The organism is Streptomyces sp. NPDC059002 (genome assembly GCF_042740435.1).
Classification (GTDB): Bacteria; Actinomycetota; Actinomycetes; order Streptomycetales; family Streptomycetaceae; genus Streptomyces.
Genome location: NZ_JBHYJI010000020.1, coordinates 1 through 56,908 on the forward strand (window position 1 = coordinate 1; position 56,908 = coordinate 56,908).

The window sequence follows — 56,908 nt, forward strand, 5'->3', positions numbered from 1 at the left end:
ACGGTGAGCTCGGTGGTCGCCGTCGGAATACCGGCGGACATCGGCGTCGTACCGATGAACCAGTCGTCGACGGAGAAGAACGGGTGGTCGCCGCAGATGGCCACCCGCGGGCGCCCGGTGACGGCGCGGGCGAGGCGCACCGCGGCGGTGGTGACGTCGGAGCCGTTCTTCGCGAACTTCACCATCTCGGCGGTCGGCACCGTGGCCAGGAAGCGTTCCGCGGCGTCGACCTCCACGATGGACGGCCGCACGAAGTTGCTGCCCCGGTCGAGTTCGCGCCGCACCGCCTCGGTCACGCGGGGGTGGGCGTGGCCGAGGCTCACCGACCGCAGCCCCGAGCCGTACTCGATGTAGCGGTTGCCGTCGACGTCCCACACATGGGCGCCGCGGCCGTGGCTGATGACCGGGGCCAGGTTCTCTGGGTACTGGTCGTCGCCCTTGGCGTAGGTGTGCGCGCCCCCGGGGATCAGGGCGTGCAGCCGCTCGTTCGCCGCTCGCGACCGGGGCAGGGTGAACTCTTCGGTGTCCACGGTGGGTTCAGCTCTCTTTCTGCTTCAGGGCCTGGGCGAGGCTGGGTGCCTGCCGGTCCCGCTGGGACATCGAGGTGGCGGGGAGCGGCCAGGCGATGGCGAGCTCCGGGTCGTCGAAGGCGATCGTCACGTCCTCGGCCGGGTCGTGCGGACGGTCGATCCGGTACGAGGTGTCGGCGGTCTCGGTGAGCGCCTGGAAGCCGTGCGCGCACCCGGCCGGGACGTACAGGGTGGTCTGCGTCTCGCCGGACAGTTCGAAGGTGGCCACGTTGCGGTACGTCGGCGAGTCGGGCCTCAGGTCCACGACGACGTCGAAGATCCTCCCGTACGAGCACCGCACGAGCTTGGCCTCTCCGGCGCCGGAGCGCAGGTGCAGTCCGCGCAGCACGCCCCGCACCGAGCGGGACACGCTGTCCTGGACGAACGCGTTCGGGTCGAGGCCCACCGAGCGGACCACGTCGGCGTCGAACGTGCGGCAGAAGAAGCCGCGTTCGTCGGCGTACGGCGTCGGCTCGAACAGGTACGCGCCTGCGACAGCCGGTACTTCGGTGGCTTTCATGGTGTCTCCTGCCGGGCGTCCGTCTTGAACAGGGCCGTGGTCAAGGCGGTGAACTGGTGGGCTAGTCGCCGCGCGGCTTCCTGGTTCCGCTCGGCGAGGGTCTGGCGCAGCTCAGCCGACCGCTTCTCCAGCTCCCTGAACTGTTCGAGGAGTCGGTCGGCGTCGACCTCGCGGGCTGGATGGCAGTACGCGCCGAGGCCCATGCTCGCCATGAGCGCGTCGCTCTTGGCCGCGTAGCTGAGCGCGAGGGTGGGGGTGCCGACCTTCAGCGCGCAGATCAGGTTGTGGTAGCGGGTGGCCACCACGGCGCCGGCGGCCGCCGCCTCCTTCATCAGGTCGGCGAGGGAGGCCACTTCGGCGGCCGTGACCTGGGGCGAGTCCACCGCTTCGAGGATCGCGGCGACCACTGTCGCGTCGCAGTCGTCGCCGGTGAGCAGGCGGACCCGTCGGCCCTCGTCGACCAGCGCGCGCACGAACCGGGTCGTCCCTTCGAGGTAGCGGCGGTGGATCTCGTCGGCCCTCGCGCGGTCGTCGTTGCCTCCGTGGAAGTCCATGACGCCCACGCAGACCTGGCCGGTCGGTCCTGGCGGCGGGGTCGGCAGGGCGAAGGCGAGGTCCGGGTAGACCTCGTCGCGCGCGGTGTCCACGCCCATCTCCCGCATCGCGTCGCGGGACAGGGCGTCCCGGTACGACCGGTACGCGGCGAGCCGCGCAGACCAGCGGACCAGGGCCCGGGTCGGCCGGTCGCCGATCGGGGCGGCGCCGACGCCGACCAGCGCGACCCGGGTGCCGAAGAGGCGGCCGGTCGCGCAGAGCAGGAACAGGGAGTACGGGAAGCCCCACGGCCGCAGCGGCAGGGTGGCCTCAAGGACGCCCATGCCGGGCACGATCACCACGTCGTGGCGGCGCACCCAGGCGGCGGTGCGGAAGACGTCGACGAGTTTGCCGAGACCCTTGCCCGCGATCGCGCCCGCGCGCGACGCGGTCCGGTACTCGCCGCGGTACCAGTGCAGCCGCGTCGCGGGGATCCGGTACCGGGCCGCGACGACCTCGGGGCCGCCGCACAGCGCGTCCACGGCCGCGTCCGGGTGCTCGGCGCGGAGGTATCCGAGCACGGCTTCCAGCGACCCGTCGTTGCCGAGGTTGCCGGAGCCGAGCAGGCCGAACACCCCGACGCGCACGGGAGTTCTCATGGCTTCCGCCCCTCGCGGCCCGCCACCAGGTCGTCGACGGAGACGGTGAGCCGGGCCGGGTCGACCGGGGCGCGGTCCTCGACCCGCTCGCCCGCGCCGGGGCGGACCCGGCTGGTCATCCACGCGGCCAGGTGGCGGTAGCAGGCGCGCCGGTCGGCCGGCGACAGCGGCGCCCGCCGGACCGCCGAGGCGAAGCCCCAGACGTACTCGGCGAGCAGCCGGGGCGTCGGGTGCAGCGGGCCCGCCCTGCGCGGGTCGAGGTTGACGCACCGGGAGCGCTTGGAGGGGTTCGCCCGCTCGGCGCGGGTGGGGTGGTCGCGGCGGAAGTACAGCAGTTCGGGCACCTGGTGGAAGGGCCCTTGCAGGACGAGCTGGGCGACGAAGGTGCGGTCGGCGTGGTGGTAGCTGTCGTGCGGCTTCACCCGGCGCAGCATGTCGGCCCGCATCACGCCGTAGAAGTCGTCGCCCCCGGGCTCGAAGAGGAAACTGCGGAAGCGCTCGGGCGCGTGGGGCGAGCCGGTGGCGAGCGTGTAGTCGTAGGGGACCGTCACCTGTCCCGCGCCGTCGATGACCGCCTGGTCGGCGTGGGCGAGGACCACGCCGGGGCGCTCGTCGAGCGCCGTCACGCAGCGTTCCAGCAGGTCCCGGGCGTACAGGTCGTCGTGCGACGCCCATTTGAAGAGTTCGCCGCGGCACCGGGTGAACACGTAGTTGTGGTTGGGCGCGGCGCCGATGTTCTCGGCGAGGCGGATGTACCGGATGCGCGGGTCCTTCTCGGCGTACCGGCGGCAGATGTCCTGGGTCCCGTCGGTCGAGGCGTTGTCGGAGATGACCAGCTCGAAGTCCTCGTACGTCTGGCCGAGCAGGGCGTCGAGCGACTCGGCCAGATACTCCTCGCCGTTGTACACGGGCAGGCCGATGCTCAGCCGGGGTGGGGCGGTCATGATGTCCTCACTTCGGGGATGGGGTTCTGGTGGCGCTCGCGCAGGGCGGACCGCAGCTGGAGCCACCACACGGCGGAGGCGGTGACGGTCGCGGCGGCGACGCCCCAGGCCGAGCCGACCGTGCCGGCCGCGGCCGCGCCGCCGAGCCCGCCGCCGACATAGCAGGCGGAGGCGAAGAGTTGGCAGCGCAGGCTGCGCCGGGCCGCGGCGAGCGCGCGGAGTCCGGCCGCCGCGCCGACGCCGAGGCCGGAGCCCGCGACGCCGAGCACGGCCGGCACGATGAGCTCCGAGGCGGAGTGCCAGACGTCGCCGAGCACGAGCTCGCCGAGCCGGTCGGGCACGAGGAGCAGGGCCACGCCCCAGAGCAGCGCGGCGCCGGCGAGACCGGCGCCGAGCAGCAGGCAGAACCTGGCGAGGCGGTGCGGGGCCTGCCGCAGCACCCGTGCCGCCTCGGGGACGGTGACCAGCGAGAGCCCCATGAGCACCGCGAGGAACGGGCCGAGCAGGAGTTCGGCGCCGCGGATCACGCCCACCGCGCTGACCCCGACGATCAACCCGAGGCCGTACGCCCGCAGTTGGGACGCGCCGCTGACGCCGACATTCTCGACGAGGTACCGGTAGCCGAGGTCGCGCTGTTCGCGCAGCCAGGTGCGCGCCCCGGTCAGCTGGGGCCTGATGCCGGACTGGAGGCAGCCGTAGGCCGCGGCCACCGCTGCGGCCGCGCCCCAGGCGAGCACGAAGGCGGCCACGCTGCTCATGCGAGCCGCTGCCACCATGGCGGGGACGAGCGCGACGGTCGCGAGGACGTCGTTGGCGAACGCCTTGCGCCCGGTGCCCGCGGCGAAGAACGAGAACCGCCAGGCGTCCTGGAGCAGCAGCGTCGGCAGGACGACCCCGAGGCAGGCGAACGCGGGCCCGACATGGCCGCCGAGCGCGAGTCCGGCCACCAGGCAGACCGCGCCGATGGCGCCGCCGACGCCGAGCGCGGTGCCCGTGGACCGGGCCGTCGCCGTGCGCCAGGACGCGTCCGACACCCCGCTGAACCGCACCACGAGCGGGTCGGTGGCAAGGCCGCGGGAGACGCCGAGCACCACGCCGTACGTCACCCAGGCCAGGCTGAACACGCCGAACGCGGTGAGGCCGAGGGAGCGGGCCACGTAGATCCCCACCGCGAAGTTGTTCATGCTGCAGACCGCCTGGTCGGCGAGTCCCCAGGACAGCCGGCCCGCCATGGCCCGCCGGGCGTTCCCGGCCGGGGGCGCCGGTGCCGTGGTCTTCTCCCCCTCGGTGGTCATCGGCGTCACGCCTTGATCAGCCCGGCGGCGCCCAGGGCGTCGGCCGCGGCGGCGACGGTGTCGAAGGGCAGCCCCGACCGCTCGGCGACGTCGAGCAGCCCGTGCTCGCCGTCGGAGAGGCTGAGCACCCAGAGCATGGCCATCTGGGCCTGCTGGGTGTCGCTGCGCCCGCCGAGCGCGTCGTACAGGCCGCGCCGCCCCAACTGCGGTTCGCCGTACGGGCTGAGGCTGACGTAGCGCCGATTTCGGTCAAGGACGCCGAACGCCTCGCGGCAGACGGCGAGCGTGTCCGTCATCGCCTCCGGGGAGACGAAGTCCGGGTTGTCCGCCGACGTGTGGTACTCGGGATATCCGGCGTACGGCGTCCTGCTGAGCGAGCCCACGCCGAGGTTGAACCCGGGGGAGCAGTACTGCCGCTCGTCGTAGCCGTACGGAGTGAACTCCTTGATCTGGTGCGGGCGTTCGGAGGCGGCGAGGACGTGCCGCAGCACACGGTCGATCTCCGCGTCGCCGCGCCTGCTCCGCTTGTACGTCAGCTGGCCCGCGTCGCCCGCGCAGGCCAGCACGAGCCCGTGCTTGACCTGCTCGATCCGCTCCGCGTTGCGGGCCAGCCAGGTGATCGCCCCGATGGTGCCGGGCGCATAGATGAACCGGTAGGTGTAGTACGGGGTTTCGTGCGCCAGCGCGCGGGCCAGGAACGTCGCCACCGCGATGCCCGCCAGGTTGTCGTTGGCCAGCGACGGGTGGCAGACGTGGCAGGAGACGATCACCTCGTCGGGGACCTGGCCGGGGACCACGTGCTCGGCGTAGGTGAGGTGGCCGTCGGCGAGCGTGGAGTCGATGCGTACCTCGTACTCGCCGTCCGGCAGCGCGTCCAGAGTCTCCTGGGCCAGGCAGAAGCCCCATTCCGGCTTGTAGTAGCTCGTGCGGTACGGCACCCAACTCGGGTGGTCCGGAAGGGTGTGCAGATGTGCGCGCAGCTCGGACAGGGGCATGGTCGCCGCCACCGGGACGCTGTAGCCGAGCACGTGCAGGCTGGACGCGGCGAAGTCGACGACCCGCTTGCCGGTGGCGTCGGCGATGTACGCGTCCCGGATGTTCCACTCCTGCGGCACCGTCCAGTCGAGCACGTGTGTTCCGGTCGGCACCTCGTGCACCTGGAGCGGGATGTGTTCGCCGACGATGTCCAGGGTGGCGCGCACCCCGTCGCCCGTGATGCTCCGGCACAGCGGATACAGCCGCTCCACCAGAGCGTGCATCTCCTCGCCCGTCGTGGTCATCGGCGCCACCGCAGGGTGTCGTCGACGGCATCCGCGTCGGACGCCGCGCGCAGCACGGCGAGGCGGGTGAAGCGCTGCTCGAAGTCCTCGCGGGTGAGGCCGAACTTCCGGTAGGCGTCGGCGAGTTCGAGCGCGCCGCGCTTGACCGTCCACTCGCAGTCGAAGCCGGGGAGCGCGGCGCGGAACCGGGAGAAGTCCACCCGGTACGACCGCGGATCCGCGCCCGTCTCGCCGGTGATCACCACCTTCGCGCCGGAGACGGCCTCGGCGACCTGCTCGGCGATCTCGGCGACCGTGACGTTGTTGGTCTCGCTGCCGATGTTGAACGCCCGGTCGTGGACCGCCTCGCGCGGCGCGGTCAGCGCGGCCGTGAAGGCCCGCGCGATGTCGGCGGCGTGCACCAGTGGGCGCCAGGGGGTGCCGTCGGAGAGCACAAGGACCTCGCCGGACAGCAGCGCGTGACCCACCAGGTTGTTCAGGACGATGTCGGCGCGCAGCCGGGGCGAGTAGCCGAAGGCGGTGGCGTTGCGCATGTACACCGGGCTGAAGTCGCCGTCGGCCAGCGCGTGCAGATCGTCCTCCACCCGCACCTTGGACTCCGCGTACGGCGTCACCGGGCGCAACGGGGCGTCCTCGCCCACCAGCTCGCCCCCGCCCGCGGCGCCGTACACCGAGCAGGTCGACGCGTACAGGAAGCGCCGCACTCCGGCGTCGCGGGCGAGCCGGGCGAGGCGGACGGACGCGTGGTGGTTGATGTCGTAGGTGAGTTCGGGCGCGAGGGACCCCAGCGGGTCGTTGGAGAGCGCGGCCAGGTGGATCACGGCGTCCACCCCTGCCACGTGCTCGGCCGTGACGTCGCGCAGGTCCACCCGGTGCCCGGACGGGTCCGCGGGCGGCGGGCCGAGCACGCAGTCGGCGAACAGGCCGGAGTCGAGGCCGACGACGTCGTGCCCGGCGGCCGCGAGGACGGGAGCCATCACGGTGCCCAGGTAGCCCTGGTGCCCGGTCAGCAGTACGCGCACAGTTCAGTCCCCCAGCTTGGAAGTGCCCAGATCGAGCGTGAGTTTGGTGACGGCGAACGCCTCGGCGTAGCGCGCGTGGCATTCGATGCCGCGGATCCGGGCGAGGCCGATGAAGGCCTCCCGGTCGTACCACGGCCGGTGCCGCTGCGAGGAGTAGTGCTCCTGCAGCAGCCGTACCTTCTGTTCGGCGATCTCCGGCGACAGCGGCTGGTACGCCGCGAGGCGGCCGAGATCGCCGTCCCACTTGACGATCTCGTAGCCGAGTACGAGATGGTCGCGGAACGCGGTGGGGATCAGCTGCGCCAGGCCGCGGTGGTCCTGGTGCGCGTCGTCGGTGCGCGGGGCGAGGACGAGATCCGGTTCGGTCCGCGCGCGCAGCTCCTCGACCGCGGCCTTGGCCTCGTCCCAGTGCACGGGCATCCGGCCGTCCGGCAACTTGAGGACGGTCAGGTTCAGTTCGGCACCCGGGCAGAAGGCGGCGAGCGCGGCCCGCTCCTCCTGCTCCCGTTCGGTGCCGCCGCCGGAGAGCACCAGCGCGTCGACGCGGATGCCGGGCCGCGCGTGGCACAGCGCAAGGAGCGTGCCGCCCGCGCCGATGGCGATGTCGTCGCAGTGCGCGCCCACCGCGACGATCCGGTCCAGGCGACCGGAACCGAGCCCGATCACGCCCGCACCCCCGCGGCGTCCCGCTCCCACACGGCCCACGGGCGGTCACCGCGGGCGTAGGCGGCATCGAGTGCGGCCCGCTCCTTCACGGTGTCGGTCGGCTTCCAGAAGCCGCGGTGCTGGTGCGCCACCAGGCGGCCGCGCTTGGCGAGTTGGGCGCATCCGTCGGCGACCAGGTCACCGTTCTCCGGGATGTGGTCGAAGACCTCCTGGCGGAGCACGAAGTAGCCGCCGTTCTCCCACAGCGGCAGTTCGCTGACCGCGGTGATGCCGCCGACCAGGCCGTCCTCGCCCAGGTCCACGCAGTGGAACGAGGACTGCGGCGGCACCACCATCATCGACGCACCGGCGTCGCGCCGGGCGAAGGAGTCGATCATCTCCGGCAGCGGGGCATCGGTGAGCACGTCGGCGTAGTTGGCGAGGAACATCTCGTCGCCGTCCAGGTGGTGGCGCACCCGGCGCAGGCGTTCCCCGATCGGCGACTCGACACCGGTCTGCGCGAACGTGATCGTCCAGTCCGAGATGTCGGTGGAGAGCAGCTCGGTCCGCCCGCCCCGCAGCACGAAGTCGTTGGACGTCGTCTCCTCGTAGTTGAGGAAGAAGTTCTTGATGTGGTGCGCCCCGTAGCCGAGGCACAGGATGAACTCCGTGTGGCCGAAGTGCGCGTAGTAGCGCATGACATGCCAGATCAGCGGCCGCGGGCCGACCATCGCCATCGGCTTGGGCATGTCGTCCGCGGCGCCGCTGCGCATCCGCATCCCGTAACCGCCGCAGAACAGTACGACCTTCATGCTGTGCCCTCTTCCAAAGACGTGACCTCGACCATGCTCAGTTCAGGGATGGGGAAGACGAGACGGCCGCCCCAGTCGTGGACGAACGACAGCTGCTCGGTCAGTTCGGCCCGCAGGTTCCACGGCAGGACGAGGACGTAGTCCGGCTTGTCCGCGGCGATCTGCTCGGGCGGCAGGATCGGGATGCGGGTGCCCGGCGTGAACCTGCCGTGCTTGTAGGGGTTGCGGTCGACCGTGTACGCGAGCAGGTCGGGCCGGATGCCGCAGTGGTTGAGCAGGGTGTTGCCCTTGCCGGGTGCGCCGTAGCCGACGACCGTCTCGCCGCGCTCGGCCGCTGTGATGAGGAACTTGAGGAGATCCCTGCGCACCTTGGCGACCCGGGCGGAGAACTCGGTGTACCCGGACAGCTCCTGGAGCCCGGCGGCCTTCTCCCGGGCCAGTACGTCGGCCACCTGCCGGGACGGCTCGCCCGCCACCTCGACCGGCCGGGCCCACAGCCGGATGGAGCCGCCGTGCGTGGGCAGCAACTCGACGTCCACGAGCGCGAGTCCGCCGCTGGCGAGCGCCCGGATCGCGGAGGCGACCGTGTAGTACTGGAAGTGCTCGTGGTAGATCGTGTCGTACTGGTTCTCCTCGATCAGGGTCAGCAGATGCTGCACCTCGATGGAGACCCAGCCGTCGTCGGCGACCAGGGCGCGCAGGCCCTGCGTGAATCCGACGACGTCGGGGATGTGCGCGTACACGTTGTTGGCCACGACCAGGTCGGCCGGGCCGTGCTCGGCGCGGACGTTCGCGCCGGTGTCCGGGCTCAGGAACTCCGTGAGCGTGGGCACGCCCGCGTCGCGCGCCGCTGCGCCGACGTTCACCGACGGTTCGATGCCCAGGCAGCGGATCCCCCGGTCCACCACGTGCTTCAGCAGATACCCGTCGTTGCTGGCCACCTCGACCACGAAGGCGTCGGGGCCGAGCCCCACCCGCTCCACGGCGTCGGCGACGTACGTCCGCGCATGCTCCACCCAGGACGTCGAGAAGGAGGAGAAGTACGCGTACTCGCTGAACGTCTCCTCCGGCGTGATCAGCGGCGGGATCTGCGCGAGCCAGCAGTCGGTGCAGACCCGCAGGTGCAGCGGGTACGCGGGCTCCGGCGCGTCCAGTTGGTCCGCGGCGAGAAAGCTCTCGCACGGCGGGGTCGCCCCCAGATCGACGACGCTCCCCAACGCCGCCGAGCCGCAGAGTCGGCATCGTGTCATTTACTGCCCCCCAACAATTCCGTCCGCACCGCGATCGCGGTGCGGTACCCCTCCACCAGGCGGTCGAGGCCGACGGCCGGGCTGAAGCCCCGCTCGTACCGGCGCCGGGCCGCCCGGCCCATCTCCCGGTTGCGGTCCTTCTCGACCGCGATCCGGCGTATGCAGGACGCGAGCGAGGCCGCCTCGCCCGGCCGGTGGAGCAGCCCGGTCACGCCGTCCTCGACGAGTTCGACGAAGGCGCCGTGACCGGCGGCGACGGCCGGGACCCCGGCCGCCATCGCCTCCACGACCACCAGGCCGAACGCTTCGAGCCACGTCGAGGGAGCCACCACGGCGACCGATCGCGCGACGGCGTCCCTGCACTGCTCCGTGTCGTACAGGCCGACGTACCGCACGTCGTCCCGGCCCGCCGCCCAGGCGGTCACCTCGCGCTCCAGCGGCCCCGACCCCGCGATCACCAGCGGCACGCCCACACCGCCGCCCGCCGCGATCTCGTCCCACGCGGCCATCAGGAGCCGTACGCCCTTGGCCTCCGCGAGCCGGCCGAGATAGAGCAGATGCTCGCCGGAGCCCGTGCGGCAGGTGCCCGGATCGGGCACGAAGTTGTGCTTCACCGCCAGGCGTTCGGCGGGCATCCCGGCCCGCACCAGGACGTCGCGCTGCGCCGCGGAGATGCAGAAGAACCGCTCCACTCCGGACCACCAGCGCCGCCGGTTGACCGAAAGGCTGACCGCGAGCGGCACCGTCGCGAGGCGGGAGCCCCGGTAGCAGCCGTGCCGGACGGCAGGCAGCGGCGCCTTCGCCCCGACGCACTCGGTGCACGGCCTGCCGTCCCGTTGCAGCGTGCCGGGCGGGCAGACCTGGGTGTAGTTGTGCAGCGTGGCGACGGCGGGCACCCCGGCGTCGGCGCAGGCGGCGAGCACCGCGGGCGACAGGAGCGGGAAGACGTTGTGGACGTGCACCACGTCGGGGCGTGCGGTGCGAAGGCGGGCGGCGAGTTCCGAGCGGACCGCCGGGTTCCAGGGCACGAGCAGCGGCACCGCGACCTTGCCCGGCAGGGACCTGTCGGCGATGGAGTCGCTGCGCCGCTCGAACACCTCGACCCGGTGACCTGCCGACCGCAGCAGCCCCACCTCCTGGTCGACGACTTTGTTCTCCCCGCTCGGCTGCGCCGAGTTGTAGCGGTTGTGCACCACGAGAACGTGCATGGTCAGGTCACCTCCGATCTGCGGGCCCATCGCGGGATGTGCCGTCGGGGAACGTCGGGCGCGGGCGGCAGCGCGGGCTCGGCCGGTGCCGCGAGGAGCGAGGCGGCCAGGGCCAGATGCAGCAGATACGGCGAGGCGTCGCCGAGCCCCGCCTCGGTGTACGAGGCGATCGCGCAGTAGCTGATCAGGAAGATCGCGCAGGCCCTCGACAGCGAAGGCGGCCGCAGCAGCGCGACACCGCCGAGGACGAGCAGGGCCGTCGCCACCAACGCGATGCCGATCAGGCCCTGTTCGTGGTAGACGGCCAGCCAGCTGTTGTCGATCGGCAGGCCGCCGAACGACTTGTCGCCGAGCCCCATGCCGAACAGCTGCTCCGCCATGGACCGGGGGGCCGCGAGCAGGGCGTCCCAGACCTTGGCCCGGCCGGTGAGGTTGGAGAAGTTCTCCTTGTCCTGGCCGCGCAGGAACCACGTCTGCAGCGCGGAGGCGAACGCCACCGCGGCCACCACGGCGCACACCACCGTCCAGCTGAAGAACCTGCGGGCGGCGGCGCTGGTCAGCAGGAGCGAGCCGATCGCCAGCACCAGGCCGATGAGCAGGCCGAGCGTGGCCGTACGGGTATGGGTCAGCGCGAGCAGGACGAACGAGGGCACGATGACGACGACCGCGCTGGTCCTGTCGATCCTGCGGCCGAGCACGAGCAGCACGGTGAGCCCGATGATCACCGCCGCGTACTGGCCGATCTGCGGCGGGGTGAGCGGCCACAACGCGCCGACGAGGCGTCCGCCGTACAGGTCGGGCATGGCGGCGCCCGGCGAGATGACCAGGCCCGCGGCGACCACGCCGAGCACCACGAAGTACATCCGGATGTGATGCCTGACGAACGTCAGGCCGCCGTCCCACCAGCGGCTGAGCAGCCACAGCGTGCCGACGAAGAGGGCGAGGCGCGCGCAGCGGAACAGCGCGCCGAACCCCGAGTCCAGGTTCGCGCTGGAGATCACGCTCGGCACGAGCAGCAGGCTGAGCAGGAACAGGAAGGCGCTGGACCGGATGCGCAGCCGCAGATTGACCGCGAGCGCAAGGGCGAACGCGGCGACCAGGGCGCCCATGGTGACCATCTGGATCAGGGAGCGGGGCAGCGGCACGATGGTCTTCGCCCCCGCGGAGCCGAGCGTATTGAGGATCAGCAGCCCCCAGACCGCCCCGACGGTCTTCTTCGACGTGTGGTCGGTGTCGTGCGGTCTCATCTCAGCCACCGTCCCGTGCGCGGAAGGTGCTGCCCTCGTCCTGCCGGTACGGCGTGTTCTGCCACTGCCCGAAGTCGAGCACCTGGCTCGGGTCGTGGGCCACGAACTTCCACGGCCCGACGTAGACGTTGTCGCGCCAGCGGTTGTGCTGCTTGCGGGTGATCGCCTCGGCCACCCGCTCGCCCTTGTACGGCGACCAGTCCGGGTAGGTGCCGTAGTTGGCGAGCACCGCCATGCGGTCGCACTTGACCGTGCACTCGACGACGGACTTGTCCAGGACGAAGCGGTTGTCGTGGATGTCCACCCGCTGGGTCTTCCAGCGGCAGTCGGCGTAGAGCGGCGCGGTGGCGATGCCCGGCTTCGCGCAGCGGTCGGTCTTCTTCACAAGCAGCGTGCAGTCACCGGAGGAGGTGTTGGCCGGGCTGTTGCAGAACCGGTCGGCGTTCTCCCACAGGGTGATTCCCGACCAGTTGTTCTCCAGCAGGTTCCGGGAGACGTCGATCTTGTCCGTGCGGGCCTTGATCCGTGGTTCGCCGCCGGACTCGGACAGATAGAGAGTCGCGAACGGGAAGGTGTCGCCGCGGTCGGCGTATCTGCGGCCCTCGACCCAGTTGTTCCGCCGGATGATGTTCTTCCGGATGACCGCGTTGTAGCTGGTCTCATAGATCAGCGCGGCACCGTCGTTGGCCTCGATGACGTTGCCCTCGATGCGGAAGTCGTTGTTGTTGGTGTCCGCCCACAGCCCCGTGCCGCGGTTGTCGTGCACCCAGTTGCCGCGCACGTCGGCGCCGTCGACGGCCCAGAACTTGATGCCTCCGGTGCAGCCGCAGCCCTTCCGCTTGCGCTCCCAGTCGCCGGTGTTGTTGCCCACGATCTCGTTGTCCTCGACCACCAGGCCGGTGATCCGGCCCTTGGCCTTGTACGCGTTCATGCCGTACTGGCCGTTGTCGCGCAGGCAGTTGGCGCGGACCTGCTGACGGGAACCGGCCATCAGCCCGGCGGCGGAGTTCCGCTGGATCGTCGTGTGCTCGATCACCCATCCGTCGGCCGAGTCGTGGTTGACCACGCCCTCGTCGTGCGGCGCGACGAAACGCTGCACGGTCAGGTGGCGGATGGTGACGTCGCGGGCGGAACCGCCGAACGCGTACTGGTTCTTCTTCCCGCCGTCGAGGACCGCGCCCGGCGCGCCGACGTAGCGGTTCCCCTTCTTGGGGATGACCTGCGAGTAGCGGTCGGGGTCGAGCCTGTGCCTGCCGGGGCGGAGCCAGAACGTGGTGTTCGGGGGGCTGCTCCTGGTCTTCGCGGCCAGGTCACCGACCACCGCCGGGTCGACCGTCACCGCGCCCGCCGGTGCCTTCGCGGGACCGGGCGCGGGCTTGGCGCACACCCGGGCCACGGAGCGGGCCGCGGACGTGGCGGGCCCTGCCTTCGGCTCCGACCCCGCGTCCGACGTGCCGACGCAGCCGGTCGCCAGCAGTGCGAGCGCCAGCGGTGCCGTCGGCAGCGCCCAGTTCCGCCACTTGATCCCCACACGTCCTCCTAGCCGCGGAACCTGAGTAACGTCGTGAACCCCTCCACACCGTCGGCGAAGCCGGTGCCGACCAGCGTGGTGGCGGGTTCCTTGCGCCCGAATCCCGCGGAGTACCAGCCCAGTGGCGGGTCGGTCTCGCCGCGGTGCGCCCGCCAGGACAGCTGCCCCGGCAGGTCCAGGACCGCGGAGCGGTCGTCGCCGTCCCTGGTCCAGGTGAGCACCGCCCGGTTCTCCACCAGGTCCGCGGTGATCGTGGGGCCGAGGTGGAACGCCAGCTGTACGGCCCTGCGCGGGCCGCGCACCTCGTCCACCACCCGCAACTCCCGCCGCGCCGCGGTCAGTTCCACCCGGCGGCGGTGCACGGAGTCCGGGTAGCCGTCGTGCTCGGCGCACCAGCGGGCCGTCCCCGCGCCGTCGGCGGCGTCCGCGGCCAGGACGCGGGTGCGGGCGTGCCGGGTCCACAGGAACGGGCCGCCGGAGACCGACTGGTCGGCGCCGTCGAGGCGCAGGGTGTTGTGGCCGAGCGTCGACCGGAAGTACTGCCGCCACGCGGGCTGCCCGTGGTAGCAGTACGTCCCCGGGTCGGCGAGCACGTCGACCCCGTCGTGCCGGACCTCCACGGACAGCGCGTCCGCGTGGGCGTGCGCCGCGATGGACAGGAAGCCGTGCGGACCGCCGTCGCAGCGGCACCAGATCTCTCCCGGGCCGTCCGGACCGCGCAGGACGGTCAGGCCCGCGTCGGCGAAGTGGGCCGGGCGGCCCGTCGGGCGGACGGCCGGTGCGGTGGGCCGGATGAGCGCGGCCAGCAGCGGGGTGCGCACATCGGTGCCGGTCACCGTCGGCCACCAGGAGAGCCTGCCGTACACGGCCTCCCCGGTGGCGAGGAGCGAGCCCCAGCGGTCGGTGCCCGGGCCGTCCACGACCAGACCGTGGCCGTCGTCCGCGTCCCCCTGGCGCGGCGGTCGCAGCCGGCCGTCCACGACGGCCGCGAGCGCGTCGGTCATCCGCAGCAGCACCAGACGGATCGACGCGGGGACCGGCACGCCCGCGGCATCCGCCTCGGCGACCGCGGCGAGGCCGAGTTCGAGGACGAGTCCGTGGTACTCGGTGGCCAGTTCGCGGTTGAGTCCCGAGCCGAAGGTGTTGCTGTCCAGATGCCGTTCGAGGGACCGCAGCGCGTCGGTCCGCCAGCGCGCCGACGAGGGGAACCACGCGAACGCGCAGGCCGCGGCGGACTGCCCGGCGGCCTCGGCGATGACGTGGTTGTTCGCCGATGACCCCCGGCTGGGGAAGGCGGCGAGCCAGCGCTGGTGGTGCCAGATCTGGCTCCGCGCCACCGGGTTGTTCTCGAACAGGTCGGCCGCGCCGGACCAGCCGTCGAGCAGCCGCCTGATCCACACCCAGGACAGGAGCCGGATCCCCAGCTCGATGCCGCTGATCCAGTGCACCCCGCGCAGCGGCGCGTTGGCCGTCCACCACCACCGCAGATGCTCGGCCACGCGTTCGGCGTACCGGTCGTCCCCGGTGATCGCGTAGGCGGCGGCGAGCACGGTGAGGTACTGATGCCGGGACAGCTCCCAGATCTGCTTGATGTCGCCGACCGCGTCCTCGTTGCGGTACGGCACGTCGAAGGCGTAGCCCCACGGGGCACGTCGCCCGGTCTTCGGGTCGAACCACCAGTCCGGGTGGGCCAGATCGTCGCGGTACACCCCGAAGTACTCGGCGTGCCCGGCCATCAGCCGGTCCGCCTCGGCGATCAGACGCTTGGCGGCGTCCGGCGGTACCGCGGCGATCGTCCCCGCGGGCAGCACCGCGGTGAACCGGGCGCCGGTCACGCTCGGGCAGTCCGGCCGCACCGACCGCCACCGCCGCCTGCGCACCGCGTCGGCCACCCGGCCGCCGATCTCCTGCGGTCCCATCCGGGAGAGGCGGCGCAGGTACCAGCCTGGGCTCATGCTCATCGTGCCCTCGCCAACGTCACCGGTGCGCCGCCGGCCAGGCCTGTCCGCACGGCGAGGGTGGCCGACGTGGTGGCGACGAGCGACTCCAGCGGCACCGGCATCGGCCCGCCGGTCCGCACGGCCCTGACGAACGCGGCCAGTTCGGCGTTCTGGCCCTTGTCCCTGGCCTTGGGCAGCCGGGAGCTGACCCACTTCTTGCGCCCGTGGACCGACGCGCGTACGAAGTCGTCGAGGCGCAGCACCTTGCCGTCCGCGACCAGGTCGAGGGTCTCCTTGGGGAAGCCGGGTGCGCCGGTGGTGACGTAGCTGATGGTGGCGGTGGACCCGTCCGGGTAGCGCAGGACGACCTGGAGGTCCTCGTTGCCGGAGGTGGCGACGGCGTACACCGAGACCGGGTCGGCGCCGAGCAGCCAGCTCGCCGTGTCGATGAAGTGCCCGCCCTCACCGGCGAACCGCGAGCCCTCGGTGCCCTGTTGGAGGTACCAGCTGCCGTGCTGCAACTGGCCCGCGTTGACCAGGTAGCGCAGGCTCGCCGGGCCGGTCCTCGTGCCGAACCGCTTCCTGGCCTCCTGGAGGAGCGGCGCGAACCGGCGGTTGAAGCCCACCTGGAGCCGGTCGTTGCCGGACTCCTCCACGGCCGCGAGCACTCCGGCGAGGTCATCCTCGGTGAGGGCCAGGGGCTTCTCCACGAACACGGCCTTGCCCGCGAGGAGCGCCTGCCGGGTCAGTTCGGCGTGCGAGCTGTGCCGGGTGACCACGAACACCGCGTCGATGGACTTGTCGCCGAGGACGGCGTCGAGGTCGGTGGTCGCCTCGGCGAAGCCGAACTTCCGCTGCGCGTTGGCCGCGGACAGCGCCGTCGTGGTGACGACGGTCGACAGCTCGACGCCGTCGCGCCGGGTCAGGTGCGGAAGGAGCATCGACGTCGCGTAGTTGCCCGCGCCGATGAACGCGAGGCGCACCGGTGCGTCGGCGGGCCGGGCCGGACCCCGCCGCACGCTCACCGCGGGCACCGCCACCTCCGGAGCCTTCGCCGCCTCCGCCTTCCCGGTGTGCCCGGGGTAGCGGAACAGCACGGCCACGGCCTTCAACTCGCCGTCCTTCAGGCTCTGATACGTCCCCACGGCGTCGTCGAAGTCGGCGACGTGGGAGACCAGCGGCTCCACGTCGACGCGGTCGCGGGCGACGAGATCGAGGAAGCAGGCGAGATTGCGGCGCTCGGTCCAGCGCACATAGCCGATCGGATAGTCCCGCCCCGCCAGCTCGTACTCCGGGTCGTAGCGCCCGGGACCGTACGACCGCGAGAACCGGACGTCGAGTTCCTTCTCGTAGTACGCGTTCCACGGCAGGTCGAGGCGGCACTTGCCGATGTCGACGACCCGGCCGCGGTCCCTGCTCAACCGGGCGGCCAGCTCGACGGGTTGATTGCTGCCGCCGCCCGCGGCCAGATACACCTGGTCCACGCCGTGACCGCCGGTGAGTTCGGCGACGGTGGCCTCCACGGCCGGGGACGCGGGATCGCCGCAGGCCGCCGCGCCCAGGCGCTCGGCGAGCTCGCAGCGCACCGGGTCGGGGTCGACGCCGACGACGCGGACCCCCGACGCGGTGAGCAGCTGCACCACCAGCTGCCCGATCAGGCCGAGGCCGATGACCAGGGCCACGTCGCCGAGTTGGGGCTCGCCGCGGCGGACGCCCTGCATCGCGATCGATCCGACGGTGCCGAAGGCCGCGTGCCGCGGGGCGAGGCCGTCCGGCACCGGGACGTAGAGGTTCTTCGGCACCCAGTTCAACTCGGCGTGCAGGGCGTGCTCGTTGCCCGCGCAGGCCACGAGGTCGCCGACCTGCACGTCGTCGATCCCGGCGCCGACCTGCTCGACCACGCCGCACAGCGAGTAGCCGAGCGGTGTGTAGGAGTCCAGCTTGCCCATCACCTTGCGGTAGGTGGCGGGCACTCCGTTGGTGGCCACGCTCTGCATGACCTTGGCCACCTGGTCGGGGCGTGAACGGGCCTTGCCGAGCATCGACATGCCGGCCTCGGACACCTTCATCAGCTCGGTCCCGGTGGAGATCAGCGAGTAGGCGGTCCTGACGAGGACACCGCCCGGCTTGCACCCCGGCACCGGCACGTCGAGCACCGCGAGCTCGCCGCTCTTGTAGTTCTGCACAACCTGTTTCACCGAAGTCCCCTTGTTCCTAAGCCGTCAAGCGATCGTTCTGGTTGGACCCGGAGGTCGCGCCGCGATACCAGTACTCGAGGGTCAGCACATGCCACAGATGCTTGGAGAAGTCCCGCTGCCCCGCGGCGTCCTCGGCGACCATGCGCGCCAGCGCGTCACGCCGCAGGAAACCGGAGTTGACGAGCAGGCCGTCGTGCACCACCTCACGCACAAGGGGCGCCAGATCCCGGCTCATCCAGGCCCGCAGCGGGGCGCTGAACAGGCCCTTGGGCCGGTACACGATCTCCTTGGGCAGGACCGAGGTGGCCGCCTCCTTGAGGACGGCCTTGCCCTGCCGTCCGACGATCTTGCGGTCGCCGGGCACGGCGAACGCCGCCTTCACCACCTCGACGTCCACGTACGGGACCCGCACCTCGGTCGACGCGGCCATGCTGGAGCGGTCCGTGTACGTGAGGTTCAGGCCCGGCAGGAACATCCGGGCGTCGGCCAGGCACATGCGGTTGACGAAGTCGGCAGGGTCATCGAGGGCATGGTCCGCATAGACGTCCGCGTGCTCGGTCAGCACGTCGTCGACCGTCCCCGCCAGCTCCGGATCGACCAGAGCGAGCAGTTCCTCCTGGTCGTACATGGTGTAACTGCGCCGGAACGCGGTCTCCTCCGGCAGATCGGCGAAGGACAGGAACCGCTTCGCGAAGCGCACCGACCGGTACCCCCGGCGGCTCGTGGCGACCGGCAGCCGGTCCACGACCCCGAAGACCCCGCGCCGCAGGGGCCGCGGGACGCGCTGGTAGCGCAGCGCGAGCAGATTGGCCAGGTGCTTGCGGTACCCGGCGAACAGCTCGTCGGCGCCCATCCCCGACAGCATCACCTTGACCCCGGCCTCCCGGGCGGCCGAGCAGATCAGGAACGTGTTGATCGCGGCCGGGTCGCCGATCGGCTCGTCCAGGTGGTGCGTCATCCGCGGCAGCAGGTCGAGCACGTCCGGAGCGATCTCGATCTCGTGCAGATCGACGCCGAACCGCTCGGCCACCTGCCGGGCGTAGCGCAGATCGTCCGGCATCGCCTCGAACTTCGCGTCCTCGGCGCGGAATCCGATCGTGTAGGCGGAGATCCCGGGTTGGTGGCGGGCCGCGAGCGCGGTCAGATAGCTGGAGTCGAGTCCGCCGGACAGGAAGGTCGCCACGGGTACGTCGGAGAGCATGTGCTGCCGGGTCGACTCCTCGACGATCGCGGCGAGGTCCGGCCGCTCGCCGCTCAGGGCCCGCTCCCGGCCCTCGGCGGCGACGTCCTTGAGGTGCCAGAACCGGCCGCGTTCCACCCGGCCGTCGGGCCTGCATCTGAGCCAGCTCCCCGGCGGCAGCTTCTCCGCGTCGCGGAACGCGCAGCGCGAATCGGGCACCCAGTAGTACAGCAGCGAGGCCACCAGGGCCGCCTCGTCCACCCGCAGCTTCCCGCCGGTGGCGGCGGCGAGCGCCTTGAGCTCGGAGGCGAACACCAGACCCGCGCCGCGCCGCAGCAGGAACAGCGGCTTGATGCCCAACTGGTCGCGGGCGAGCACCAGTTCACCGGTGCGCTCGTCGAAGATGCCGAACGCGAACATGCCGCGGAAGCGGGGCAGGCAGTCCGTGCCCCAGCGCCGCCAGGCTTCGAGGACCACCTCGGTGTCGGAGGTGCCGCGGAAGCGCACCCCGGCCGCCGCCAGCTCGGCACGCAGCTCGGGGGCGTTGTACAGCTCGCCGTTGTACGTCAGGACGAGGCCGCCCGAGGCCATCGGCTGGGCGCCGGTCCCGGACAGGTCGATGATGGCCAACCGCCGGTGCCCCAGGTGCACTTCGCCGTCGCCGACGGGATGGCTGTACCGGCCCGCCCCGTCAGGACCGCGGTGGGCGAGGACATCGGTGAGCCGGTCGGTCACGACCTTCCCGTCCGGCCATCGGTACGTGCCTGCTATGCCACACACGTCTTACCGTGCCTCCTGGTCGGTGTCCGGGACGCGTACGGCCCATGACGGCCGCTCCGTCCGTAACTGGCCCTCCCCCACTGCCTCAACGGCGTGGGAGGTACCCCCTTCGTTCTGCCGGGCGAGGCGCTCGCTGTGGCCCCGCAGCGCGACGTCGAGCCCGTCCCACAGCGTGCCGTCGGTCCTGTCCCGCGGATCGGGGTCGACCAGCACCACACCGATCACCGGGATGCGCTGGTCGGCGAGCTGGCGCGCCACGGTGTGCAGCCAGGTGGTGCTGCCGTGCCCGGCACGCACGACGAGCACGGTCTGACTGCCCAGGTACCGCAGGTCGGTCCACGCCGTGCCGGGCGCCACCGAGCCGACGCCGAGCCTGCGCACCTGACGCGGCATGGCCGCGGCACGCTCGCCGCTGACCACGGCCGGGTCACCCGACTGCGGGCGGTGGCCCGAGAGCTGTGTCCCCGGCAGACCGTCGATGACGACCACAGGACCCTCCGCGGCCAGTGCTCTGGCGACGTCGAGGGCGATCGCGCTCGTGGTGCGCGCACAGCCCAGTTCGAGGAACGACACCGGTTCCGCGGAGCCGCGCACCGAGCGGACCAGGGTCGTGGTGAGCCGCTCGCGTGCCGTCCGGGTCCGTGGCAGCTGCCAGAGCCTGACCGACCAACGGGGCGTACGGCGCAGCTCCGCGATGACCGAGGCGCCGAGGTTCGACGAGATCTCCCTGCGCAGCACGGGGCGGCCCGCCACCACCGCGCCGACCGCGGCCACCGCGATCCCGAGGACCAGGCCGAGGACGAGCCCGATCCCGGCGTTGGTGACAGCGGCCTTGGGCACCGAGTTCCGCACCGCGCGCGGCGCGTCCACGATCTGCGTCCCCGCGATGAGCTTGGGCGTGCCGATGCGCGCCTCCTCGGCGCGCTGGTCGAAGTCGGCGATCCGCGAGTTCAGTTCGGCCCTGCGGGCGAAGAGCGACTCGATGCTCGCCGACTCCTTCGGGTCGCCGCTCTGCGGCGACCGGTCGCCGATCGTCTCGTTGACCTTGGCGAGTTCGTCCCGCATGCGGTCACGCTGGTCGCGCAGCGCCTTGGCCTCGGCGTTCGCGGCCGCCCGCATCCGCCGCACATGGTCGGCGACGAACGCGTCGGCCAGCGCCTTGGCCCGGGCCACCGCTTCCGCGTCGCTGTCGGCCGTCACATCGATCTGCAGCAGGTTGTTGGTCACGCCGGTGCCCCGGTAGTCCTGCATGAAGTCCTCCGGGTTCTCCGGGGACTTGAGGGCCTTGAGGGCCTTGTCGGCGATCCGGGTGGTCCGCAGCACCTCGACGTCGGTGCGGATCAGCGTCCCGGTGTCGTTCGGCTGGTCGTCCTCGTGCCTGACGAGGACCTTGGTCACCGCGGTCGGCGGCGACGGCAGCAGGACCGCGAACGCCGCACCGGCGAGCAGCCCGAGCAGTGCCATGGCGCACCAGAGGCGACGGCGTCTGCGCACCGCAACCACCAGTGCCTGCAGGTCGAACAGGGGAGTGGGGGCCGTCGACTCCGAAGTCTTGCCCGTCGTCACACCGAACCACCCCTGACGTCGTCGCCCCCCGCGAGCGCCGGTGTGGCGTGCCGCGGAGGCTGTTCGGAGGACCGCGCCGGACGGTCTCTCACCGGGCCCGCCACGACGGTCCCGACGACCTCGTGCCCCGCGTCCGCACACGCCTCGGCGATACCGGCGAGCTCCACCGCGGTCCAACTGCCCGCGCTGAGCACGACCAGGGCGCCGTTCTCGGTGCCGCGGTCCGGCACCAGCGGCCGGGACACCGGGACCTCCACCACTCGCAGCGTGGGATATCCCTTGCCTGAAGAGTTGGCAGAGGGGTCGCTTCTGGCCTCGGCGACGAGCTGCTCCGCGGCCCGGCGGGCGATCTCGTCGCCCTCCGGTACGACGACGAGCAGCCGCCGGGGCGCCGACAGCTTCTGCCGGAGGCGGGCGCACACCCGCCGGTAGCGGATCCGTCTGCTCGCCTCGTCGCCGGACATCCGCGGGGCCGGCAGGTCCCATCGGGTGTCGAGGCCGAGGATGCCGCGGATCCAGGCCCGCGGACCCGGCCCTTGCGGCCGGTGCGCGGCCCGCTCCCCGGGCACGTCGACGGTGCCGAGCAGCGCCGAGCCGAGGGCCGCCGCGATCTCCGATTCGGTGCGCAGCCTGCGGCTCACCCGCGCGGCGGCGAGATGGCCGATGACCGCGGCCAGGAAGAACAACAGCGCCCCCGCGGCGACGAGTTGCGTCCTGGTCGGCGGTGCCTCGCCGGTCGGCCGGGCCGCGGGGCCCATGACGACCATGTTGGCCTTGCTGCTCGCCGGGTCGGCTTCGTCCAGCTTCTTCATGGCTTCCTGCAGCGCGGTGCGCAGCTTCTCGAGTTCGGTGCGGGCCTGCACGCTCTCCACGGTCTGGCCCGGATCGGCCGCATTGGCCAGATCACTGATGCGACGGTTGGTCTGCACCACCTTCTGCCGCAGCGCCTCGGGTCCCTCCGCCGACTCGGAGTCGCTGCTGTCGCCCGCGATGCGCGCGGCGAAGGTGACGAACTGCCGTGCCACCTGGTCGGAGAGCCGCTGTGCGCGCTCCGGGGTCTCGGCGGTGCCCGAGATCTTGATGATGTTGCCGTCGGCGGCCTTGGCGCTCACCCGGTCCCGCAGTTCGCTGCCGCTGACGCCGTCCCAGCCGAGCGTGTCGGCCGCACGGTCGACCACCGCCGAACTGGCCGCGATCTCCGCCTGGGTGAGCAGTTCGCGCTCCTCCCACTGCCCCGCGAGGAGTACCGACGTCGAAGTCGTGTAACTCGGCGGGAACACCAGGGAGGCGCCGTAGCCGACGAACGCGCCCAGCACGGCGACGATGGCGAGCAGCCGCCAACGCCGACGGAAAATCCGCCCGATCGTGACCAGGCGTATCGTGTCCTCACTCAACGACGAAGCCTCTTCCCTGTCCGCACCGGGCCGCCCGCCGACACCGGGGTGTGGTCACGGCAGGCGGCGGCGTAGGCGGCGAGCAGCGACGCCTGCGAGTTCCGCCAGGAGAGCTGGCCGTTGATCCGCTCCCTGCCGATCTCACCCATCCTGGCCCGCTGTTCGGGATCGTCCAGGAGCAGTGCGACGAGCTTGGCGAATTCGGACTCGTCGTTGGCGGGCGCGTACACGGCGGCGTCACCGGCGGAGACCCGCGCCTCCCGGAGGTCGAACGAGACGATCGGCCGGCCCATCACCATGTACTCGAGGACCTTGTTCATGGTCGACACGTCGTTGAGCGGATTGTGCGGGTCGGGGGAGAGGCACACGTCCGCGGTGGACAGATAGCGCGCCAGATCGGCGTCCGGGATGCGCCCGGTGAACTGCACCTGGTCCGCGAGCCCGAGCCGCCGGGACAGCGCCACCATCGCGTCGAAGGTGTCACCGGCGCCGACGAACACCGCGTGCCAGTCGGTTCTGCCGAGGTCGTCGCGGAGCTTCGCGAGGGCGCGCAAGGCGTAGTCGACGCCGTCCTGCGGGCCCATCACGCCGAGATAGCACAGCAGATGGGGCTTGCCGCGCTTCAACTCCGGCTCGGGCGGCACGGGATGGAAGCGGTCGACGTCGGGCGCGCTGCGCACCACGAAGACGTCCTCCGGCCGCTTGCCGCCGCGCCGCACCGCGACGTCCCGGTAGCTCTCGTTCGTGGCCAGCACGATGTCCGCGGCCCGGTAGGTCCGCCGTTCGAGGGCGCACACGGCGCGGTAGAGCAGGTCCTTGCCCCGGTCGAACCGGGAGAGGTACAGCTCGGGCACCAGGTCGTGCTGGTCGAAGACGAACCGCGCGCCGCGCCGCTTCAGCCACAGCGCGGGCAGGAACAGCAGGTCCGGCGGATTGCAGGCGTGCACCACATGGACCGGGCCGACCTTGCGGGCGAGCCGGGCCGTGTGCCACAGCGCAGACCCGTACTCCTTGACGTAACCGGCCGGGCCCCCGGTGGCGGCCCGCAACGGGTAGCGGTGGATCCGCACCCCGTCGATCACGGCCTCCGACTCCGTGTCTCTCTTGGTCCCTTGAGGGCAGATGACGTGCACGGTCCAGCCCGCGTCGCGCAGCGTCGTGCACTCCTGCCACACCCGCCGGTCGAACGGCACCGAGAGGTTCTCCACCAGGATCAATGCGCGACGGTTCGGTCCGCCGCCGCTGTTCGCGTTACCAAGCAAGGCCCATGTACCCCGGTTCGGCCCGGCGCGCCTCGGCGTCGGGAAGGCGGACGAGATCGATGAGGACCGGCCCCTTGCCGTGCGGCAGCGCCGCGAGCACGGCCGGGTCCTTGGTGCCGACCAGGCACACCTCGGCGTGTTCGAGCACCTCGTCGACGGAGTCGGCGAGCAGCTGCGCGAGGTGGGGGAGGCGGGTCTCGATGTACTCGCGGTTCGCGCCCATCAGCCGGGACAGGCTCACGTTGGCGTCGTGGATCCGCAGGTCGTACCCCTTGCCGAAGAGTCTCTCCGCCAGTTCGACGAGCGGGCTCTCGCGGAGGTCGTCGGTGCCGGGCTTGAAGGAGAGCCCGAACAGGCCGACCCGGCGCTTGCCGGTGCGCTCGACCAGGTCCACCGCGCGCTGCAGATGGTCGGAGTTGGAGGGCAGCACATGGGCGAGGATGGGCACCGACACATCGGCCCGCCGCGCCGCGTGGACCAGGCTGCGCAGGTCCTTGGGCAGGCAGGAGCCGCCGAAGGCGAAGCCGGGCCGCAGATAGGCGGGGCTGATGTTCAGCTTGCGGTCGGCCAGGAACACGTCCATCACCTGGTGCGAGTCGACGCCGAGCGCCTGGCACACCGCGCCCAGCTCGTTCGCGAAGCCGATCTTGAGGCCGTGGAACGCGTTGTCCGCGTACTTGATGGCCTCGGCCGCCGGGACCGGCACCCGGAACACCTCGCCGGGCAGGCCGTCGTAGAGCGCCGCCACCACGTCGCCGCTCGCCGGGTCGAGTTCGCCGATGACGGTCTTGGGCGGATCGAAGAAGTCCCGCACGCTCGTGCCCTCGCGCAGGAACTCCGGATTGACCGCGACCCCGAAGTCCGTCCCCGCCGTGCCGCCGACGTACTTCTCCAGGATCGGCACGAGCAGGTTCAGACAGGTGCCGGGGAGCATGGTGCTGCGGAACACGACGGTGTGCCGCCCGCCCCGCGCGGCGAGCGCGGCGCCGATCTGCTCGGTGACCCGCTCCAAGTAGGTGGTGCACAGGCTGCCGTTGGGCTCCGACGGTGTGCCCACGCAGACGAGCGACACATCGCTGCCCATGATCGCCTCGCGGACGTCACGGGTGGCGCGCAGCGCTCCGCTCCGGACGACCTCGGCGGTGAGCTCGCCGATCCGCTCCTCGACCACCGGGGCCTTGCCGTCGTTGACCAGGTCGACCTTCGCCTGGTTGACGTCCACTCCGATGACCTCATGACCCTGACTCGCCAGGCACGCGGCCGACACGCAGCCCACATAGCCGAGCCCTAAGACACTGACCCTCATATTCCGTTCCTCCCCCCCAGGCAGACCCCTGCGGCCCGCCTTCCGTGCGTCGGCCTGCCGACGCCCCCCACACATCAGTAGGCCCCCTGCCCCTGGAGCACCGCACGCAGCGTCTTCCACAAGATCACCGTGTCCAGGGCGAGCGACCAGTCCTCCACGTACCGCAGGTCGAGCCGGACCGCTTCCTCCCACGGCAGGTCGCTGCGTCCGCTGATCTGCCACAGGCCGGTGAGCCCCGGCTTGACGAGGAGCCGCCGCCGGATGTCGGGGCCGTACGCCGCGGACTCCTCGGGCAGCGGCGGCCGCGGGCCGACGAGCGACATCGAACCGGTGAGTACGTTGAAAAGCTGCGGGAGTTCGTCGAGCGAGTACCGGCGCAGCATCGCCCCGACCCGGGTCACCCGCGGATCCCGGCGGAGCTTGAACAGCAGGCCCGCGCCTTCGTTGCGGTCGGCGAGCTCCGCGCGTGCCCCGTGGGCTCCGGGGACCATGGTGCGGAACTTGAAGATGGTGAACTCGCGGCCGTCCTTGCCGACCCTGCGCTGGCGGTAGAACACGCCGCCCCGGCTGTCCATGAGGACGAGTACTCCGACGAGCACCATCAGCGGTGCGAACAGCATCAGCAGGAACGCCGCGCCCAGCCGGTCGACGATCTCTTTGATCGCCCGGCGGCCCCCGGTGAAGGTCGGCATGCTGACCCGGAGCAGCGGGATCCCGAGCACCGCGTCGACGTGCAGCCGCGGTCCCGCCACCTCCATGAGGACGGGGGCCACGACCATTTCGGCGTCGCTGCCTTCGAGGTTCCAGGCGAGGCGCTGCAGCCGGTCCGGCGACCAGTGCGGGTCCGGTGTGACCGCGACGACCCGGTAGCCGTCGCGGCGGACGTGGCCCGCGACGTCGGTGAGGCGGCCGACGACCGGCACGCCGTCGAGGTGGTCGCCGCCCGGTCCGAGACCGTCCGGCGTGCACACCGCCTCCACGCGCCAGCCGAGGTGCGGGAACTTGCGGGCCCGGGTGATCAGGTCGCGCACGGTGGCCGGGCTCCCGGCGGCGAGCACCGGTCTCAGGCAATGCCCTTGCTTGCGCTGTTTGTGCAGCGAGAGGCGCAGCACATACCGGGTGGTCATGGTGACGAGCGCGATCGCCGGGATCGCGACGAAGATCCAGAGCTTGATGTTGCGCGAGGTCAGGGCGATCCCGCCGAGCGCGAGGACGACGGCCGCCGTGAACAGTGAGCGCCCGAGCCTGCGGAACTCCTCGGCGCCCTGGCCGAGCACGGCGGGCGCCCACGCCCTGCTCACCGCGAGCGCTCCCAGTACGAGCAGCTCGGTGCCGAAGGCGAGAAACGCCCAGTTCTCATGCCAGTTGGCAGCGTCCCGCACTCCGAAGAAGCCGCCGATCGCCGCCACCACGAAGGCGGTGGCCACGGTATCGCTGGTGATCACGGTACGGCGGTACCGCTGTTCCCAGTCGATCGCGGGCTGGCTGATCGCCCCGTTCACCGGACGCCCGCGCGCCGGCAGGAACGGGCTGACTAATTCCCCCTGTTGCACAGACCCCCCCAGGTCTCCAGTGGGCTCGACGGGTTTGCCCCACACGGTTCCTCCCCCCGGGAGGCAGGCACCCGCCCCCCGCACGCGTCCTCCCCTCGGGAGGCCCTCGCCCCCCGCGCCGCGCTGTTCCTCCCCACGGGAGGCCCCCGCCTCCCGCCGAATGACATCCCGGTAATTGCAGCGCTGCTCCAACACCCCACCGGGGCGGCCGCGGACCCGTGTGTCCTGTCGGCCCCTCGAGGTGTGCGGGGACCCGTCGAAGCCTCGGGCGCTCCCCGCACCCGAGACCCCCTCCAGGGCCCCGAAAATGGATCACCCCCACGCCCGGCACCGGGACGAGTTCGCTGGCTGTCCGTGGTGCCAGACCTATAGATCGTTATTTGTCGCCTCGTGTCCAGGCATGCGAAGCACGGTCAATCTAGACCATCGAGCCGCGCGTGGAGAGGGGATGTGTGCAACTTGTGCTCAAGGTTTGAAGCGGAGTCCACGAAACGATCACTAGTGGGGGGCGCCCCGACGGCCGGGGCATGCCGTGTGACCTGTGACGACGGGTGTGACCCCGACAGCAGAAACCGGCAGTCCCGGGCGTCCCGGAACTGCCGGCAGGGCCGCGCGCGGGTTCCAGCCACCCGGCACGCGGCGCAAAAATCAGCCTGAAATCGACGCGTACGCCCATGAGTTGGGCCCGTCCGCGGACGGGCCCCGTGCGGTCTCAGTCGAGGCAGAACTCGTTGCCCTCGATGTCCTGCATCACGATGCACGAGTCGGTGCCGTCGTACAGCAGCCGCTCGCGCACCGCGCCGAGCGCGACCAGCCGGGTGCACTCCGCCTCGAGCTTGGCGAGGCGCTCCTCGCCCACGAGTCCGGTGCCGACGCGCACGTCAAGGTGCACCCGGTTCTTGACGACCTTGCCTTCGGGGACGCGCTGGAAGAACAGCCGCGGCCCCACCCCCGTGGGATCACTGCAGGCGAACCACGCGCCCCGGTCCTCGGGGGGCCGGGAGAGGTCGAAGTCGTCCCACGTGGCGAACCCGGCGGGCGGCGGCGATACGACGTACCCCAACACCTCGCACCAAAAGCGCGCGAGGCGCTCGGGTTCCGCGCAGTCGAAGGCGACTTGGAACTGCTTGATCGTTGACATCGGCGCACCCTAACAGCGTGCTTCGTGGCTCAATCAAGTGCTTTTAGGCGGCCAGTCCCAGGGCCAGTGCGCCGACGACGGGGGCGACGTACACGAGGGGGAAGGGGATGTGGCTGTACCAGCGGGCGCGGATCACGGTGATCACGGCTCCGGCGAAATAGAGCACGAGGCCGATGCCCGCGGCGATGCCGATGGCGGGCACCAGCAGCCCGACGAGCAGGCCCGCGGCCCCCGCGGCCTTGGCCGCACCGAGCCAGGGCAGCCAGGGCTCGGGGATGCCGTAGTCGGTCATGGGCTTGAGGACCCAGGAGGCGCGCAGGAAGGCAGACCCGGCGGAGAAGGCGGTCATGGCTGCGGCGATGAGCGTGACGACGACGTGGGCGGTGGACATCAGAGTGGCTCCTCATGAGGCGGGTGCCGGTGCGGGGTCCGCTCCGGCGGGCTTTCCTGCTCTCTCACTTCTTCTGACCCGCCGCCGCACAGGAATGTGACAGCTCGGGGAAGAAAGTTTTCGCCCTTGTTCCGCGTGGTGCCGAGGAGCGGTGCCGGGTCACCTGTGCAGGCGTCCGGTCCAGGGATGGTGGCCGTACGTCATGGTGATCGCGTCGGCGAGCCACCGCCGCTGCCGCTCCGTGAGCACGGGCAGCACCGCGTCGAAGTCCTGTTCGTCCTTGGGGCGGGGCGACTTGGCCTTGTAGTAGAGCTGGATGTCCGGCGCGAGAAAGGGAATGCCGTCCGCAGAGACCTGCCCCAGCTCGCCGATCGGCCTGCGCACGCGCGGGTCGCGCCGTGACACCCAGTCCGTGCCGCTGGACTCGTCGAGCATGATCTGGATGCGCCAGGGATCATCCGCCCCCGGCCTGCACCAGATGTCGTGCACGCCGGGCGGCAGGACCTCGTCCCGCGCCCACGGGCGCAAGGTCCCCGGCGGGTCGGCGGCCCACCACTCCCAGCCCGCGAGGGCCTGCTGGGCCGCCCGTTGGTCGCGGCGCAGCAGTTGGACGTCGATGTCGCCGTGGCTCCGGAACGGGTGCCCGACGGCGAGTTCGATCGCCAGGCCTCCGGCGATCCACCACCAGGCGTCCAGACCGGAGAACGTGGCGACGACATCGGCCGGTGACGCGGGTTCCCAGCTGCCGAGGTGATCGTGGGCGTGTGTCATGCCGCCCATTGTTCCCGGCGGTCCCCGGCCGCCTCAGGCCACGAGGATCTCCAGCCAGGGGCTCATCAGCTTCAGGGGCGTGTCGGGCTCCGCGTCCCGCTGCACGTCGGCCATCCTGCCCAGGGCCTCGCCCATCTCGGAGGTGCCGGTGGTGACGAACTGCGCCTCGTCCCCGGTCCCTTGGAGGATCCAGTACTGGTAGTGCGTGAGGGTCAGATAGACGCGCTTCTGGACGTAGTCGAGGACGACCTTGGTGTTGTGCTCGCCGCGCGAACCGGTGCCCGTGTACTCGGCGAGGCCCGTGGGGACCGGCGGGGCGTCCGGGTCGATGTTGCTGCCCGCGCCCGACTGCGAGTTCTTCGAGTAGTGCGCGTGCAGGTCCGCGCCCGACTCCGGGACGGACTTCGCGACCACACCCTTGTAGTCCTCGACCGCCTGCTCGCGCGTCGCCTCCTTGCCCAGCTTCCTCTTCTCCTGCTGGGTCGGCCGGGGCACCGTGCTGGACGGCAGCAGGCCCTGGCTGTCCTGATGCCAACTGCGCAGGGTGCCGGGCTCGGTGGGGCTCTTCACCTGCCTGGCCTTCTCGTCGTCGGTGCGCTCGTCGACGACCGTCTTCGGGACGGCAGGGGTGTTCTCCGTCGCCTCCGTCGCGACCGTGTCCAGCTGGAACCGCACGTCGAAGAGGAGCTTGAGGAGCGGCTGCGGCAGCAGGGCGGTGGCCTGGGCCCAGGTCAGCCGGCTCACCGGCTTCTGGCGGCTCTCCCGGGGAGCGGTCTCGGTCAGCGCTCCCGCATCGTGCAGTGCCCCGAAGCCGGGGCCGAAGGAGCTCCACATCTCCTCGTCGTTCGCCCACGTCACACCCTCGGCGTGCTCGTAGGGGGCCTGCGGTTTCACGTTGTAGCGGTCGCTGCGGCTCGGGACCCCGCTCTTCGCGACGAACTTCCGTACGGCGTTCACCACCTGCCGCGCCTGCGTGAGTTCGCCCTCCGGGACGACGGTGGCGTCGTCGGTCGTCTTGAGATAGGCGGTGACCGCGTCGTACTTCTCCTGCACCGCACGCTGGTTCTTCGATCCCAACTGTCCCAAGGCCACCTGGAGTTCGCTGTCCACGGTCATGCGGAAGTAGTTCTTGAGCTGGGCGACCGTCAGGCCGTTGCCCTCGGGGTCGACGCCGCGCTGATAGGCGTCGAGCGGGACCGCCACCTGACGCTGGATCCGGCCACCGCCGTCGGCCGGTCCGCTCTGTGGGCCCCGGGGTTCGCCATCGGCCCTTTCGGCCGGTGCGGGGCCCGACAGGACGCGGGTCGCGTTGGCCTCGGCCTCGCGCTCGAAACGGTCCGACGGGTCCGAGACGCTCAGCCCGGAACCGTTGTCCGTGCCGGCCACCGGACCCTGGCGCTGCTGGATGACATGGGTCAGCTCATGGGCCAGCGTGTGCCGGTCCGCGCCGCCGTCGCCGATGACGATGTGGCTGCCCGAGGTGTACGCGCGGGCGCCCACCTCGGCCGCCGACGCCTTCGCCGCCGTGTCGTCGTGGATGCGTACGCCCGTGAAGTCCGCGCCGAGCCGGGCCTCCATGTCCGCACGGACCGCTCCGTCGAGCGGCCGGCCGGGCGCGCGCAGCACGTCGGGCACGGCCGAGCGCTGCACGGGGGACTCCTCGGCCTGCTGGTGGCCGCATCCCGCGCCGTGCTGATGGTGTTCCTGGGCCCAGGAGTGGTCGGCCTCGGCGAGCAACTGGACGATGGCGGCGTTCCCGGCGGTCCGTTGCAGGGCGAGGAGCCCCGGGACCGGTGTCCCTTCCCCGGCCTCGGCGGACCGGGACGGCGCGGGGCGCACCCTCCCGGCGTCCGGCTGCTTGGCGTGGTCCCTGGCTTCCATGAGGCCCTTTCGGCAGAACGATTCAGCTCATCCTGCATACGTCATGGGTGCGGCCTCGACCAGGTACGGAAGGGCACTTTTGGGGGCACGGCGCCACCCTCCGCAGGGGCTGGCGTACTCGCGCCATGGCGGGGACGCGCAGCGGAGAGCGCTGGTCCTGAGGTGCGGTGATGCCGCAGGCTTGAGGCGGCGGAGCGCTCCCGCCGTCTCCGAGGGCCCCGCCGGAGACGGCACATGTGACCGACGCATGCCGTTCGTGAGGATGCCCACTGTGACCGCCGTTGCCGCGTTTTCCATCGCTGATACCCCAGATACCCCAGATACCCCTGCCACCTCTGCCACCTCTGCCACCTCTGTCACGTCACCCGGCCCCGGCCCCGCCCTCACCACCTGGATCGTCGCCGCCGCTGCCGTCCCCGACGGGGAGCTCGGCATCGGGGAGTTGGCGGGGCCGTACGTCGCCGCCGATGTGCTGGCGCGCGGGCTGCGGGCCGACGGGCGGGCGGTCGTGCTCACCTCCGCCCTCGACGAGCACCACCCCGACGTGGTCGCCCGGGCGCTGCGTACCGGGCGCAAACCCGACGACGTCGCCGAGGCGTTCGGGGAGGCGATCACGGCCGACTGGCAGCACGCGGGTGTCGCCTTCGACGGGGTGGGCCGGGCGGCGTCGGACGGGAGTCATCGGCGGCGGGTCACCGAGTGGTTCGCGCGGCTGCACGCGGGCGGCGCCCTCGTGCGACGGGAGCGGCACCTGCCGTACTGCGGGCCGTGCGGCCGCTGGCCCGCAGGGCGGCTGCTCGTGGGGTGCTGCCCGGACTGTGCGGCGGAGGGGCCCGCCGGTGCGTGCGGGGCATGTCTGCGGTGGAACGACCCCGGTGAGCTGGCCGTCCCGTACTGCGCGGGGTGCGGCGCACGAGCCGGGCGGCGCCGCGCCGCGCGCCTGGACTTCGCCCTCGAACCGCACCGCGACGCACTCATCGACCACTGGGTCACGGCCCAACTCCCGCCCGCCGCCCGTGCGATGACGGAGCGGATGACGGCCGAGCGCCTCCCCGAGATCCCGGCGACCCGGCCGGGGGAGTGGGGCCTGCCCGTGCCCGTGGACGGCTACGCGGACCAGCGCGTCGCCGCCCCGTTCCAGCTGGCGCTCTCCCATCTGACGGCGGCCGAGACGGTGGCGGAGGACGGCCCGTACCACGCCGTGCACTTCCTGCCGCGCTCCGGCCTCGCCTTCCACACCCTGCTCCTGCCCGCGCTCCTCGCCCTGGCCGGACTGCCGCTGCCCCGCGCACTCCACGTGAGCGAGCCGTATGTGACGGACCCGGACGCACCGCTGTGGGCCCTGGACGCGCTCACCGCCGTGGGCCCGGACGCGCTGCGCCGCCACGTCCTCACCCACCGCCCCAGCGGCCGCCCCATCACGCACCGGCAGCGTGAACTCGCCGGTACACGGCGGCACTTGACCGGGCAGTGGAACGGCTGGCTGCGCCGCCTGTTCGCCGAGGTGCGGTCCGGGCACGGCGGTCTGGTGCCGGACGCGCTGCCGGGCGGCGACGGCTGGGAGGAGCTGCGGGGCCGCGTCGAGCGGTCGGCGGTGGAGCTGCGGGACGCGTACGCGCCGGGCGCCTTCGCGCCGCGTCGGCTGCTCGCCCTCCTGGACGAAGTGGTGGCGTCCGCCGCGGAGTTCGGGTGGGTGAACGACGCGACACCCGACCCCGCACGGCGGGCCCCCGCCCTCACCGCACAGCTCGCCGTCGCGAGCGCGCTGTCCGTGTGGGCCTGGCCCGTGATGCCGCAGGGCGCCGCCCGGCTCGCCGCGGCGCTCGGCGTCCGCACCCCGGGACCGGTCACCGCGGCCGCGCTCTGCGCGCCCCCGCCGGGCACGCGGGTCGAGCCGCCGTCGGGCCCGGTCTTCGGACTGTGAGGGCTGTGAGAACTCTCAGGGCTGTGAGAACCATCAGGGCTGTGAGAACTCTTAGGACTGCGAGGGCTCTGCGGACTCCGGCCGGACCGCCCCGCCGCGCCCTCAGTCCAGGAGCCCGAGGCGGGCCGCGCGGACGCCCGCCTCGAAGCGGCTGGAGGCGTCCAGCTGCTGCATCAGTTCCGAGAGGAGCCTGCTGACCGTGCGCAGCGACACCCCCAGGGCGCGGGCGATGCGCTCGTCCTTCGCCCCGCCCGCCAGCATCCGCAGGATGACCAGGTGCTGCTCGGTCAGGCCCGCGGGGCCGCGCTCCTCCGCCGCGGCGCAGGACCCTTCGTACGGTGTGGCCGTCATCCAGCAGTACTCGTACAGCGCGGCGTACGAGCGGACGAGCGACAGGCCGCGGGCGACGAGGAGTCCGTCGCGCGGCCGGTCGGGGTCGAGCGGTAGCAGGGCGGCGCGCGAGTCCGCGATGATCATGGTGATGGGGACGGCGGGTGCGAGGCGCACCTCGACCCCGGCCGCCGCCTGCTGCTCGAAGAACTCGGCCATGTGCGGGACCCTGGTCAGCCGCCGGCTGTACAGGGCCCGTACGCGCACCCCTCGCTGCACGGCGAGCACGTCGCGTTCCAAGGAGAGCCTGAGCCGGTCGCCGGGCTGGAACTCCACGGGATGCAGGGAGGATTCGTCGACGCGGGTCGTCTCGGTCAGCTCGACGAGGACCTGATTGATGCGCTGACGGTCCGTCACCACCTCGACCTCGACGGGTGAATCGGCGTGGAGCCAGGCCGCGTCGTGCAGATAGTGCTCGGCGAGATCACCGACCGCCGCGTGCAGGGCGGCCGATTCGCGCTCCCTGGCGAGCAGTCCCTGCCGTTCCCTCGCGAGGAGTCTGCGCAGCGCGACCTCGGGCCCGACGACCGTCACGGTGTCCTCGCCGCGGGGGCCGCCGGGCTCGTCGGGGCCGTCCGGCCCGTCGTGCTCCCCGAGCGGATGGATCAGCCCGAGCCTGCCGAGTTCGCCGCGATGGGCGTCGGCCTCGTCGGGGCCGATGCCGAGCGCGGTGGCGGCCTCCCCGAACCCCGCCGCGCCGCGGACCCGCAGCTCCCGGTACAGGGCCATGGTCGTCTCGCGCGCGGGCATCGCCGCTCCAGCGGTCATCAAGTCGCCCCCTCCTGGCTCGTGATCGCTGGGGCGACCTTACCTGGTGGGGGTATGGCGACCAGGCGCGGCCGCCGTACGGAGCCGGATCGGCCGGACGTCCGACGGACCCGGCGGGGGAATGCCCCGGCCGGGACCGCGGTTGGCAACGCCGAAGGGCACGACGGGGATCGAGGCGGAGGAGGACGGCGAGTTGGGCGCGCGGGAGCTGGAGCGGGTCGATCTGGGTGAGGTTCCGTACCTGGAGGCGATGGAGGAGATGCGCGGCTGGGCCGAGCGGCGCCGCGCGGGGACCATCGGCGACCGCCTCGTCCTCCTCACGCACCCGCCCGTCATCACCTACGGCACCCGGACCCCCGCCGACGAACTCCCGCGCGCCGAATCGCCGATCCCCCTCGTGGAGGTCGACCGCGGCGGCCAGGCCACCTATCACGGGCCGGGGCAGCTCGTCGGCTACCTCATCCTCAATCTGCGCGAGCGCGGTCCCGGCGACATCGTGCGCTGGGTCGAGAACGGGCTGATCGACGCGGTCGGTTCGCTCGGCTTCGAGGCCGTGCGCAGGGACACCCCGCCCCGCGCCCAGAGCCTCGTCGGCGTGTGGACGCCGCGGCACGACAAGCTCGTGTCGATCGGGATGCGGATCCGCGGCGGCGTCACCAGCCATGGCTTCGCGCTCAACGTGGCGCCCGACCTGGACGAGTTCACGCGCTTCACGGCGTGCGGGCTGCCCGAAGTGGCGATGACGTCCCTCGCGGAGATGGCCGCCGAGCGGGGCGTCGCCGCGCCCGGTGACGCGGCGGTGCGGGACGCGGTGGCACGGGCCTTCGGGGCGCGGCGGGCGTCTTAGGCGGCTGCGTGCGGCAGGGGGAGCGCCGCCGCGTGCGACCGTCAGGCGGAGCGCTCCACTAGGTGTGCAGCGCTCCGCTACGTGTGCAGCGCCCCGCTACGTATGGAGCGCCCCGCCGTCCTCCCCGTGCCCCTCCGGCTCCAGCTGGATCGTCGAGTGCGCGACGTCGAAATGGTCGCCGACGCACCGTTGCAGGCGCCCGAGCAGCTCGCCGTACCCGCCCATGAGCGCCGCCTCCGTGACCACCACGTGCGCGGTGAGCACCGGCATCCCCGAGGTGACCGTCCAGCCGTGCAGATCGTGCACCGCGACCACGCCGCGCTCCTCCAGGAGGTGGCTGCGCACCTCGTCGAGGTCCATGTCCTGCGGGGTCGCCTCCATGAGTACGTGCACGGCGTCCCTGAGCAGCCCGTACGCGCGCGGCACGATCAGCAGGCCGATGACGATCGAGGCGATCGGGTCGGCGGCCTGCCAGCCCGTCAGCAGGATGATCAGGCCGCCCACGATCACCGCGACCGAGCCGAGCGCGTCCCCGAGGACCTCCAGGTAGGCGCCGCGCAGATTGAGGCTCTTCTCCTTGGCGTCCCGCAGCAGCCACAGGCCCACCAGATTGGCGAGGAGACCGCCGACCGCCACCACGAACATCAGGCCGCCCTTGACCTCCACCGGGTCGCTGAACCGGCCGATCGCCGACCACAGGACCCAGACGAAGATGGCGACGAGCAGCAGCGCGTTCAGGACGGCGGAGAAGATCTCCACCCGGTAGAAGCCGAAGGTGCGCCGGGGCGTCGGCGCGCGCTGGGCGAGCGTGATGGCGCCGAGCGCGAGCGAGACGCCGACCGCGTCGGTCAGGCTGTGCGCGGCGTCGGCGAGCAGCGCGAGGCTGCCGGACAGAATCGCGCCGACCACCTGGATGACGGTGATCGAGCCGCTGATGCCGATGGTCCACAGCAGGCGATTGCGGTACGTCCCGCTGAGAGTGCCGCCCGTCGCCGCGGCGGACGGGCCGTGGTCGTGCCCCATGCCCGCGAGTCGATCACGCCGTTCCCGGGGTCACCACTCGACGGTCGGCCACTCGGCTCAGTGCACCCGCGGGGCCGCCGAGGTGTCGCGCTGCTGCGGGATGCCCAGCTGGGGCGGCAGCTCGCCCTGCTGGACGGTGACCGTGCGCTCCGGGGCGGGGACCCTGATGCCCTCGGCGCGGTAGCGCTGGTGCAGGCGCTTGATGAACTCGTGCTTGATGCGGTACTGGTCGCTGAACTCGCCGACGCCCAGGATCACCGTGAAGCTGATCCGCGAGTCGCCGAAGGTGTGGAAGCGGATGGCCGCCTCGTGGTCGGGGACGGCGCCCGTGATGTCGGCCATCACGTCGTCCACGACCTCGGTCGTGACCCGCTCGACGTGCTCCAGGTCGCTGTCGTAGCTGACCCCGACCTGCACCATGATCGACAGCTCCTGCTCGGGGCGGCTGAAGTTGGTCATGTTGGTGCCCGCGAGCTTGGCGTTGGGAATGATCACGAGGTTGTTGGAGAGCTGCCGCACCGTGGTGTTGCGCCAGTTGATGTCGACGACGTAGCCTTCCTCGCCGCTGCTGAGCCGGATGTAGTCGCCGGGCTGCACCGTCTTCGCAGCGAGGATGTGCACGCCCGCGAAGAGGTTGGCGAGGGTGTCCTGGAGCGCGAGGGCGACGGCGAGACCGCCCACGCCGAGCGCGGTGAGCAGTGGTGCGATGGAGATGCCGAGGGTCTGCAGGACGACGAGGAAGCCCATCGCGAGCACCACGACGCGGGTGATGTTCACGAAGATGGTCGCCGAGCCCGCCACCCCGGAGCGGGACTGCGCCACGGCCCTGACCAGGCCGGTGACGATCCGGGCCGCCGTGAGGGTGGCCGCCAGGATGAGCAGCGCGGTCAGCGTCATCGTGACGTTGCGCCCGGTGCGCTGTGTGAGCGGCAGGGCCTCGGCCGCCGCGGCGAGCCCCGCGGTGATGGCCGCGCAGGGCACGAGGGTGCGCAGCGCGTCGACGATGACGTCGTCGCCGCTCCAGCGGGTCCGCCGGGCCCGCTCGCCGAGCCAGCGCAGCGTGGTGCGCAGCAGCAGTCCCGCCGCGACGCCGGAGAACACGGCGATCCCGGCCACGATCCAGTCGTGCAGGGTGAGCGCGCGGGTCATCGGTGCGCTCCCGTCGTACGGGAAGCGGGCGTCGGCGCGGCTCCGGGTTCCGTCGTACGCGGCGCATGCGGCCGTATGCGGCCTATGTGATGTGTCGTCACCTTGTGATACCTGCTCGATTCCGGGAGTTCGGTCACGCCGGAACGAGAGCCCGGTCCGGCGCGGACGTCATCCTGCCGCATCCGCCGGAGGCCGTCGCGCGTACCCCCACCTGGATCTTCACCGGGCCGTCACGTATGCGCGGCGGCCGCCGCCGACCCGGCCCCGCACGGCAGTTCGGGCCGTGCCCCCGGTCTGCCCCGTGCGGGCGAATCCGTCATCTTCGCCCCCGTACGCGCCGGTTGGCCCTCCACCATGGGCAGGGTGACGCAGCCATCCGCCGCCCCGCCCGCCGGCCCCCGGCAGGAGGTCGGCGTCCGCGCCGACCCGCGCTTCGAGGACATCGCGAACGCCTCCTGGTGGCGGATGGCCGCACGGCTGCCCCGCACCCTCGGCGCCGCGGCCCGGCTCGGCTGGGCCGCCGACCGGCCCGCGATGTGCTGGCTCGCGGTCTGCCAACTGGCCGTCGTCGCCGCGTCGGCCGTGGCGCTCGCCGCGCTGCCCGGCGTGCTCGCCCAGCTCTTCCAGGGCGGTCAGGTCGCCGAGCGGGTGGCGGCCGCCGCGCCGGGCCTGATCGTGGTCGCCACCGCCGCGGCGGTCCGGGCCTGCGCCGACGCGGTCGGGGTCTGGGCCGCGGCGCGGCTCGGCCCCGAGGTCGCCTGCGAAGCCGACCTGCAGATCCTCGCGGCCGCCCCACGGGTGGAGTTGGAGGAGTACGACAGGCCCGGCTTCGCCGACCGGCTGCAGGCCGCGGGCCGGGGCGCGGAGGCGACCGAGAACCTCGTCGGCGACGCGCAGGCGATGGTCTCCGCGCTCGGCCAACTCGTCGCCGCCGCCTCGGTGTTGTCCCTGCTCCACCCCGTCCTCCTGCCGCTGCTCCTGCTCGCCGTGCTGCCCAAGGGCGGTGCGGCCGTCACCACCGCGCGGATCCAGCACCGGGCCGACCACCAGAACATCGCGGACAGCCATCTGCGCTATCTCCTGCGGCACTACGCCACCCACCAGCGCACCGCGGCCGAGGTCCGCGCCACCACCATGGCCGCGTTCCTCGCCGGGTGGTACGAGGAGGTCACGGGGCGGATCAGGAGCACCCACCGGCGCGCCGCCCCGCGGGTCCTCGGCGTCACCCTGCTGGGCGCCGGTGTCAGCGGACTCATGCTGGCCGTGACCTGGGCCGCCCTCGGCTGGCTCGCGGCCGGCGGGCGGCTGGATCTCGCGCTCGCGGCCACGGCGGTCGTCGCCGTGCGCACCTGCACCGGCGCGCTGACGTCCCTGGTCCTCGCCGCCGCCCGGCTGTTCCGTACGAGCCTGTACCTGGAGGACTGGCAGGGCTTCCTGCGGCGGGCCGAGGCGCTGCGGGCGGTCCGCGGGGCCAGGGAGGTCCCGGACGGCGCGCCCGCCGAGATCCGTGCGGAGCACGTCAGTTACACCTATCCGGGCGCCACGTCCCCGGCCGTCGACGGGGTCAGCCTCACCCTGCGACGCGGTGAACTCGTCGCGCTCGTGGGCGAGAACGGATCGGGCAAGACCACGCTGTCCGCCCTGCTCACCGGGCTCCGCATCGCGTCCACCGGCACGGTGAGCTGGGACGGCGTCGACCTGGCCGACGCCGATCCGCAGAGCGTGTGGGCGAAGGTCGGCCTGGTGCCCCAGGACTTCACCCGCTGGCCGATGGACCTGCGGGCCAACATCCATCTCGGCCAGCCCCGTTCGGGGAGCGACGCCCTGCTCCTGGACGCCGCGCGGGCGGCCGGAGCGGACAGCGTCATCGCGCGTGCCCCGCACGGCCTGGACACGCTCGTCGCGGGCTCGCACTGGGGCGGCACCGATCTGTCGGGCGGGCAGTGGCAGCGGATCGCGGTCGCGCGGGCCTTCTACCGCAACGCCGCCATGCTGATGCTGGACGAACCCACGTCGGCGATGGACCCGCGCGCCGAGTACCTGGTGATCCGGCGGTTCAAGGAACTCGCCGCGGGAAAGACCGCCGTCTTCGTCACCCAGGGCCTGGAGAACGCCCGGATCGCGGACCGCATCGTCGTCCTCGACCGGGGCCGCGTGCGCGAGGAGGGCGACTTCCGGACACTGATGGAACGCGACGGGCTCTTCGCGGAGTTGTACCGGCTCGCCCAGGACCGGTGAGGTTGACCCAGGACCGGTGAGGGTTCACCCAGGAGCGGTGCAGGCGCGCCCAAGACCGTTGCCCGGCTGAGGAGTTCGGGGCCGAGCCCGGCTCAGGGCCGCCTCCCCGGCGCGCTAGGAACCACCATCATCCGGTGATAGGCCGCCTGCCGGTCCGGTTCGCCCACCGGGACGCCGTCGACCTCCACCCACGCATGGGCGCGGAACGGCGCCGTACGCACCCCGGTGCACCAGTCGGGCCAGACTCCCCGCATCCGGCAGAGCAGCGCGGTCGCCACGGAACGCTGCAGACAGCCCTCCCCGGCACACCGCGCGCTCACCGAGACGACGGCACGGCGTGCGGCGAGGGCCTCCTGCGGGGTGGCGGGGGCGGCTCCCCGCCGGACCGTGGACAGCACACGGCGGATGCGGTGCGGCTTGAGCATGACGATCAGGCGGGCCGCGGCCGTGGCGAGGAGCACCGGGGGACGCCGGTGCAGCGGCAGCCGCCCGCGGACGGCGGGCACCATCGGCTGGCTCATGAGGACACCACCAGACGGGCCGCGAGGAGCGCGCTCGTGATCGACGCCGTGTCGTCGTCGGCGCGCTCGGCGGTGAGCCGCGGATGGGCCGCGCGCAGCGCACGGGCCGCGTCGGACGGCTCGCCGCCGTCGAGCAGGCTGCGCAGGACGAGCGCCGCCGAGCCGTTGAGCTGCCAGTACCGGCCGCTGGCCTCGTCGAGGAGCACCATGCCGTCGGCCGTGTCCGTGGCGCAGACGTCGGGTCGCAGGGTGAGGCTCACGGCGCTCCTTCGGTGATCGTGGTGCTCGGCGTACGGATGCCAGCCGGGCGGGAACGGAGCCAGATCTCGCTGCCCAGGCTGGAGCTGAAGGACCGCAGCGCCTCCGGCGTCGGATGCACCCCGAGCAGCGAGGCGCGCACCGCGGCGTCGTCGATCAGCCCGGCGCGGGCCAGCCGCGAGCCGTCGAAGAACTCGACGAGCGCGCCGCGATGGTGCCGCAGGGCCGTGTGGAAGTCCGTGCTGTACTCGCCCTTGGTCCGTCTGCGCAGGATGTCGTCGGGCACGATGCCGCGCACCGCCTCGGCAAGGACCGGCTTGTACCGCCCCGGCGCGCTGCGCTCGGCGACCCGGACGGCGAGCGCCGCCTCGATCACGGCGTCGTCGAGATAGGGCCCGGCATACCGCAGTCCGTGGGCCGAGGTCACCTGGTCCAGCTGTCTGAGGCCGCGCCCACCGGTCCGTACGCACGCGAGCGCCGCATGCTGTCCGCGCTCGGGTGCCAGGGGCTCGGCGCCCTCGGCGGCCTCATGGAGCAGACTCCGCACGGCGAGGACCGCGTCGGGAGTCGCCCACGGCGGCATGCGCAGGTCCACGCCCCACGCCGTGGAGGGGGCGCCGCGGACCACGGCGGCCGGGGCGGGCGGTGCGGCGGTGAGGCCGTCGGCCCATGCGGTCAGCCACCGGCCGAACGTCCTGTGGTCGGCGAGCTGCCGCAGCAGCTGCCCAAGTGGCCAGTGCTGGGAGGCGCGTTGGGTGCGGATCCGGGCGTACGCGGCCAGCGGACGGCGGCGTACGTAGTCGTGCAAGTGCGGGGGAAGCGCGGTGAACAGCTCGTCCGCGCCGCCGCCCATCAGGTGCAGGCGTGACCCCCGGCCGGTCATCAGCCGGGCGAGCGCCGCCATCCGGGCACCGTCGCGCACCCAGGGGCCCGGCTCGTCGGTGGGCAGTGTGGCGTCGGCGAGGGACGCCACATCGCTGTACCAGAGGGGCCATTGGTCGTGGGTCGGCGTGATGTGCTCGGCGCCGGGCAGGTGCTCGGTGGCGCGCGCCGCCCAGGACGCGTCGTCGTTCTCCGGGTCGCGGCTCTCCCAGCGCAGGGTCACGAGCCGGGCTCCGGCAAAGGGTTGCCGGTCCTGCTCCCCGGCGGCCAGGAAGCAGAGGCTGGTGGAGTCCATGCCGCCCGACAGGTCCGCGCTCACCGTGCCGCCGCCGGCCGTACAGGAGCCCACCGCGGCGATCAGCGCCGCCCGCACCGCGGGCGCTCCCCGACGCCACCCGAGCTCCGGCTCCGGAGGGGTCCACCAGCGCCGCGTCCTGGCCCGTCCGTCCGCGTCGAGCAGCAGGCAGTCGAAGGAGGGCAGGGCCCGCACGCCCTGCCAGACACAGCGGTCGTCCAACGGATAGGGGAGGGGCGAGGCAAGGAGATGGGCGGCCAGCAGCCGGTCGTCGGGAGTCGCCCCCGTCGCGGCGGCGAGCCGGTCCGACCTGTCGGCGGCCACCGTCACGTCGCCCAGGCGCGCGTGGAAGAGGCGGCGCACACCGGACGCGCTCCCTCTGGCCCTGACCGAGCCGTCGACCGAGGCGAGCAGGTGGAAGCTGCCGGGCAGGCCCCGGGCGATCCGCTCCACGTCGCCGATGTCCCGCAGCCGCCCCGCCCGCGCGGACAGCGCGTCCGCGGTGACGGGGCAGCGCCCGATCACCGCAACTCGCCGCGCCCCCGCCGCGCCCACCGTCACATGGCCCGCCGGCCAACTGCCAAGGAGCCAGGGGCGACCGGAGGCGTGTGTGATGGTTTCGGTGGCAGAGGGGCGCAGGAGCTGTGCCGCGGCCACGCCGGACGCGCCGTCGGGAAGGACGGCGAACCACACGTCACCGCTCATGGCATGTCACCAGTCATAGAGCCGTCGAGTCATTGTCCTGTCGGGGTCACCGGGCGGTCCGCCCGGGATCAGCTGGGGCCGAGGTACCACTCGTAAGGCGGGAACCCGCCTTCGTAGTACGCCCCCAGTGGCTCGCCGCGCGTCAGGTCGGCGAAGTCGCCGACCTCCACCATGGCCGGGGGTTCGTAGATCTCTTCCTGCCCCATCACTTCTTGTCCCATAAGGAACTCCCCATCCTTCCGGTTGCTTCCGGTTTCGGTGCGGGGATCCGCACTCGGGCGGAAAATGCCCAAGGCATGCCCCGCTACGCCCAACGGGGGTATCTGACCCTCGAAGGAGTGAATTGCCCCTGTTTTAGTGGCAGTTGACGGGCTTGCCTGATCCGGGCGCGCCTGCATTCGCCCGGCGCCGCGGTACGCCCCGTCGTGCCGATGCCGTCCAAGGCCTTCCCCGGCCGGGCGAGTTATGCAAGTCTCCTCTCTAATTACGGCGCACGACGGGCCCCGAGCCTGTGAACTGGGCTGTTCCGGTGTGGATATGGGGTGAAGCACTGATGCGGAACCGGGCACGCGGCCACGATCTGCTCGCGCTGCGGCGGCTCAACACCACCGTCGTCCTGCGCGCCCTGCACCGCCGCAGCCCCCGCACCCTCGCCGAACTCGCCGCGGGCACCGGGCTGTCCCGGCCCACCGTGGAGGCCGCCGTCGAGGAACTGGCCGAGCGCGGACTGGTCGCCGAGTCGGCGGCGCGGGACGGGGAACGGCCGCCGGGGCGGCCCGCGCGCAGGTTCCGCTTCCGCACCGAAGCCGGGTCCGTCCTCGGCGTCGACATCGGGCTGCACAAGATGGTGCTGCTCCTCGCCGACCTGGGCGGCACCGTCATCGCGTCCCAACGCGCCGCCATCGACCCGGAGTTGACCGGCAGCGCACGGCTCGGCCTGCTGCGCGCCGGAATGGAGTCCTTCCTCGACGCCCACGCGCCGCGGCGCACCGCCGTCCTCGCCCGCTGCGTGGGCGTGCCCGGCACGGTGGGCGCGGACGGCGTCATCACCTCCGTGGTGGTGCCCGAGTGGTCGGGCGTCGACCTCGGACGGCTGCTCGCGGACGGCGAACCGGGCCACACCCTCGTCGAGAACGACGTCAACCTCGCGGTGCTCGCCGAACGCTGGCAGGGCGCCGCGGCCCTCGCGGGCGACGTCGTCTGTGTGCTCACCGGGCACCGCGTCTCCTGCAGCCTCACCATCGGCGGGCGGCTGCACCGGGGCAGGCGCGGCGGCGCCGGCGAGCTGGGCATGCTGCCGCTGCTCGGCATGAGCACCGCGCAGGAGGCCCTGAAGTGGCCCGGCGAGCGCCTTGAGGGCGAGTCCGAGGTGGCCGCGCTGGCCCGTGCGGCGGACACCGGTGACCCGCGGGCGCTCGCCGCCGTCGCGGACTTCGCGGACCGGCTCGCCCCGGGCGTCGCGGCCCTCGCCCTCGCCGTGGACCCGGAACTGATCGTGCTGACCGGCGGCGCAACGCCGGTCGGCCGCACGCTCGTGCCGCTCCTCACGGAGCGGCTGCGCCCGATGACCCTGAACGTCCCGCGGATCGCGGTCAGTTCACTCGGCGGCCGGGGCGTGGCCCTCGGGGCCGTGCGCAGGGCTCTCGACGAGGTGGAGGAGGAACTGCTCGCGGACCAGGCGCCGTAGCGGCACCGCGCGACGCACCGCGCGGCGGGCCGGGGCGGCGCCCGACGACTGCTCAGGAGGCGAAGGCGTACATGCGCAGAAGGACTCTGCTCGGCGGGGCGCTCGCGGCGCCCCTGCTCGCCGCCTGCTCCGGCGGGGGCGACGGCGCGGACGGCGGGGGCGGCGGCACCACCCTCACGTACGGCATGTGGGACCCGGCGCAGGTGCCGGGCATGGAGAAGATCATCGCCGCGTTCCGCGAGAAGCATCCGCGGATATCCGTGCGGATCGAGCTCACGCCCTGGGCGACGTACTGGACCACCCTGAAGACGTCGATGCGGGGCGGCACCGCGCCCGATGTGTTCTGGATGAATGCCGTCAACTTCCAGCTGTACGCGGCCAACGGCGTCCTCGAACCGCTCTCCGGACACATCAGGAGCGACCGCACACCCGTCGACCGGCACCCCGGCCCGCTCGTGAAGCTCTACGCGTACGACGGCACGCAGTACGGCCTGCCCAAGGACTTCGACACGATCGGCCTCTGGTACAACAAGGCGCTCTTCGACAAGGCGGGCATCAAGTACCCCGACGCCAGCTGGACGTGGGACGACGTGCGCGACGCCGCCGCCGAACTCACCGATCCGCGCAGGCGCGTGCACGGATTCGCCGCCGAGATGGACCGGCAGATGAAGATCTACCCGGCCGTCTGCGGCGCGGGCGGATACATCCTCGAGGACGGCCACTCCGGATTCGGCGACGAACGGTCCATCGAGGGCCTGCGCTTCCTCACCGACATGGTCGACCGGGGCTGGTCGCCGCCGCAGAGCGCGATGGTCGAGTCCGTCGGGCGCGTGCGCTACTGGTCCGAGAAGGTCGCCATGAACTACGACCTCTCCGCGATGGCCGGGCAGATGTACGCCGTGCCCGCGCTCAAGGACCACGGCGGCATCGCCGTGCTGCCCAAGGGGCGGCGCAGGGCCACCATCATCCACGGCCTGGCGAACGTCATCTCCGCGAAGAGCCGCAAGAAGGAGGCCGCCTGGAAATTCGTGCACTTCATGGCGGGCAGGGAAGCCGCCGAGATCCAGGCGACGGCGGGCGTCACCATCTCCTCGTACGAAGGGACGCAGGACGCCTGGCTCAAGTCGATGCCCGAGTTCGACCTGAAGCACTTCATCGAGATGCAGAAGTACGCCGTCCCGTATCCGAGCTCCAGGAACACCGCCGTCTGGGAGAACCTCCAATACCCGCTCCTGGGCGCGGCGTTCAGCGGAAAGGGCGGCATCGAGAGCGCCGCCCGCAGGCTCGGCGAACAGATGGACCGGGCCCTGAAGGAGGAGCGCGCCACATGAGTGTCTTTCCCGCAACGGCCGCCGCGAAGGCGGAAGAACGCCGCGCCGCCGCCACCGGTCCGCGCCCCGCGTCGCGCAATCAGCGCGCCGCCTACTGGTTCATCGCGCCGCTCGGCATCGGCTTCGCCGTCTTCTACTTCTGGCCGCTGATACAGACCTTCTACTTCAGCTTCACGGAATTCGGCGCGTTCGGCGGCCATACGTTCATCGGCACCGACAACTACGTCCGCGTGATCCAGGACGTCACCGTCTGGCAGGCGCTCGTCAACACGCTGATCTACAGCCTCATCGGGCTCACCGCGCTGCCCGTCGCCATCGTCGTCGCGTCCCTCCTGAACCGGCGCGGACTGCGCGGCGTCGCCCTCTACCGCGCCCTGTACTTCGTGCCGTTCGTGACCCTGCCCGTCGCCGTGGGACTGGTCTGGAACTGGCTCTACAACGGCGACTTCGGACTCCTCAACGACATCCTCGGCCACCTCGGGATCGACCGCCACTACTGGGTGTCCGACCCGTCCACCGCCGTGTTCGCGATCGGCACGGTGATGGTCTGGTCGACCACCGGCTACTACTTGATCATCTTCATGGCGGGCATCAAGGGAATTCCGCAGGACTACTACGAAGCGGCGGAACTCGACGGGGCGGGGGCGCTGCGCAGGTTCTTCACCATCACGCTGCCGCTGCTCAGCCCCACCATCTTCTTCGCCTCGATCATCTGCATGATCAATTCACTGCAGACCTTCGACCTGATCTACATCATGATGGGCGAGAAGAACCCCGCGATCGGCGACACCCAGTCCGTCGTGGGCCTCTTCTACAAATGGGCGTTCATCGAGAACGCGCAGGGCGCGGCGGCCGCGCTCGCCTTCCTGCTCATGGTGGTCATCGCCGCTCTCACATATCTGCAGTTCCGGCTCCAGAAGAGGTGGGTGCACTATGCGTGACACACGAGAGCGCGCCGCGAAACCGCGCGTGAACGCCGGATCCCTCGCCACCCACGCCGTGCTCTCGCTCGGCGCGCTCGTGATGGTCTTCCCCTTCCTGTGGCAGCTGCTCACCGCCCTGAAGACCCTCGCGGAGACCTCACGGGTGCCGCCCACCTTCCTGCCCGACCGATGGAACTGGGGCAGTTTCGAAGAGGTCTTCACCGCGCTGCCGTTCCGCGAGATGCTCACCAACAGCCTGCTCAACACCGTCGGCCGCACCCTCGGCCAGCTGGTGTTCTGCTCGCTCGCCGCCTATGCCTTCGCCCGCATGCAATTCCGCGGCCGCAACGTCCTGTTCGCGCTCTTCCTCTCCGTCCTGATGGTGCCGAGCTCCCTGCTCGTGCTCCCGCAGTACGACATCATCCAGCGGTTCGGGCTCCTCAACTCCGTGCCCGCGCTGTTCCTGCCCGGCATGTTCAGCGCGTTCGGCACCTTCATGCTGCGCCAGTTCTTCCTCACGCTCCCCAAGGAACTGGAGGAGGCCGCCCGCATCGACGGCGCCGGATCCTTCCGGATCTTCTGGTCCATCATGCTGCCGCTGATCAGGCCCGCGCTCGCCGCACTCGCCGTCATCACCGCGATGTGGTCCTGGAACGACCTGCTGTGGCCGCTGGTCGTCAACACCGACCCGGAGAAGATGCCGATCAGCGCGGGACTGACCTCCCTGAAGGGGCAGTTCGAGACCAACTACCCGGTGATGATGGCCGGTTCGCTCGTCGCGAGCCTGCCCATGCTCCTCGTCTACGTCTTCCTCCAGCGGCACTTCGTCCAGAGCGTCGCCCTCTCCGGCTCCAAGAGCTGACCCCGCACCGCCGCACCGCTCCCTCGGGTCACCTCCCTCGGGCCCCTCAGGAAAGGCAGTCCTCCTTCATGCCACCGCTCCACATCGGCCTGCTCGGCGCAGGCGGCATCGCCCGCGCCCATCTGCCCGGCTGGCTGGCGCTCGGCGCCCGCGTCAGCGTGCACACCGTCGACGGCTCGGCGGAGAAGCTCACCGCCGAGTACGCGGGACGCGGGCACGACGTCCGGATCGCGGACGGCCTCGACGACCTGCTCGACACCGTCACGGCGGTCGACATCTGCACCCCGACACCCACCCACAAGGAACTCGCCCTCGCGGCCTTCGCCGCTGCCCGGCACGTCGTCTGCGAGAAGCCGCTCGCGCTGACCGCGCACGACGCCGAGGAGATCGCGGCCGCGGCCGAAGCGGCGGGCGTACGGCTCCATCCCGCGCACGTGGTGCGCTACTTCCCCGCGTACGCGGCGATGCGCGATTCCGTCGTCCGCGGCGACCTCGGTGCACTCGCCGTGCTGCGCTTCACGCGCGGCGGGGCGCGACCTCGGTGGGCGCCGTGGTTCGGGGACCCCGCCCAGTCCGGCGGCGTCCTCATGGACCTGATGGTGCACGACATCGACATCGCCCGCTGGATCGCGGGCGACGTGGTCCGCGTGCACGCCCGCACCCGCGGTGTCGAGCACGCCACCGGCACCCCGCCCGATGTCGTCACCGCGACCGCCGTCCTCACCCACGCGTCCGGCGCCGTCAGCCACATCGGCGGCCTGTGGGGCCTGCCCGACCAGCAGTTCCGTACGACGTTCCGGATCGCGGGCGCCGACGGCCTGCTGCACCACGACTCCACCGCGGTGCCCGGCTTCCGGATCACCGCGCAGGGCGTGCGCCCCGCGAACGAGGGCATCCCGTCGAGCCCCCTGACCGAGAGCCCCTACTTGGCCGAACTCCGCGAGTTCGCCGCGTCCTGGCAGCCGGGCGGGCCCGCGCCGCGGGTGAGCGCGCGCGACGGCGTCGAGGCGGTGCGGATCGCCGAGGCCGCGACGGAGTCGAGCCGCACAGGCCGCGTCATCGAGATCGAGCGGACGGAACAGACCGAGCGCACCGAACCGACCGAGGAGGCAGCGCGATGAAGGTCGCCGTCCTGTCGTTCGCCCACGTCCACGCGGCCGGATATCTGCGGCTGCTCGACCGTATGCCCGGAGTCGAGGTGCTGGGCAGCGACCCGGACACGGCGCTCGCCGCGCCCGGCGAGGTGCGGGGCCGCGCGCTCGCCGACCACCTGGGTGTCGCGTACGCCGAGACGTACGAAGAGGTCTTCGCCCAGCGCCCCGACGCTGTGATCGTCTGCTCCGAGAACGCCCGCCACCGCGCGCTCGTCGAACGCGCCGCCGCGCACGGCGTGGCCGTCCTGTGCGAGAAGCCGCTGGCCGCTTCGGTCGAGGACGGCGAGGCGATGGTCGCCGCCTGCCGGGCCGCGGGGGTGCGGCTCGCGGTCGCCTTCCCCGTCCGCTTCAGCCCCGCGTACGCCGCCGTCAAGGCCGCCGTCGCGTCGGGCGAGGCGGGCCGGGTCCTCGCGGTCTCCGGGGCCAACAACGGCGCGATGCCGACCCGCGACCGCCGCTGGTTCGCCGATCCCGAACTCTCCGGCGGGGGCGCCCTGATGGACCACACCGTGCACATCGCCGACCTGCTCGACGACCTCTTCGCGGCCGCGCGCCCCGTCGAGGTCTACGCGCAGACCAACAACCTCCTGTACGCCGGAGAGGTCGACGTCGAGACCAGCGGCCTGGTCAGCGTCACCTACGACAACGGAGCCGTCGCCACCATCGACTGCAGCTGGTCCCACCCGCGCTCCCACCACTCCTGGGGCGGCCTCGGCATGACCGTCGTCGGCGAGCGGGCCACCCTGGAGATGGACGCCTTCGACCAGAAGGTGCACGGCTTCAGCGAACGCCTGGGGCGCGGCACCGAGCTGCCGTTCGGCGTCGACCTGGACGAGCGGATGCTGCGCGCCTTCCTGTACGGGCCGGGCGAGGACGGCCAGGACGTCGCCGACGGTGAGGGCGGACTGCGCACCCTGCGCATCGTCGCGGCAGGCTACGCCTCGTCCCGCAGCGGTGTTCCGGTGCCGGTGGGCTGAGGCGTCAGCGCCGCCCGACCTGTCCCGCCTCCCAGGTCCACGCGGCGATCTCCACGCGATTGCGCACCGCCAACTTCGTCTGGATGTTGGCGAGATGGGTCTTGACGGTGGCGACGGAGATGAACAGCTCCTGGGCGATCTCCTGATTGGTCCGGCCGCGCGCGACGAGCCGGGCCACGTCCAGCTCACGCTCCGAGAGGAGGTCGGGCGCGGGCCCGCCGCCCGCCGCACCGCACTGCGGCCCGTGCCGGTCCGCCATCCGTTCGAGCAGTCGCAGGGTCACGGCCGGGGACACCAGCGCGTCGCCCTTCGCGGCGGCGCGCACCGCCTCCACGAGCAGGCCGGGACCGGCGTCCTTCAGCAGGAACCCGACGGCGCCGCCCCGCAGCGCCTCATCGAGGTAGTCGTCCTGATCGAAGGTGGTCACGACCACGACGTGCAGCGGCTCGGCGACCCCGGGCCCGGCGAGCAGCCGCGTCACCTCGAGCCCGTTCAGCTTCGGCATCCGCACGTCGACCAGGCACACGTCGGGCCGCAGCCGCCGCGCCAGCTCCACGCACTCGGCGCCGTCGGCGGCCTCGCCGACCACCTCGATCCCCGGCTGCGCGGCCAGGATCAGCCGGAATCCGGTGCGGACCATTTCCTGGTCGTCGGCGATGAGGACCCTCGTCGATGCGGCCGGGCGCTGTTCTTGGGACATTTCGTGCACGGGGCCAGGGTACGGCCGGGCGCCCCCAACCGATCGGGTGACGGGGAATCGATACTCCCGCAGCGCGGCGACTGGAGGCTCAAGACAGGGGAAGGACTACGCCGTTTGCGACCTTGTCACGTAAGGAAACCGCTCATGCGTCTGCACCGCACCGTCGTCGCCGCCCTCGGGGCCCTCGCCCTCGTCACGGCACTCCCGACGTCCGCCAGCGCCGCCAACGGCTCACTGCACTACGTCAACGTGAACGGCGACGACTTCAGCACCGACAACCCGGTGAGCGGCGAGTGCTACCTCCTCGTCGCGGGGGCCGTGCACGTGGACAACGGCACGGACAGCGTGGCCACCGTGTACGCGGACCACGGCTGTGAGGAACCCCTCGGGGCGCCGCTCGCGCCCTTCACCGCGGGGGACTTCGGCGATCCGGTGCCGCACAGCGTCATGTTCAGTTAGCGGGGTCAGGCGCGGTCGGCGGGGAACGCGGCGCGCAGCCGCCAGCCGCCGTCGGGGCGCGGGCCCGCGTCGAAGGTGCCGCCGACCGCCTCGACCCGCTCGCGGAGGCCGATCAGACCGAGGCCGCCATGACCGCCCGGAGGCGTCCGGTCCGGCGAACGGCCTTGTGCGGACGGGCCGTTGGAGACGTCGACGAGCAGCTGCCCGCCGTGCGTCGAGAGGTGGACGCGGACGTCCGTCGCGCCGGGTGCATGGCGCGTGACGTTGGTGAGTGCCTCCTGGACGACGCGGTGCACGGACGTCTCCACCTCGGGAGCGAGGGCGGTGGCACGGGCCTGCGAAGTGATCTGCAGGGTCGCGGCGTCGCCGTGGGCCGCCACCAGGGCGGACAGTTCCGTGAGGAGGTCGGCGGGCCGGGTCGTCGCGCCCGGTTCCGCCCGCAGGACGTGGACCAGGCGCCGCATCGAGTCGAGGGTCTCGGTGCCGGCCTTCTCGATGCGGGCGAGCAGCGGGTCGAGCTGCTCCGGCGACGTCTCGCGGATGGCGCGCGCGGCCTGGGCCTGTACGACGATGCCGGTCACGTGGTGGGCGACGAAGTCGTGCAGGTCGCGGGCGATGCGACGGCGCTCCTCCTCCTGGGTCGCGGTCACGGCGAGGGCCCTGCGGCCGTCGAGCGAGCGGAGGTAGCCGCCGAGCGCGAGGGCGCCGCCCACCGCGACCGTGAGGACGAACGCGAAGGTCTCGGCCTCGGACTGGACGCCGAGCCGGATGGGCGCGACGGCGATCGCGAGCGCGAGGAGCGTGCACAGGACGTACGCGGCGGGCAGCCGGGCCGTGCGGGCGGTGACCGTGAGCAGGGCGAGCAGCGCGAAGGACTCCAGGAGGCCCCAGCTGCTCACGTCGACGTGGCCGAGCGTCACACCGAGGGTGAGCGCGCCCGACGCCAGCGCCGCGGCGGCGGCCCGCACCTCGATCCCCGGGCCGCGCCGCACGAGCAGTACGGCGACGGCCAGTGGCCCGGAGACCAGGGGCAGCCAGGATCCGTCGGGCCGGCTCGGCACCAGGTCGAGGAGCCAGAGGAGCAGTACGGGCACGCCGAAGAGCAGCGCCCGGCCCGTCCTGCCGGGGCCGGGGCCGGGGCCTTGGACTGGGTTCGGGCCCGGCTTCGGGCCTGCCCCGGCGGGCGCCGTGCCGTGCGGGGAGCGGTGATCATCCACGTATCGAATGTACGCATCAGGTCGCATCCCGCAGATCAGCCGAAAGCCTGATCGGGGCACCGGCGATCAGCCGAAGGGCCGAGGCGCGGGAAGGGCCGGGACGGCGAGCGTGGAGTCAGACACTCGCGACTCCCAGGAGAGGTACCACCATGCCCCGCCCGAACCTCCGCCGTCGTGCCGCGCGCACGATGCTGTGCGCCGTCGGCGCCGCCGCCCTCGCCGTCTCCCTGAGCGCCTGCAGCGGCTCCACGAACCCCTTCGACGACCACAAGGAGAAGGCGTCCTACAAGGACGGGGCCGCGGCGAAGAGCGCCCGGAAGTCCGTGCCGCGCTGGCTGCCCGACGACGCGAGCGACATCAAGTACGTCATGTCGACCACCGGCGACGACCGGATCATCTCGTTCCGGACGCCGGACGGAAAGTTCCCGGCGCAGTGCGTCAAGGGAGAGCCGCAGGGCAAGCCGCGCCTGACGGCCGACTGGTTCCCCTCGGACGTCGCGAAGAAGGCCGACATGAACTGCGGGACGTGGTCCGGCGCCCGGATCGACGGCGCGCTGTACGCCTGGCAGGACAAGGACGTCGCGATGAAGGCGCGCGGCTGATGGGGGCCCGTACGCGAGGGGCGCTCGCGGCCGTGACGGCGGGCGCAGCCCTCCTTTCGCTGGCCGCGTGCTCGTCCGAGGGGTCGGGGAGCAAGGGCGCGGAGAAGCGCGGTGCCGAGCGGCCGCAGCGCATCACCTGGAAGTCCTGCCCGGCCGACGCGACGGAGGGCGCGCCCAAGGGCGCCGAGTGCGGTACCGTCCGCGTCCCCGTGGACTGGAACGCGCCGGACGGCGAGAAGCTCGACGTCGCGGTGGTACGACGCCAGGCGACCCGCCCCGGCCAGCGCATCGGCACCCTGATGTTCCTGCCGGGCGGACCCGGCAATTCCGGGGTCCAGAACGTCGCGCAGACCAAGGAGTGGGGCGGCGCCGAACGCCGCTTCGACGTCGTCAGCTTCGACCCGCGCGGCACCGGACTGAGCAGCCCCGTCCAGTGCCCGGCGGGACCGATGGCCGAGATGATCACGGACCGCAGGCCCGTCACGACGACCGGCGACTTCGCGCGGATGCAGAAGCGGGCCACGGACCTGGCCGCGGAGTGCGCGCGCACGTCGGGAGCGGTGGCCCGGCACGTCGACGCGGGCAGCGTCAGCCGCGACATGGAGGTCATCCGCGCCGCGCTCGGCGAGGACCGGATCTCCCTGTACGGGCATTCGTACGGCACGGTCTACGGCCAGCGCTACGCCGGGATGTACGGCTCCCGGGTGCGTGCCGCCGTGCTCGACGGCGTCATGGACCCGGGCATCGGCCGCCGCGCCTTCGGCGCCACCGGGGCGAAAGCCCTGGAGGGGGCCTTCGGCGAGTTCGTCGCCTGGTGCGGGCGGACCCGCGACTGCGCGCTGGGGGAGCGGGACGCCTGGCAGGTCTACGAGCGGCTCGCCGCGCGGGCCGCCGACGGCACGCTGCGCAACGGCGGCAAGAAGGTTCCGGTCGCCGAGCTGAACGGCACGATCGACGCGATGCTGCTCACCCCGTCCTGGCCGGCCGTCGCCGAGTACCTGGACGCCCTGGACACCGGGAAGCCGTGGGAGACGGACGAGGCACCGCCCGGCGAGAAGCTGCTGCCCGGCGCCGACCTGTCCGTCTGCGCCGACCTGAACCTGCGCGCGCCCGACGCCGCCGCGCACGTCGCCGACCAGCGGGCCGCCCGCGAGGCCGCGCCCCGCTTCGGCTACTCCCCGAACACCGTCTCGTACGCGAACCTCTGCCAGGGCCTGCCCGCCCCGGCCGCCGCGGCACCGGAGCCGATCCGCACCAAGACCCCGCTGCTCCTGATCGGCGCCCGCCACGACAACGCGACCCCGCTCGACTGGGCGCGCTCGGCCAAGGCGCGCATCGGGGACCGGGCGGCACTCGTCGAGGTGAAGGGCTGGGGCCACGCCGTGAAGATCTTCAACGGCGGCGCCGAGCGGGACACGGTCCTGCGCTACCTCACGGACCTGGACGTACCGAAGTCCGGCACCGTCATCGAGGGAGGCATGCCACCTGGAGCCTAGGGCCTGTCCGGCGGATCATGCCGCGGGTCGCGGGGTCTGGCACGCACATCTGCCGCGTTGTCGTCAGTTGCCAACTTCCCCAAGCTCTCGGCTCCGCTCGAGCAGGGGAGACCCCACTGCGTTGCCGCCCTCCTCCGCCTTGCAGCTGCACGCACCAGACCCCGCTCACCAGCACCGAAAGGTGGCCGCCACCCGCACGCGGCCTGATCCGCCGGATAGACCCTAGCCCCGAGGCGTACGCGGTCTGCGACCGGAGTCGGATCCGGGGCGGATCGGGCGGGTATTAGCGTGGACGGGACAGAACGACGACAAGGATCCGAGGTGCCCGGCCCATGCCAAGCCGCAGCGAGAGCCGTACCCAGCTCATCGAGTCACTCATGGAGCGGTTCCCGAACGTGCCGCGGGAAGCCGTGATCAAGGAGGACCTGCTGCGCGGCGGCATGGCCTTCGACGAGTCGGCGCTCAGCGACAACGAAGGCGGCGAGGTCAAGCCGAAGTCGTACTTCATCTTCTCCTTCGACCACGGCACCCTGCCCGAGCTGGGCGCCGCCGCCCTGCGCCGCCCGCCCGAGGAGATCGTCCTCACCGGCGGCCCCTACGAGCTGCGCCGCACCGTCGTCTCGGTCCGCGTGAACCCGAACTCGCCCTACCGGGTCGCGGCCGACGACGACGGCGTGCTCGGCCTCTACCTGGACGGCGTGCGGATCTCCGACGTCGGCCTGCCGCCGATGCCGGACTACTACCGGCACACGCTGGAGAACGGCAAGTCCGTGATGGAGGTGGCGCCCACCATCCAGTGGGGCTACCTCATCTATCTGACGGTCTTCCGGGTCTGCCAGTACTTCGGCGCGAAGGAGGAGTGCCAGTACTGCGACATCAACCACAACTGGCGCCAGCACAAGGCGGCCGGACGCCCGTACACCGGTGTGAAGCCCGTCGACGAGGTCCTTGAGGCGCTCGCCATCATCGACAAGTACGACACCAACAAGTCCTCCACCGCGTACACGCTGACCGGCGGCGCCGTCACCTCGAAGGTCGGCGGCAAGGACGAGGCCGACTTCTACGGGCAGTACGCCAAGGCCATCGAGGAGCGCTTCCCCGGCCGCTGGATCGGCAAGGTCGTCGCGCAGGCCCTGCCCAAGGAGGACGTGCAGCGCTTCCACGACTACGGCGTGCGGATCTACCACCCCAACTACGAGGTGTGGGACCCGTATCTCTTCGAGCGGTACTGCCCCGGCAAGGAGCGCTACGTCGGCCGCGACGAGTGGCACCGCCGCATCCTGGACTCCGCCGAGGTCTTCGGGCCGCGCAATGTGATCCCCAACTTCGTGGCGGGCGTGGAGATGGCGGAGCCGTTCGGCTTCAAGACGGTCGGTGAGGCCATCGACTCCACCGTCGAGGGCCTGGAGTACTTCATGTCGCGCGGCATCACGCCCCGCTTCACCACCTGGTGCCCGGAGCCCACGACCCCGCTGGGCAAGGCGAATCCGCAGGGCGCCCCGCTGGAGTACCACGTGCGGCTCCTTGAGGCCTACCGCGCGACGATGGAGTCCAACGGCCTTTCCTCGCCGCCCGGTTACGGCCCCGCGGGACCCGGCAACGCCGTCTTCTCGGTCAGCTCCTTCATGGACAGCCTGCCCGCGGAAGCGGCCGCCCCGGAGGACGCCGTTACTCCGGCGACGCCCCAGTAGGGACGTGTTACGGTCGGGGCGGGTCACGAGTTCCAGCGTCAAGCCCCGGCTCGCTGGACGGCACCCCGCTCCGTCGCGGGTGCCCCGGGTGACGACCCGCCCCGCGCGACGTGCGCGGGGAACGGCGGATCACCGGGGTCGGCGACACCGGGGTCCACGACTCCGGAGGCGCTCCATGACGCACCCGCACCAGACCTGCGCATCGCACGGCACCTGCGACACCTACACGCCGGGCCACCAGGTCCACTGGATCCAGGCCCGCAACAGCGCGGCACACCCCGGCACCCTCGTCGACGTGCTCCTCTCCTCGCACGACGTGAGCGACGACGGCCTGATCACCCTCCATGTGCTCGGCCCGACCCGGGGCGTGCCCGCCGCCCTGTGGACGCACGACCCGGAGCGGCTGCGCGGCCTGCTGCGGGCGCACCGGGGTCTCGCCCAGTGGCAGCCCCGCTGGAACCTGCTGCGGCTGCGCCGCGACATCGTCGGCAGCACGCTGGTCTGCGTGGCCCCGCACGCCCCGCGCGGCTGACGAAGATCACTGCTCCGTAGGATGACGCCGTGCCGGACGAGGGCGATCCCCGCGTCCGGGCGGCGCGACAGTCAGCCACCCAGAGCCGGAGGTCTCCCGTGCAACACCACCCCGTCACCGTCGTCACCGGCGGCAGCCGCGGTATCGGCGCGGCTGTCGGCGCCCGCCTCGCCCAGGAAGGGCACGACGTCGTCATCGGTTACCGCTCGGACGACGCGGCCGCCGAGAAGGCCGCCGAAGCCGTCCGCGCCGCGGGCCGCCGCTGCGTCACCGTGCGGGTCGACACCGCCGACGAGGCGGACGTCGACCGCCTCTTCGACACCGCGGCCGCCGAACTCGGCCCGGTCACCGGCCTGGTCAACAACGCCGGGGTGAGCGGGCCCGTCGGCCCCCTCGCCGACGCCGACGCCGAGGGCATGCGCCGCGCGCTCGAGGTGAACGTACTCGGATATCTGCTCTGCGCCCGGCGCGCGGTGCGGGACCTGAAGGCGAACGGCGGCGGCGCGATCGTGAACATCTCGTCCGCGGCCGCGACGCTCGGCTCCCCGGGTGAGTACGTGCACTACGCGGCCGCCAAGGGGGCCGTCGACACGATGACCGTCGGCCTGTCCAAGGAGGTCGCGGGGGACGGCATCCGCGTCAACGCCGTTGCCCCCGGCGTCATCTGGACCGAGTTCCACGCGGACCCGGAGCGGCCGGCGAAGCTCGCCGACGGCATCCCCATGGGGCGCTCGGGCCACCCGGAGGAGATCGCCGCCGCCGTCTCCTGGCTGCTCTCCGACGACGCCTCGTACGCGACGGGCACGATCCTGCGGGTCGCGGGCGGCCGCTGATACCGGTGACGGGGGCCTCGTACGCTGGGCGCATGATCAGTGGAGAGGTCCCCCTCGGAGCAGACGTCCTCATGCGCCCCGTCACGCTCGACGACGCAGCGGCGCTGGCCCGCGCCCACCGGCGCAACCGCGCCCACCTGGAGCCCTGGGACCCGGAACGGCCCGCGGCCTTCTACACCGTGCAGGGCCAGACCGACCGGATCCGGGGGCAGTTGGAGGAGGCCGGCGCGGGCCGGTCCGCGCACTGGGTGCTGGTCGACGGCGGCGAGGTCGTCGGGCACACCGCCCTGTCGAACATCGTGCTCGGCCCGGTCCGCTGCGCGAACCTCGGCTACTGGATCGATGCGGAGTACCTGGGCCGCGGCCTCGCGTCCGGCGCGGCGGCGGCCGCCTGCGAGGCCGCCGACCGCCAACTCGGCCTGCACCGCGTCGAGGCGGGCACGCTGCTGCACAACGTCGCGTCGCAGCGCGTGCTCACCAAGTGCGGCTTCAAGGAGTACGGTCTCGCGCCGGGCTTCCTGTACATCAACGGCGCCTGGCGCGACCACCGTCTCTTCCAGCGGAT

50 protein-coding genes and 1 riboswitch (1 of these 51 cut by a window edge) are annotated in these 56,908 nt (G+C 72.2%); of the genes, 16 read left to right on the forward strand and 34 right to left on the reverse strand.

Features of this window, described 5'->3' with window-relative positions; translation table 11 throughout:
• From ACFWZ2_RS19680 to ACFWZ2_RS19800, 25 genes are all read right to left on the reverse strand, one after another.
• Positions 1-530: aminotransferase class III-fold pyridoxal phosphate-dependent enzyme (locus ACFWZ2_RS19680; RefSeq protein ID WP_384547289.1), on the reverse strand; the 530-nt coding region annotated here is incomplete at its 3' end.
• Between the two features lie 7 nt (positions 531-537).
• Positions 538-1,089 (reverse strand): dTDP-4-dehydrorhamnose 3,5-epimerase, encoded by a 552-nt coding sequence (rfbC, locus tag ACFWZ2_RS19685; RefSeq protein WP_384547291.1) that lies wholly within the window; start codon positions 1,087-1,089, stop codon positions 538-540.
• Positions 1,086-2,282, reverse strand: a complete 1,197-nt coding sequence (locus tag ACFWZ2_RS19690; protein ID WP_384547293.1) for a polysaccharide pyruvyl transferase family protein — start codon at positions 2,280-2,282, stop codon at positions 1,086-1,088. The genes rfbC and ACFWZ2_RS19690 overlap by 4 nt, the downstream gene beginning before the upstream one ends.
• Entirely contained in the window at positions 2,279-3,226 is a 948-nt protein-coding gene (locus ACFWZ2_RS19695) for a glycosyltransferase family 2 protein (RefSeq protein WP_384547295.1), read from the reverse strand. Before ACFWZ2_RS19695 ends, ACFWZ2_RS19690 begins: the two co-directional genes overlap by 4 nt.
• Positions 3,223-4,521 carry a hypothetical protein gene (locus ACFWZ2_RS19700; protein WP_384547297.1) on the reverse strand — a complete coding sequence of 433 codons (1,299 nt, stop codon included), beginning with the start codon at positions 4,519-4,521 and terminating at the stop codon, positions 3,223-3,225. Before ACFWZ2_RS19700 ends, ACFWZ2_RS19695 begins: the two co-directional genes overlap by 4 nt.
• A 5-nt stretch (positions 4,522-4,526) precedes the next feature.
• A complete protein-coding gene (locus ACFWZ2_RS19705) occupies positions 4,527-5,810 on the reverse strand; it encodes a DUF4910 domain-containing protein (RefSeq protein ID WP_384547298.1) in 1,284 nt (427 codons plus the stop codon).
• A complete protein-coding gene (locus tag ACFWZ2_RS19710) occupies positions 5,798-6,823 on the reverse strand; it encodes an NAD-dependent epimerase/dehydratase family protein (protein WP_384547301.1) in 1,026 nt (341 codons plus the stop codon). The genes ACFWZ2_RS19705 and ACFWZ2_RS19710 overlap by 13 nt, the downstream gene beginning before the upstream one ends.
• 3 nt (positions 6,824-6,826) lie before the next feature.
• A complete protein-coding gene (locus ACFWZ2_RS19715; RefSeq protein WP_384547303.1) occupies positions 6,827-7,489 on the reverse strand; it encodes a PIG-L deacetylase family protein in 663 nt (220 codons plus the stop codon).
• On the reverse strand, positions 7,486-8,280 hold the full coding sequence (locus ACFWZ2_RS19720) for a glucose-1-phosphate cytidylyltransferase (protein WP_384547304.1): 795 nt from the start codon (positions 8,278-8,280) through the stop codon (positions 7,486-7,488). The genes ACFWZ2_RS19715 and ACFWZ2_RS19720 overlap by 4 nt, the downstream gene beginning before the upstream one ends.
• Positions 8,277-9,530 (reverse strand): class I SAM-dependent methyltransferase, encoded by a 1,254-nt coding sequence (locus tag ACFWZ2_RS19725; RefSeq protein WP_384547306.1) that lies wholly within the window; start codon positions 9,528-9,530, stop codon positions 8,277-8,279. The genes ACFWZ2_RS19720 and ACFWZ2_RS19725 overlap by 4 nt, the downstream gene beginning before the upstream one ends.
• A complete protein-coding gene (locus tag ACFWZ2_RS19730) occupies positions 9,527-10,738 on the reverse strand; it encodes a glycosyltransferase (protein ID WP_384547308.1) in 1,212 nt (403 codons plus the stop codon). Before ACFWZ2_RS19730 ends, ACFWZ2_RS19725 begins: the two co-directional genes overlap by 4 nt.
• A 2-nt stretch (positions 10,739-10,740) precedes the next feature.
• Positions 10,741-11,985 (reverse strand): O-antigen ligase domain-containing protein, encoded by a 1,245-nt coding sequence (locus ACFWZ2_RS19735; RefSeq protein ID WP_384547310.1) that lies wholly within the window; start codon positions 11,983-11,985, stop codon positions 10,741-10,743.
• A 1-nt stretch (position 11,986) separates the two neighbouring features.
• Positions 11,987-13,516 (reverse strand): right-handed parallel beta-helix repeat-containing protein, encoded by a 1,530-nt coding sequence (locus tag ACFWZ2_RS19740; RefSeq protein ID WP_384547312.1) that lies wholly within the window; start codon positions 13,514-13,516, stop codon positions 11,987-11,989.
• 8 nt (positions 13,517-13,524) lie between these two features.
• Positions 13,525-15,477: an alginate lyase family protein gene (locus ACFWZ2_RS19745; RefSeq protein ID WP_384547314.1), complete on the reverse strand. Its 1,953-nt coding sequence runs from the start codon at positions 15,475-15,477 to the stop codon at positions 13,525-13,527.
• Entirely contained in the window at positions 15,474-17,654 is a 2,181-nt protein-coding gene (locus tag ACFWZ2_RS19750) for a bi-domain-containing oxidoreductase (RefSeq protein WP_384547316.1), read from the reverse strand. The genes ACFWZ2_RS19745 and ACFWZ2_RS19750 overlap by 4 nt, the downstream gene beginning before the upstream one ends.
• A gap of 16 nt (positions 17,655-17,670) precedes the next feature.
• Entirely contained in the window at positions 17,671-19,614 is a 1,944-nt protein-coding gene (asnB, locus tag ACFWZ2_RS19755; RefSeq protein ID WP_384547317.1) for an asparagine synthase (glutamine-hydrolyzing), read from the reverse strand.
• Positions 19,615-19,617: 3 nt separating this feature from the next.
• Positions 19,618-21,180: a Wzz/FepE/Etk N-terminal domain-containing protein gene (locus ACFWZ2_RS19760; protein WP_384547319.1), complete on the reverse strand. Its 1,563-nt coding sequence runs from the start codon at positions 21,178-21,180 to the stop codon at positions 19,618-19,620.
• On the reverse strand, positions 21,177-22,574 hold the full coding sequence (locus ACFWZ2_RS19765) for a Wzz/FepE/Etk N-terminal domain-containing protein (RefSeq protein WP_384547320.1): 1,398 nt from the start codon (positions 22,572-22,574) through the stop codon (positions 21,177-21,179). Before ACFWZ2_RS19765 ends, ACFWZ2_RS19760 begins: the two co-directional genes overlap by 4 nt.
• Entirely contained in the window at positions 22,571-23,836 is a 1,266-nt protein-coding gene (locus ACFWZ2_RS19770) for a glycosyltransferase family 4 protein (RefSeq protein WP_384547322.1), read from the reverse strand. Before ACFWZ2_RS19770 ends, ACFWZ2_RS19765 begins: the two co-directional genes overlap by 4 nt.
• Positions 23,826-25,142 carry a nucleotide sugar dehydrogenase gene (locus ACFWZ2_RS19775; RefSeq protein ID WP_384547324.1) on the reverse strand — a complete coding sequence of 439 codons (1,317 nt, stop codon included), beginning with the start codon at positions 25,140-25,142 and terminating at the stop codon, positions 23,826-23,828. Before ACFWZ2_RS19775 ends, ACFWZ2_RS19770 begins: the two co-directional genes overlap by 11 nt.
• Positions 25,143-25,216: 74 nt before the next feature.
• Positions 25,217-26,695, reverse strand: a complete 1,479-nt coding sequence (locus ACFWZ2_RS19780; RefSeq protein WP_384547326.1) for a sugar transferase — start codon at positions 26,693-26,695, stop codon at positions 25,217-25,219.
• A 712-nt stretch (positions 26,696-27,407) separates the two neighbouring features.
• Positions 27,408-27,836: a VOC family protein gene (locus ACFWZ2_RS19785; protein WP_384547328.1), complete on the reverse strand. Its 429-nt coding sequence runs from the start codon at positions 27,834-27,836 to the stop codon at positions 27,408-27,410.
• A gap of 43 nt (positions 27,837-27,879) precedes the next feature.
• Positions 27,880-28,227, reverse strand: coding sequence for a DoxX family protein (locus ACFWZ2_RS19790; protein ID WP_384547329.1), 348 nt, complete (start codon positions 28,225-28,227; stop codon positions 27,880-27,882).
• Positions 28,228-28,386: 159 nt separating this feature from the next.
• Complete coding sequence (locus ACFWZ2_RS19795) at positions 28,387-28,998, reverse strand: nucleotidyltransferase domain-containing protein (protein ID WP_384547330.1); 612 nt, start codon at positions 28,996-28,998, stop codon at positions 28,387-28,389.
• Positions 28,999-29,031: 33 nt separating this feature from the next.
• Entirely contained in the window at positions 29,032-30,879 is a 1,848-nt protein-coding gene (locus ACFWZ2_RS19800; protein ID WP_384547332.1) for a DUF4157 domain-containing protein, read from the reverse strand.
• Between the two features lie 271 nt (positions 30,880-31,150).
• On the opposite strand from ACFWZ2_RS19800, the gene ACFWZ2_RS19805 reads away from it, so the two are divergent.
• Complete coding sequence (locus tag ACFWZ2_RS19805) at positions 31,151-32,803, forward strand: class I tRNA ligase family protein (protein ID WP_384547334.1); 1,653 nt, start codon at positions 31,151-31,153, stop codon at positions 32,801-32,803.
• Positions 32,804-32,905: 102 nt separating this feature from the next.
• Here ACFWZ2_RS19805 and ACFWZ2_RS19810 read toward each other — a convergent pair whose 3' ends face one another.
• Positions 32,906-33,961 (reverse strand): LuxR C-terminal-related transcriptional regulator, encoded by a 1,056-nt coding sequence (locus tag ACFWZ2_RS19810; RefSeq protein ID WP_384547336.1) that lies wholly within the window; start codon positions 33,959-33,961, stop codon positions 32,906-32,908.
• A 142-nt stretch (positions 33,962-34,103) separates the two neighbouring features.
• Here ACFWZ2_RS19810 and lipB point away from each other — a divergent pair, with 142 nt between their 5' ends.
• Entirely contained in the window at positions 34,104-34,808 is a 705-nt protein-coding gene (gene lipB / locus ACFWZ2_RS19815; protein WP_384547338.1) for a lipoyl(octanoyl) transferase LipB, read from the forward strand.
• A gap of 96 nt (positions 34,809-34,904) precedes the next feature.
• Here lipB and ACFWZ2_RS19820 read toward each other — a convergent pair whose 3' ends face one another.
• Positions 34,905-35,831 carry a cation diffusion facilitator family transporter gene (locus tag ACFWZ2_RS19820; protein WP_384547340.1) on the reverse strand — a complete coding sequence of 309 codons (927 nt, stop codon included), beginning with the start codon at positions 35,829-35,831 and terminating at the stop codon, positions 34,905-34,907.
• Between the two features lie 57 nt (positions 35,832-35,888).
• Positions 35,889-36,980 carry a mechanosensitive ion channel family protein gene (locus ACFWZ2_RS19825; RefSeq protein ID WP_384547342.1) on the reverse strand — a complete coding sequence of 364 codons (1,092 nt, stop codon included), beginning with the start codon at positions 36,978-36,980 and terminating at the stop codon, positions 35,889-35,891.
• A gap of 363 nt (positions 36,981-37,343) precedes the next feature.
• Between ACFWZ2_RS19825 and ACFWZ2_RS19830 the strand changes: the two genes are divergently transcribed.
• Positions 37,344-39,218, forward strand: coding sequence for an ATP-binding cassette domain-containing protein (locus ACFWZ2_RS19830; RefSeq protein ID WP_384547344.1), 1,875 nt, complete (start codon positions 37,344-37,346; stop codon positions 39,216-39,218).
• 92 nt (positions 39,219-39,310) lie between these two features.
• On the opposite strand, the gene ACFWZ2_RS19835 is transcribed toward ACFWZ2_RS19830, so the two are convergent.
• The 4 genes from ACFWZ2_RS19835 to ACFWZ2_RS19850 form a co-directional block, all read right to left on the reverse strand.
• Positions 39,311-39,739, reverse strand: a complete 429-nt coding sequence (locus tag ACFWZ2_RS19835; RefSeq protein ID WP_384547346.1) for a lasso peptide biosynthesis B2 protein — start codon at positions 39,737-39,739, stop codon at positions 39,311-39,313.
• Complete coding sequence (locus ACFWZ2_RS19840; protein WP_384547348.1) at positions 39,736-39,999, reverse strand: lasso peptide biosynthesis PqqD family chaperone; 264 nt, start codon at positions 39,997-39,999, stop codon at positions 39,736-39,738. Before ACFWZ2_RS19840 ends, ACFWZ2_RS19835 begins: the two co-directional genes overlap by 4 nt.
• Positions 39,996-41,879: an asparagine synthase-related protein gene (locus ACFWZ2_RS19845; RefSeq protein WP_384547350.1), complete on the reverse strand. Its 1,884-nt coding sequence runs from the start codon at positions 41,877-41,879 to the stop codon at positions 39,996-39,998. The genes ACFWZ2_RS19840 and ACFWZ2_RS19845 overlap by 4 nt, the downstream gene beginning before the upstream one ends.
• A gap of 68 nt (positions 41,880-41,947) precedes the next feature.
• Positions 41,948-42,100 (reverse strand): lasso RiPP family leader peptide-containing protein, encoded by a 153-nt coding sequence (locus tag ACFWZ2_RS19850; RefSeq protein WP_384547352.1) that lies wholly within the window; start codon positions 42,098-42,100, stop codon positions 41,948-41,950.
• A 332-nt stretch (positions 42,101-42,432) separates the two neighbouring features.
• Here ACFWZ2_RS19850 and ACFWZ2_RS19855 point away from each other — a divergent pair, with 332 nt between their 5' ends.
• The 6 genes from ACFWZ2_RS19855 (at position 42,433) to ACFWZ2_RS19880 (ending at position 48,813) form a co-directional block, all read left to right on the forward strand.
• Positions 42,433-43,566, forward strand: coding sequence for an ROK family transcriptional regulator (locus ACFWZ2_RS19855; protein WP_384547354.1), 1,134 nt, complete (start codon positions 42,433-42,435; stop codon positions 43,564-43,566).
• Between the two features lie 71 nt (positions 43,567-43,637).
• A complete protein-coding gene (locus ACFWZ2_RS19860; RefSeq protein WP_384547356.1) occupies positions 43,638-44,897 on the forward strand; it encodes an ABC transporter substrate-binding protein in 1,260 nt (419 codons plus the stop codon).
• Positions 44,894-45,838, forward strand: coding sequence for a carbohydrate ABC transporter permease (locus tag ACFWZ2_RS19865; protein ID WP_384547358.1), 945 nt, complete (start codon positions 44,894-44,896; stop codon positions 45,836-45,838). Before ACFWZ2_RS19860 ends, ACFWZ2_RS19865 begins: the two co-directional genes overlap by 4 nt.
• Positions 45,831-46,682, forward strand: coding sequence for a carbohydrate ABC transporter permease (locus ACFWZ2_RS19870; protein ID WP_384547360.1), 852 nt, complete (start codon positions 45,831-45,833; stop codon positions 46,680-46,682). Before ACFWZ2_RS19865 ends, ACFWZ2_RS19870 begins: the two co-directional genes overlap by 8 nt.
• Positions 46,683-46,750: 68 nt before the next feature.
• Positions 46,751-47,803, forward strand: coding sequence for a Gfo/Idh/MocA family protein (locus ACFWZ2_RS19875; protein WP_384547362.1), 1,053 nt, complete (start codon positions 46,751-46,753; stop codon positions 47,801-47,803).
• Complete coding sequence (locus ACFWZ2_RS19880) at positions 47,800-48,813, forward strand: Gfo/Idh/MocA family protein (protein ID WP_384547364.1); 1,014 nt, start codon at positions 47,800-47,802, stop codon at positions 48,811-48,813. The genes ACFWZ2_RS19875 and ACFWZ2_RS19880 overlap by 4 nt, the downstream gene beginning before the upstream one ends.
• Before the next feature lie 4 nt (positions 48,814-48,817).
• Here ACFWZ2_RS19880 and ACFWZ2_RS19885 read toward each other — a convergent pair whose 3' ends face one another.
• Entirely contained in the window at positions 48,818-49,513 is a 696-nt protein-coding gene (locus ACFWZ2_RS19885) for a response regulator (RefSeq protein WP_384547495.1), read from the reverse strand.
• A gap of 144 nt (positions 49,514-49,657) precedes the next feature.
• On the opposite strand from ACFWZ2_RS19885, the gene ACFWZ2_RS19890 reads away from it, so the two are divergent.
• Entirely contained in the window at positions 49,658-49,972 is a 315-nt protein-coding gene (locus ACFWZ2_RS19890) for a hypothetical protein (RefSeq protein ID WP_384547366.1), read from the forward strand.
• Positions 49,973-49,977: 5 nt separating this feature from the next.
• Here the strand turns inward: ACFWZ2_RS19890 and ACFWZ2_RS19895 are convergent, their stop codons facing one another.
• Complete coding sequence (locus ACFWZ2_RS19895; RefSeq protein ID WP_384547367.1) at positions 49,978-51,189, reverse strand: sensor histidine kinase; 1,212 nt, start codon at positions 51,187-51,189, stop codon at positions 49,978-49,980.
• Positions 51,190-51,338: 149 nt separating this feature from the next.
• Between ACFWZ2_RS19895 and ACFWZ2_RS19900 the strand changes: the two genes are divergently transcribed.
• The 6 genes from ACFWZ2_RS19900 to ACFWZ2_RS19925 all read left to right on the forward strand — a co-directional run.
• Positions 51,339-51,791, forward strand: a complete 453-nt coding sequence (locus ACFWZ2_RS19900; RefSeq protein ID WP_384547368.1) for a hypothetical protein — start codon at positions 51,339-51,341, stop codon at positions 51,789-51,791.
• Positions 51,791-53,287 (forward strand): alpha/beta fold hydrolase, encoded by a 1,497-nt coding sequence (locus ACFWZ2_RS19905; RefSeq protein ID WP_384547370.1) that lies wholly within the window; start codon positions 51,791-51,793, stop codon positions 53,285-53,287. The genes ACFWZ2_RS19900 and ACFWZ2_RS19905 overlap by 1 nt, the downstream gene beginning before the upstream one ends.
• Before the next feature lie 332 nt (positions 53,288-53,619).
• Positions 53,620-54,978, forward strand: coding sequence for a radical SAM protein (locus ACFWZ2_RS19910; RefSeq protein ID WP_384547372.1), 1,359 nt, complete (start codon positions 53,620-53,622; stop codon positions 54,976-54,978).
• Between the two features lie 21 nt (positions 54,979-54,999).
• Positions 55,000-55,109, forward strand: a riboswitch (SAM riboswitch).
• A gap of 44 nt (positions 55,110-55,153) precedes the next feature.
• Complete coding sequence (locus ACFWZ2_RS19915) at positions 55,154-55,510, forward strand: hypothetical protein (RefSeq protein ID WP_384547374.1); 357 nt, start codon at positions 55,154-55,156, stop codon at positions 55,508-55,510.
• A 98-nt stretch (positions 55,511-55,608) separates the two neighbouring features.
• Positions 55,609-56,343: an SDR family NAD(P)-dependent oxidoreductase gene (locus tag ACFWZ2_RS19920; RefSeq protein WP_384547376.1), complete on the forward strand. Its 735-nt coding sequence runs from the start codon at positions 55,609-55,611 to the stop codon at positions 56,341-56,343.
• Between the two features lie 32 nt (positions 56,344-56,375).
• Positions 56,376-56,908: the 5' portion of a GNAT family N-acetyltransferase gene (locus tag ACFWZ2_RS19925; RefSeq protein WP_384547378.1), read on the forward strand. It continues 22 nt past the right edge of the window; the window shows 533 of its 555 coding nt (coding positions 1-533); it begins with the start codon at positions 56,376-56,378; its stop codon lies off the right edge, out of view.

Bases quoted from the DNA above. Each gene is read 5' to 3' on its own strand.
- rfbC (WP_384547291.1), bottom strand. From the start codon at position 1,089: ATGAAAGCCACCGAAGTACCGGCTGTCGCAGGCGCGTACCTGTTCGAG.
- ACFWZ2_RS19690 (WP_384547293.1), bottom strand. From the start codon at position 2,282: ATGAGAACTCCCGTGCGCGTCGGGGTGTTCGGCCTGCTCGGCTCCGGC.
- ACFWZ2_RS19695 (WP_384547295.1), bottom strand. From the start codon at position 3,226: ATGACCGCCCCACCCCGGCTGAGCATCGGCCTGCCCGTGTACAACGGC.
- ACFWZ2_RS19700 (WP_384547297.1), bottom strand. From the start codon at position 4,521: ATGACCACCGAGGGGGAGAAGACCACGGCACCGGCGCCCCCGGCCGGG.
- ACFWZ2_RS19720 (WP_384547304.1), bottom strand. From the start codon at position 8,280: ATGAAGGTCGTACTGTTCTGCGGCGGTTACGGGATGCGGATGCGCAGC.
- ACFWZ2_RS19725 (WP_384547306.1), bottom strand. From the start codon at position 9,530: ATGACACGATGCCGACTCTGCGGCTCGGCGGCGTTGGGGAGCGTCGTC.
- ACFWZ2_RS19730 (WP_384547308.1), bottom strand. From the start codon at position 10,738: ATGCACGTTCTCGTGGTGCACAACCGCTACAACTCGGCGCAGCCGAGC.
- ACFWZ2_RS19735 (WP_384547310.1), bottom strand. From the start codon at position 11,985: ATGAGACCGCACGACACCGACCACACGTCGAAGAAGACCGTCGGGGCG.
- ACFWZ2_RS19745 (WP_384547314.1), bottom strand. From the start codon at position 15,477: ATGAGCATGAGCCCAGGCTGGTACCTGCGCCGCCTCTCCCGGATGGGA.
- ACFWZ2_RS19775 (WP_384547324.1), bottom strand. From the start codon at position 25,142: ATGAGGGTCAGTGTCTTAGGGCTCGGCTATGTGGGCTGCGTGTCGGCC.
- ACFWZ2_RS19785 (WP_384547328.1), bottom strand. From the start codon at position 27,836: ATGTCAACGATCAAGCAGTTCCAAGTCGCCTTCGACTGCGCGGAACCC.
- ACFWZ2_RS19790 (WP_384547329.1), bottom strand. From the start codon at position 28,227: ATGTCCACCGCCCACGTCGTCGTCACGCTCATCGCCGCAGCCATGACC.
- ACFWZ2_RS19795 (WP_384547330.1), bottom strand. From the start codon at position 28,998: ATGACACACGCCCACGATCACCTCGGCAGCTGGGAACCCGCGTCACCG.
- ACFWZ2_RS19800 (WP_384547332.1), bottom strand. From the start codon at position 30,879: ATGGAAGCCAGGGACCACGCCAAGCAGCCGGACGCCGGGAGGGTGCGC.
- ACFWZ2_RS19810 (WP_384547336.1), bottom strand. From the start codon at position 33,961: ATGACCGCTGGAGCGGCGATGCCCGCGCGCGAGACGACCATGGCCCTG.
- ACFWZ2_RS19820 (WP_384547340.1), bottom strand. From the start codon at position 35,831: ATGGGGCACGACCACGGCCCGTCCGCCGCGGCGACGGGCGGCACTCTC.
- ACFWZ2_RS19825 (WP_384547342.1), bottom strand. From the start codon at position 36,980: ATGACCCGCGCGCTCACCCTGCACGACTGGATCGTGGCCGGGATCGCC.
- ACFWZ2_RS19835 (WP_384547346.1), bottom strand. From the start codon at position 39,739: ATGAGCCAGCCGATGGTGCCCGCCGTCCGCGGGCGGCTGCCGCTGCAC.
- ACFWZ2_RS19845 (WP_384547350.1), bottom strand. From the start codon at position 41,879: ATGAGCGGTGACGTGTGGTTCGCCGTCCTTCCCGACGGCGCGTCCGGC.
- ACFWZ2_RS19850 (WP_384547352.1), bottom strand. From the start codon at position 42,100: ATGGGACAAGAAGTGATGGGGCAGGAAGAGATCTACGAACCCCCGGCC.
- ACFWZ2_RS19855 (WP_384547354.1), top strand. From the start codon at position 42,433: ATGCGGAACCGGGCACGCGGCCACGATCTGCTCGCGCTGCGGCGGCTC.
- ACFWZ2_RS19860 (WP_384547356.1), top strand. From the start codon at position 43,638: ATGCGCAGAAGGACTCTGCTCGGCGGGGCGCTCGCGGCGCCCCTGCTC.
- ACFWZ2_RS19865 (WP_384547358.1), top strand. From the start codon at position 44,894: ATGAGTGTCTTTCCCGCAACGGCCGCCGCGAAGGCGGAAGAACGCCGC.
- ACFWZ2_RS19870 (WP_384547360.1), top strand. From the start codon at position 45,831: ATGCGTGACACACGAGAGCGCGCCGCGAAACCGCGCGTGAACGCCGGA.
- ACFWZ2_RS19875 (WP_384547362.1), top strand. From the start codon at position 46,751: ATGCCACCGCTCCACATCGGCCTGCTCGGCGCAGGCGGCATCGCCCGC.
- ACFWZ2_RS19880 (WP_384547364.1), top strand. From the start codon at position 47,800: ATGAAGGTCGCCGTCCTGTCGTTCGCCCACGTCCACGCGGCCGGATAT.
- ACFWZ2_RS19885 (WP_384547495.1), bottom strand. From the start codon at position 49,513: ATGTCCCAAGAACAGCGCCCGGCCGCATCGACGAGGGTCCTCATCGCC.
- ACFWZ2_RS19890 (WP_384547366.1), top strand. From the start codon at position 49,658: ATGCGTCTGCACCGCACCGTCGTCGCCGCCCTCGGGGCCCTCGCCCTC.
- ACFWZ2_RS19900 (WP_384547368.1), top strand. From the start codon at position 51,339: ATGCCCCGCCCGAACCTCCGCCGTCGTGCCGCGCGCACGATGCTGTGC.
- ACFWZ2_RS19905 (WP_384547370.1), top strand. From the start codon at position 51,791: ATGGGGGCCCGTACGCGAGGGGCGCTCGCGGCCGTGACGGCGGGCGCA.
- ACFWZ2_RS19910 (WP_384547372.1), top strand. From the start codon at position 53,620: ATGCCAAGCCGCAGCGAGAGCCGTACCCAGCTCATCGAGTCACTCATG.
- ACFWZ2_RS19915 (WP_384547374.1), top strand. From the start codon at position 55,154: ATGACGCACCCGCACCAGACCTGCGCATCGCACGGCACCTGCGACACC.